This window comes from Mesorhizobium sp. M6A.T.Ce.TU.016.01.1.1 (genome assembly GCF_003997065.1).
GTDB classification, from domain to species: Bacteria; Pseudomonadota; Alphaproteobacteria; order Rhizobiales; family Rhizobiaceae; genus Mesorhizobium; species Mesorhizobium mediterraneum.
Map to the genome: position 1 here is coordinate 57672 of NZ_RZTJ01000008.1, position 57671 is coordinate 115342.

55 protein-coding genes and 1 pseudogene (2 of these 56 cut by a window edge) are annotated in these 57671 nt (G+C 62.0%); 24 read left to right on the forward strand and 32 right to left on the reverse strand.

All coding sequences use genetic code 11. The features are described 5' to 3' along the window. The 3 genes from EOC94_RS16805 to EOC94_RS16815 form a co-directional block, all read right to left on the reverse strand. Positions 1-538 carry the beginning of an extracellular solute-binding protein gene (locus EOC94_RS16805; RefSeq protein WP_126105461.1) on the reverse strand. 935 nt of this gene lie to the left of the window's left edge, so only the first 538 of its 1473 coding nucleotides appear in the window; its start codon is at positions 536-538; the stop codon falls past the left edge of the window. 229 nt (positions 539-767) lie between these two features. Further along, entirely contained in the window at positions 768-1316 is a 549-nt protein-coding gene (locus EOC94_RS16810) for an SIS domain-containing protein (RefSeq protein ID WP_127205248.1), read from the reverse strand. After that, positions 1259-1918 carry an orotidine 5'-phosphate decarboxylase / HUMPS family protein gene (locus EOC94_RS16815; protein ID WP_095489064.1) on the reverse strand — a complete coding sequence of 220 codons (660 nt, stop codon included), beginning with the start codon at positions 1916-1918 and terminating at the stop codon, positions 1259-1261. Before EOC94_RS16815 ends, EOC94_RS16810 begins: the two co-directional genes overlap by 58 nt. Before the next feature lie 220 nt (positions 1919-2138). Between EOC94_RS16815 and EOC94_RS16820 the strand changes: the two genes are divergently transcribed. The 3 genes from EOC94_RS16820 (at position 2139) to EOC94_RS16830 (ending at position 5389) form a co-directional block, all read left to right on the forward strand. Further along, the gene (locus EOC94_RS16820) at positions 2139-2780 is read left to right on the forward strand and encodes a glucose-6-phosphate isomerase (protein WP_095489063.1); all 642 of its coding nucleotides are present in this window, start codon (positions 2139-2141) and stop codon (positions 2778-2780) included. A 58-nt stretch (positions 2781-2838) separates the two neighbouring features. Further along, on the forward strand, positions 2839-3786 hold the full coding sequence (locus tag EOC94_RS16825; RefSeq protein WP_127291890.1) for a shikimate dehydrogenase: 948 nt from the start codon (positions 2839-2841) through the stop codon (positions 3784-3786). Between the two features lie 88 nt (positions 3787-3874). Beyond that, a complete protein-coding gene (locus EOC94_RS16830) occupies positions 3875-5389 on the forward strand; it encodes an FGGY family carbohydrate kinase (protein ID WP_127291893.1) in 1515 nt (504 codons plus the stop codon). 6 nt (positions 5390-5395) lie between these two features. On the opposite strand, the gene speB is transcribed toward EOC94_RS16830, so the two are convergent. The 7 genes from speB to EOC94_RS16865 all read right to left on the reverse strand — a co-directional run bounded on the left by speB (position 5396) and on the right by EOC94_RS16865 (position 11252). Next, positions 5396-6364, reverse strand: a complete 969-nt coding sequence (gene speB, locus EOC94_RS16835) for an agmatinase (protein WP_127291896.1) — start codon at positions 6362-6364, stop codon at positions 5396-5398. Positions 6365-6376: 12 nt separating this feature from the next. Beyond that, positions 6377-7147 (reverse strand): creatininase, encoded by a 771-nt coding sequence (locus EOC94_RS16840; protein ID WP_127291899.1) that lies wholly within the window; start codon positions 7145-7147, stop codon positions 6377-6379. A 12-nt stretch (positions 7148-7159) separates the two neighbouring features. After that, positions 7160-7867, reverse strand: a complete 708-nt coding sequence (locus EOC94_RS16845) for an SDR family oxidoreductase (protein WP_127291901.1) — start codon at positions 7865-7867, stop codon at positions 7160-7162. Next, positions 7861-8616, reverse strand: a complete 756-nt coding sequence (locus EOC94_RS16850) for an SDR family oxidoreductase (protein WP_127291904.1) — start codon at positions 8614-8616, stop codon at positions 7861-7863. Before EOC94_RS16850 ends, EOC94_RS16845 begins: the two co-directional genes overlap by 7 nt. Further along, entirely contained in the window at positions 8613-9386 is a 774-nt protein-coding gene (locus EOC94_RS16855; protein WP_127291907.1) for an ABC transporter ATP-binding protein, read from the reverse strand. The genes EOC94_RS16850 and EOC94_RS16855 overlap by 4 nt, the downstream gene beginning before the upstream one ends. 10 nt (positions 9387-9396) lie before the next feature. After that, positions 9397-10137 (reverse strand): ABC transporter permease, encoded by a 741-nt coding sequence (locus EOC94_RS16860; RefSeq protein ID WP_245457962.1) that lies wholly within the window; start codon positions 10135-10137, stop codon positions 9397-9399. 122 nt (positions 10138-10259) lie between these two features. Beyond that, positions 10260-11252, reverse strand: a complete 993-nt coding sequence (locus EOC94_RS16865) for an ABC transporter substrate-binding protein (RefSeq protein ID WP_127291910.1) — start codon at positions 11250-11252, stop codon at positions 10260-10262. Between the two features lie 113 nt (positions 11253-11365). Between EOC94_RS16865 and EOC94_RS16870 the strand changes: the two genes are divergently transcribed. After that, the gene (locus tag EOC94_RS16870; protein ID WP_095489055.1) at positions 11366-12292 is read left to right on the forward strand and encodes a LysR family transcriptional regulator; all 927 of its coding nucleotides are present in this window, start codon (positions 11366-11368) and stop codon (positions 12290-12292) included. A gap of 297 nt (positions 12293-12589) precedes the next feature. Here the strand turns inward: EOC94_RS16870 and EOC94_RS16875 are convergent, their stop codons facing one another. Both EOC94_RS16875 and EOC94_RS16880 read right to left on the reverse strand, forming a co-directional pair. Then, positions 12590-13183: a DJ-1/PfpI family protein gene (locus EOC94_RS16875; protein WP_065009308.1), complete on the reverse strand. Its 594-nt coding sequence runs from the start codon at positions 13181-13183 to the stop codon at positions 12590-12592. 180 nt (positions 13184-13363) lie between these two features. Continuing rightward, positions 13364-14065, reverse strand: a complete 702-nt coding sequence (locus tag EOC94_RS16880; RefSeq protein WP_127205259.1) for a GntR family transcriptional regulator — start codon at positions 14063-14065, stop codon at positions 13364-13366. Positions 14066-14211: 146 nt separating this feature from the next. Here EOC94_RS16880 and EOC94_RS16885 point away from each other — a divergent pair, with 146 nt between their 5' ends. The 3 genes from EOC94_RS16885 to EOC94_RS16895 are packed head-to-tail and all read left to right on the forward strand — an operon-like array spanning position 14212 to position 17780. Next, positions 14212-15438, forward strand: coding sequence for an iron-containing alcohol dehydrogenase (locus EOC94_RS16885; RefSeq protein ID WP_127291912.1), 1227 nt, complete (start codon positions 14212-14214; stop codon positions 15436-15438). A gap of 18 nt (positions 15439-15456) precedes the next feature. Continuing rightward, positions 15457-16944, forward strand: a complete 1488-nt coding sequence (locus EOC94_RS16890) for an NAD-dependent succinate-semialdehyde dehydrogenase (protein ID WP_126105447.1) — start codon at positions 15457-15459, stop codon at positions 16942-16944. A gap of 11 nt (positions 16945-16955) precedes the next feature. Next, positions 16956-17780 (forward strand): alpha/beta hydrolase, encoded by an 825-nt coding sequence (locus tag EOC94_RS16895; RefSeq protein ID WP_126105446.1) that lies wholly within the window; start codon positions 16956-16958, stop codon positions 17778-17780. Between the two features lie 103 nt (positions 17781-17883). Here EOC94_RS16895 and EOC94_RS16900 read toward each other — a convergent pair whose 3' ends face one another. The 13 genes from EOC94_RS16900 to EOC94_RS16960 all read right to left on the reverse strand — a co-directional run bounded on the left by EOC94_RS16900 (position 17884) and on the right by EOC94_RS16960 (position 32791). Beyond that, positions 17884-18825 carry a choline/ethanolamine kinase family protein gene (locus EOC94_RS16900; RefSeq protein ID WP_185928258.1) on the reverse strand — a complete coding sequence of 314 codons (942 nt, stop codon included), beginning with the start codon at positions 18823-18825 and terminating at the stop codon, positions 17884-17886. Between the two features lie 21 nt (positions 18826-18846). After that, a complete protein-coding gene (locus EOC94_RS16905; RefSeq protein WP_127291915.1) occupies positions 18847-19812 on the reverse strand; it encodes a phosphotransferase in 966 nt (321 codons plus the stop codon). 11 nt (positions 19813-19823) lie between these two features. Next, the gene (locus tag EOC94_RS16910) at positions 19824-21104 is read right to left on the reverse strand and encodes a Zn-dependent hydrolase (protein WP_127291919.1); all 1281 of its coding nucleotides are present in this window, start codon (positions 21102-21104) and stop codon (positions 19824-19826) included. Then, positions 21097-21858 (reverse strand): DeoR/GlpR family DNA-binding transcription regulator, encoded by a 762-nt coding sequence (locus EOC94_RS16915; RefSeq protein ID WP_127291921.1) that lies wholly within the window; start codon positions 21856-21858, stop codon positions 21097-21099. Before EOC94_RS16915 ends, EOC94_RS16910 begins: the two co-directional genes overlap by 8 nt. Before the next feature lie 48 nt (positions 21859-21906). Continuing rightward, complete coding sequence (locus EOC94_RS16920) at positions 21907-23730, reverse strand: ABC transporter ATP-binding protein (RefSeq protein ID WP_245465586.1); 1824 nt, start codon at positions 23728-23730, stop codon at positions 21907-21909. Beyond that, positions 23727-24653, reverse strand: a complete 927-nt coding sequence (locus EOC94_RS16925) for an ABC transporter permease (protein WP_127291926.1) — start codon at positions 24651-24653, stop codon at positions 23727-23729. The genes EOC94_RS16920 and EOC94_RS16925 overlap by 4 nt, the downstream gene beginning before the upstream one ends. Further along, positions 24653-25633, reverse strand: a complete 981-nt coding sequence (locus EOC94_RS16930) for an ABC transporter permease (protein WP_127291929.1) — start codon at positions 25631-25633, stop codon at positions 24653-24655. Before EOC94_RS16930 ends, EOC94_RS16925 begins: the two co-directional genes overlap by 1 nt. A 261-nt stretch (positions 25634-25894) precedes the next feature. Then, positions 25895-27478, reverse strand: a complete 1584-nt coding sequence (locus EOC94_RS16935; RefSeq protein ID WP_127291932.1) for an ABC transporter substrate-binding protein — start codon at positions 27476-27478, stop codon at positions 25895-25897. Positions 27479-27858: 380 nt separating this feature from the next. Then, complete coding sequence (locus EOC94_RS16940; protein ID WP_095489042.1) at positions 27859-28668, reverse strand: formylmethanofuran dehydrogenase subunit C; 810 nt, start codon at positions 28666-28668, stop codon at positions 27859-27861. Then, entirely contained in the window at positions 28665-29573 is a 909-nt protein-coding gene (gene fhcD, locus EOC94_RS16945; RefSeq protein WP_095489041.1) for a formylmethanofuran--tetrahydromethanopterin N-formyltransferase, read from the reverse strand. Before fhcD ends, EOC94_RS16940 begins: the two co-directional genes overlap by 4 nt. Further along, positions 29561-31192, reverse strand: a complete 1632-nt coding sequence (locus EOC94_RS16950) for a formylmethanofuran dehydrogenase subunit A (RefSeq protein ID WP_095489040.1) — start codon at positions 31190-31192, stop codon at positions 29561-29563. The genes fhcD and EOC94_RS16950 overlap by 13 nt, the downstream gene beginning before the upstream one ends. Next, positions 31186-32292 (reverse strand): tungsten formylmethanofuran dehydrogenase, encoded by a 1107-nt coding sequence (locus EOC94_RS16955; RefSeq protein ID WP_127291934.1) that lies wholly within the window; start codon positions 32290-32292, stop codon positions 31186-31188. The genes EOC94_RS16950 and EOC94_RS16955 overlap by 7 nt, the downstream gene beginning before the upstream one ends. Before the next feature lie 118 nt (positions 32293-32410). Further along, entirely contained in the window at positions 32411-32791 is a 381-nt protein-coding gene (locus EOC94_RS16960; protein ID WP_095489038.1) for a 4a-hydroxytetrahydrobiopterin dehydratase, read from the reverse strand. Positions 32792-32950: 159 nt separating this feature from the next. Between EOC94_RS16960 and EOC94_RS16965 the strand changes: the two genes are divergently transcribed. From EOC94_RS16965 to fae, 7 genes are all read left to right on the forward strand, one after another. Beyond that, a complete protein-coding gene (locus tag EOC94_RS16965) occupies positions 32951-33919 on the forward strand; it encodes a beta-ribofuranosylaminobenzene 5'-phosphate synthase family protein (protein WP_127291937.1) in 969 nt (322 codons plus the stop codon). A gap of 41 nt (positions 33920-33960) precedes the next feature. Beyond that, entirely contained in the window at positions 33961-34854 is an 894-nt protein-coding gene (locus EOC94_RS16970; protein WP_127291939.1) for an NAD(P)-dependent methylenetetrahydromethanopterin dehydrogenase, read from the forward strand. Next, the gene (locus tag EOC94_RS16975) at positions 34832-35980 is read left to right on the forward strand and encodes an ATP-grasp domain-containing protein (protein WP_245465587.1); all 1149 of its coding nucleotides are present in this window, start codon (positions 34832-34834) and stop codon (positions 35978-35980) included. The genes EOC94_RS16970 and EOC94_RS16975 overlap by 23 nt, the downstream gene beginning before the upstream one ends. Beyond that, positions 35977-36933, forward strand: a complete 957-nt coding sequence (mch, locus tag EOC94_RS16980; protein WP_127291942.1) for a methenyltetrahydromethanopterin cyclohydrolase — start codon at positions 35977-35979, stop codon at positions 36931-36933. The genes EOC94_RS16975 and mch overlap by 4 nt, the downstream gene beginning before the upstream one ends. A gap of 14 nt (positions 36934-36947) precedes the next feature. Next, positions 36948-37979, forward strand: a complete 1032-nt coding sequence (locus EOC94_RS16985) for a RimK family alpha-L-glutamate ligase (RefSeq protein WP_245465588.1) — start codon at positions 36948-36950, stop codon at positions 37977-37979. A gap of 63 nt (positions 37980-38042) precedes the next feature. Next, positions 38043-38849 (forward strand): triphosphoribosyl-dephospho-CoA synthase, encoded by an 807-nt coding sequence (locus EOC94_RS16990; protein WP_245465589.1) that lies wholly within the window; start codon positions 38043-38045, stop codon positions 38847-38849. Positions 38850-39017: 168 nt separating this feature from the next. Then, on the forward strand, positions 39018-39524 hold the full coding sequence (fae, locus tag EOC94_RS16995) for a formaldehyde-activating enzyme (RefSeq protein ID WP_095489033.1): 507 nt from the start codon (positions 39018-39020) through the stop codon (positions 39522-39524). Between the two features lie 246 nt (positions 39525-39770). Here fae and EOC94_RS17000 read toward each other — a convergent pair whose 3' ends face one another. Continuing rightward, complete coding sequence (locus tag EOC94_RS17000) at positions 39771-40469, reverse strand: HisA/HisF-related TIM barrel protein (RefSeq protein ID WP_245465590.1); 699 nt, start codon at positions 40467-40469, stop codon at positions 39771-39773. Positions 40470-40530: 61 nt separating this feature from the next. On the opposite strand from EOC94_RS17000, the gene EOC94_RS17005 reads away from it, so the two are divergent. The 4 genes and pseudogenes from EOC94_RS17005 (at position 40531) to EOC94_RS17015 (ending at position 46424) form a co-directional block, all read left to right on the forward strand. Beyond that, positions 40531-41565 (forward strand): hydantoinase/oxoprolinase family protein, encoded by a 1035-nt coding sequence (locus EOC94_RS17005; RefSeq protein WP_127291954.1) that lies wholly within the window; start codon positions 40531-40533, stop codon positions 41563-41565. 32 nt (positions 41566-41597) lie between these two features. Further along, a complete protein-coding gene (locus EOC94_RS35080) occupies positions 41598-41723 on the forward strand; it encodes a hypothetical protein (RefSeq protein ID WP_281032973.1) in 126 nt (41 codons plus the stop codon). Between the two features lie 239 nt (positions 41724-41962). Further along, positions 41963-42473, forward strand: a pseudogene (locus EOC94_RS35255) (tyrosine-type recombinase/integrase). Positions 42474-42905: 432 nt separating this feature from the next. Further along, complete coding sequence (locus EOC94_RS17015; RefSeq protein WP_127291956.1) at positions 42906-46424, forward strand: ATP-binding protein; 3519 nt, start codon at positions 42906-42908, stop codon at positions 46422-46424. A 267-nt stretch (positions 46425-46691) separates the two neighbouring features. Here the strand turns inward: EOC94_RS17015 and EOC94_RS17020 are convergent, their stop codons facing one another. From EOC94_RS17020 to EOC94_RS34585, 4 genes are read right to left on the reverse strand one after another with little or no spacing between them, the layout of a single operon-like run. Then, complete coding sequence (locus tag EOC94_RS17020; RefSeq protein ID WP_127291959.1) at positions 46692-47282, reverse strand: DUF447 domain-containing protein; 591 nt, start codon at positions 47280-47282, stop codon at positions 46692-46694. 3 nt (positions 47283-47285) lie between these two features. Continuing rightward, complete coding sequence (locus EOC94_RS17025; RefSeq protein WP_127291961.1) at positions 47286-48680, reverse strand: DUF6513 domain-containing protein; 1395 nt, start codon at positions 48678-48680, stop codon at positions 47286-47288. Next, positions 48673-49224, reverse strand: a complete 552-nt coding sequence (locus tag EOC94_RS17030) for a flavoprotein (RefSeq protein ID WP_126105428.1) — start codon at positions 49222-49224, stop codon at positions 48673-48675. Before EOC94_RS17030 ends, EOC94_RS17025 begins: the two co-directional genes overlap by 8 nt. A gap of 3 nt (positions 49225-49227) precedes the next feature. Further along, positions 49228-51054 carry a (5-formylfuran-3-yl)methyl phosphate synthase gene (locus EOC94_RS34585; protein ID WP_127291964.1) on the reverse strand — a complete coding sequence of 609 codons (1827 nt, stop codon included), beginning with the start codon at positions 51052-51054 and terminating at the stop codon, positions 49228-49230. A gap of 222 nt (positions 51055-51276) precedes the next feature. On the opposite strand from EOC94_RS34585, the gene EOC94_RS17040 reads away from it, so the two are divergent. The 6 genes from EOC94_RS17040 (at position 51277) to EOC94_RS17065 (ending at position 56475) form a co-directional block, all read left to right on the forward strand. Further along, on the forward strand, positions 51277-52527 hold the full coding sequence (locus tag EOC94_RS17040) for an ABC transporter substrate-binding protein (protein ID WP_127291968.1): 1251 nt from the start codon (positions 51277-51279) through the stop codon (positions 52525-52527). A gap of 67 nt (positions 52528-52594) precedes the next feature. After that, the gene (locus tag EOC94_RS17045; RefSeq protein WP_185928266.1) at positions 52595-53521 is read left to right on the forward strand and encodes a YVTN family beta-propeller repeat protein; all 927 of its coding nucleotides are present in this window, start codon (positions 52595-52597) and stop codon (positions 53519-53521) included. A 94-nt stretch (positions 53522-53615) separates the two neighbouring features. Continuing rightward, positions 53616-54077, forward strand: a complete 462-nt coding sequence (locus EOC94_RS17050) for a hypothetical protein (RefSeq protein WP_245461557.1) — start codon at positions 53616-53618, stop codon at positions 54075-54077. A 138-nt stretch (positions 54078-54215) separates the two neighbouring features. Continuing rightward, a complete protein-coding gene (locus EOC94_RS17055) occupies positions 54216-54968 on the forward strand; it encodes an ATP-binding cassette domain-containing protein (protein WP_245465591.1) in 753 nt (250 codons plus the stop codon). Positions 54969-55003: 35 nt separating this feature from the next. Continuing rightward, positions 55004-55840, forward strand: coding sequence for an ABC transporter permease (locus EOC94_RS17060; protein ID WP_185928267.1), 837 nt, complete (start codon positions 55004-55006; stop codon positions 55838-55840). Beyond that, positions 55840-56475: a hypothetical protein gene (locus EOC94_RS17065; RefSeq protein ID WP_127291976.1), complete on the forward strand. Its 636-nt coding sequence runs from the start codon at positions 55840-55842 to the stop codon at positions 56473-56475. The genes EOC94_RS17060 and EOC94_RS17065 overlap by 1 nt, the downstream gene beginning before the upstream one ends. Positions 56476-56502: 27 nt before the next feature. On the opposite strand, the gene EOC94_RS17070 is transcribed toward EOC94_RS17065, so the two are convergent. Both EOC94_RS17070 and EOC94_RS17075 read right to left on the reverse strand, forming a co-directional pair. Beyond that, a complete protein-coding gene (locus tag EOC94_RS17070; RefSeq protein ID WP_095489019.1) occupies positions 56503-56703 on the reverse strand; it encodes a hypothetical protein in 201 nt (66 codons plus the stop codon). A 257-nt stretch (positions 56704-56960) separates the two neighbouring features. After that, positions 56961-57671, reverse strand: the 3' portion of a protein-coding gene (locus EOC94_RS17075; protein ID WP_095489018.1) for a LysR family transcriptional regulator. The gene runs 231 nt beyond the window's last position; the window shows 711 of its 942 coding nt (coding positions 232-942); its start codon lies off the right edge, out of view — the gene reads right to left on this strand; its stop codon occupies positions 56961-56963.

The following is a 57671-nucleotide window of genomic DNA, read 5'->3' on the forward strand; positions in this document are numbered from 1 at the left end:
CGTGCGTGGCCTTGGCGACCTCGAGATACTCGTCCCAGGTCTTCGGCACCGCCAGGCCGGCCGCTTCCAGCACGTCCTTGCGGTAGTACATCATGTGGAAGTCGCCATCGAGCGTGATCATGTAGGTCTTGCCGCTGTACTTCTCGGAGAAGTCTCGGAAGAACGCGCCCACATCGTCCTGCTGGATGTCCTTGTCGGCCTCGACCCGCGGCGTCAGGTCCTCGAGGTAGCCGCCGGCAATGTAGTCGACCATCCATTGCGGGGCGAACACCCCGGCATCGACCGAGTTGGTGCCGCTCGCCCAGTCGGTGAGTATCTTTTGATAGAGATCCGAGAAAGGCACCGCGATGACATTGATCTTGGCGCCGGTGAGCGCTTCGAACTCGGGCGCGCGCCTCTGTAGCGGCTCCTGAATCGCCCCGGTCTGCGTAATGACGTTCACGGTAACGCCCGCAAACGGTTTGTCCTGCGCAAAGGCAGGTGCGCCAACCAGCGCGGCAAAAGCCGAAACGCCGGCCAGAAAGACCCCAATTCTCATCAGACTTCCTCCCATATTGACCGGGACCTGTTCCTGCGGACCAAGCCGTCGGCATCCTCCCCGTCGGTTGCCGTCGCCAGAGCACGGCACCAACGCTCCTCAAGTACAATATCGGCATCGCACAGCGAGTCCAGTGCCTTGCCGCAACGGAAGATGAGGTGCCCAGCCGGGCTTCCAGCTGATGCATGTCGCTCAAAAGCATGCCCTCGGGCGTGCCCGGGGTGCCCAGTCATTGCAAATTAGTGTGGCGGAACAACATCAGCTTGTGCGCGTCGGGTATCTGCTGCGCCAGGCCGAGCACAACGCTGTCGAGCAGGACGAGGCAGGATTGCTCGAACAGGCTGCCGCCAAACTGTTTCGATTCCCCGACAGGGACATGCAGCGTGACGTCGGCAATGCCGGCCAGGGTCCCCGCCGGCTCATGCGTCAGCGTAACGACCTTGGCACCCTCCGCCTTGGCGATGCGGGCAAAGCCTGTGCTGACCGGCGTCTCCCCAGAGCCGGAGACGATCAGCAGCGCATCGCCCCTGCGTATCGAGGGCGCCGATACCTCACCGACAAAATGCACCGTTCGGCCAAGATGCATGAACCGCATCGCGCCCATCTGCGCGACAAGGCCGGAGCGTCCCTGCCCGGAAAAGAACCATCGCTGATCGGGGTCATCGAACGCCTGCACCAGCCTTGCAAAGGCGTCGACGTCGATCCGGCCAAGAAGGTCGGTTATCTCCTGTCCCACGGCCAGCCACGGCCTGGATTGGGCAATCTGTCGCGAATCCATCGTGCTATCTCTTTCGGGCTTGCGGATTCTGTGATGGCGCTGCCGACCACGAGGATTTCCGGCTCGACTGCGATCACCGCTTCCAGCGTGTCGGGGCCGATCCCGCCGGCGAGCGAAACCAGAAAGCCGCGATCGTGCATCTTTTTCACGGCGTCGATATGTGAGGTGGAGGTGTTGCCCGCCAGCCGCGCGTCGGTTGGCGAGTGGACCGCGACATAGCCGAAGCTTTCGGGGAAGACAGCATTCAAAGGAAGCAATTCTGCCTTGCCCGTCTCGGTGATGGTGTCGACGATGACCGTCGCGCCGAAGGCGGCGGCACGTCTTCCCACCGCGTCATGCGTGGCGGACGAAGCACACGACAGCACCGTCATGAACGCGGCACCGGCGCCGAATACCATGTCGGCCTCGAACTGGCCGCCGTCGACGGTTTTGGTATCAGCCAACACCTTGACGCCAGGGCAGAGCTCGCGCGCCGTGGTGATGGCGGAGAGGCCAAGGCGTTTCAGCAACGGCGTGCCGATCTCGATAATGTCGGCGAACGCCTTCATCTGCGGGAGCAGGGCCAGGTGTTCAGGCTTGTCGAAGGCGACTTGGAGGAGCAAGGCGGTTCTCTCGGATTAAGGCAGCGGGTGCGACGTGAAGACAACGCCCAACCTACTGTCGTGTGCCTCGTAGTCGAAATCTGCCATAATCCAGCAACCTCCGAGCTGGTCCGCATAGGGAGAGCAAATCATACCCTGCAAAGCAAGTGTGGTTCTTGTCGAAAGCAGGAGCGGGCCAGATCAGCGCCGACACCACAGCAAAGCAATATGAGGTAGTCTCTTGACCAGATTGTTTGAGCCGACCGGATGCAAGGTCGATCTGTCGACCGGCGCGATGGGAAATGCAACCGGCAGCTACCAGAAACGCTTCCGCGATCTGGACGGGCTCTACGCGGACGCCGCGGCCTTCGAAGCCATGTGCGCGACATGGGGCGAACGCATCGTCTACGAGGTCTCCGAGTTCCGGCCGACCGAGCAGTCGGGAGACTTGATTTTCGGCGTCACGCGCATGGCGCCCGGCAAGGTCGGCGACGAGTATTTCATGACACGCGGTCACATCCACAAGCAGGCCGACCGGCCCGAGATCTACTATGGCCAGAAGGGCCATGGCCTCATGCTGATGGAATCGCCGGAAGGCGAGGTCCGGATCCTGCCCGTCGAAGCCCAGACCGTCTGTTACGTCCCCCCTTTCTGGATCCACCGCTCGATCAATGTTGGGGAAGACGATCTGGTGATGCTGTTCTGCTACCCCGCCGATTCAGGGCAGGACTACGAGATCATCGCAAGATCGGGCGGCATGCGCTCGCGCGTGGTCGCCGGCGATGGAGGCTGGAAGGAAGTCGACAACCCGGATTGGCGACCGCGTGATGCGAAGCTGATCTCCGCCCTCTATGGGCAACAATCCCGCACGGTGCCGGCATGAAGGCTTCCTTCGAGATCACTGCTTCATTTCGCGCTGCTGAAATCCGGGAGGTCGGCAAATGAGCCGCTACCGGCCGGCTACCCAGCCGACGTTCTATTTTATCGGCGTCACGACGACGAGCAGTTCGATCATGCGGGTTTTCCCTGCATGGGCGCGCCACCTCCGGCTGAAGGATGCGCTTCTCAAGGGCATCGACTTTCCACTTCATGCCGATCCGGAGGCCTACCGTGAGGTCGTCTCCTTCATAAAATCCGACCCGCTGTCGCTCGGCGCGCTCGTCACCACGCATAAGATCGATCTCTTCAACGCGGCGCGCGGCCTGTTCGACGTGATCGATCCGCATGCTCGCCTGATGCACGAGACCAGCTGCCTGTCGAAGCGGGGCGGCAAACTCATCTGCCATGCCAAGGATCCGATCTCTTCGGGCCTTGCGATAGATGGTTTCATCCCGGCGGGATACTTCGCGGACACCGGTGCGGAAGTCCTGTCCATGGGCGCCGGCGGATCGACGATTGCGATCACCTGGCACCTGATGCGCAAGCGCGCCGACGTGCCATCGCGCATCATTGTCACCGACCGTTCGCAGCCGCGTCTCGACGAAATCGAGCGCATCCACAAAGATATGATGCCGACGATCGAGATCGAGTATGTCCTCGCCGACCGGCCCGAGATCAACGACAAGACGTTGGCGGCGCTGAAACCGGGCTCGCTGGTGATCAACGCGACGGGACTTGGCAAGGACGCTCCAGGCTCGCCGATCACCGATGACGGCGTGTTCCCCAAGCGCGGCATAGCCTGGGACCTCAATTATCGCGGCGACCTGATCTTCCTCGGCCAGGCAAGACGGCAGCAGGCCGGACAGCAGTTGCAGATCGAGGACGGCTGGACGTATTTCCTGCATGGCTGGACGCAAGTGATCGCCGAGGTCTTCGATATCCCGATCCCGGTGTCGGGGCCGGATTTCGACGAGATTTCGCACATCGCCATCGAAGCGGCGAAAGGGTAATGCCGTGGAATGCATTCTCGCCACGCCGCGCTCGCTCTGACCGATAGACAGAGGATCACATGCTTGCCCATCTCAGGACCGTGTCGAAATGAACGGCGAGCTTTTCCTCGCAATCGATGTCGGCACGGGCAGCGTCCGCGCCGCACTGGTCGATGTCACCGGCAAGATCCTTGAACTTGCGTCGCGAGAGCACGATCAGATCGTGCCGGAGTTCGGCTGGGCCGAACAGCGGCCGGTTGACTGGTGGGAGGGGGCGCGAACGAGCGTCAAGACGGTGCTGGACCGCGTCGATGGTGCCCGCGAACATATCTCCGCCATCTGCGTCTGCGGGCAGATGCACGGGCTGGTCCTGCTCGACGCGCACGGAGCGCTGACGCGCGACACGGCACCGCTCTGGAACGACAAGCGCTCCGTTGATCTCGTACGTCGCTTCGAAGAAGAAAATGAGCCGGACAGCTACCTGCCTGAAAGCGGCAACACGCCGACCCCCGCATGGCCGGGCTTCAAACTGCAATGGGTCCGAGACAACGATCCCGCCGCATACGCCCGCAGCGCAGTCGCCATCATGCCGAAGGATTACATCAACTACCGGCTGACCGGCGAGATTGCCATGGATACTGGCGACGCCTCCTGTAGCTTCCTCATGAACCCAGAGCGGCTCGACTGGTCGCCGGTGATGATCGAGCGCATGGGTCTGGACGCCGCCAAGCTGCCGCCGATCCGCAACCCGCTGGATGTCGTCGGCCACGTCACCAAACAGGCGGCGCGCGACACCGGCCTGAAGTCTGGAACCCCCGTGCTGGTCGGCGGTGCCGACTATCCGGTGGCACTGCTCGGTTCAGGCGCTTGTCGGCCGGGAATGGGTTCCGACAGCACCGGCACGGGCGCCATCGTCACGGCGATCGCGGAGAAGCCGCTGCTTGACCCGGAAATCTCGAACGTTGCGACGATCGAAGGCAACTGGGCGCAGTTCGTGCTGCTGGAGACGGGCGGCGACGGCATGCGCTGGGCACGCCGCGCCTTCCACGGCAACGCGCTGTCCTATGACGAGATCGTCGCCCGCGCTGCCGAGGCACCTGCCGGTTGCGACGCATTGCTCTTCATGCCCTTTCTCACCGGTGAGCGTCTGGGGCGCCATCGCAACGCCCGCGCACAGTTCTTCGGATTGGGCGCCGCGCATGGCATGGAGCATCTGCACCGCTCGATCCTGGAAGGCATCGCCTTTGCCATGACGCGTCACATCCGCATCATGGAACACGCATCAAACAAGCCGCTGGAGCGCGTTATCGCCGCCGGCGGCGGGGCGCGCACCAAACTCTGGCTGAAGATCAAGGCGAGTGCCTTCAACATTCCGATCCTGGTTCCGCGGGAGCCCGAATGCGGCATCGTCGGCTGTGCCGCGATGGCCGCGACGGCGACAGGCCGCTTCTCGCGCGTCGAACAGGCGGCCGAGCGTTTCGTGAGCTACGGCGCCGAAATCCTGCCGGACCCCAGATGGGCCGAGACCTACAGGCGCACCCAACCGGTTTTCGACCGGCTCTACCACCACAGCCAGGCGCTCTACGACGACCTCGACGCGCTGGCGGCCGCCACGCAGCCGTGACCCATCTCAGGCCAGCCGAACCCTGCCTGCAGCGACGGACTTGGCAATCACGCACAGCAGTTCGAACATCATCGTTGCCCCCGCCAGCGCCGTCATCCCGCCAAGATCGAACGGCGGTGCCACTTCCACGACATCAGCGCCGACTATGGCCACCGTGTCGAGAAGGCGGACCATTTCCTGCGCTTCGCGGGTGGTGAAGCCGCCAAGCTCGGGGGTGCCGGTGCCGGGCGCCATCGAGGGGTCGATGCAATCGATGTCGAAGGTCACATAGGTAGGACCGCTGCCGACAATGCCGCGTGCCTCTTCCATAACGCTGGCCGCGCCGCGCCGGACAAACTCCTCCATGTAGATGATGCGGATGCCCTGAGCGACCGCCCAATCATGCTCGTTGGGCTCGTAGATGGAACCGCGGATGCCGATCTGGACGACACGTTTGGGATCGAGCAGGCCCTCTTCGATGGCCCGCCGGAAGGGTGTGCCATGCGTGTAGGGATTGTCGCCGAAATAGCGGTCATTGGTATCGGAATGCGCGTCGAAATGGATCATGCCGATCGGCGCATCGCGCGCGACCGCACGCAGCACCGGCAGCGTCGTCAGATGATCGCCGCCGGCAGCAAGCGGAATGGCGCCCGCTGCGACAATCGCTGCGATGCCGTCCTCGATGCGCTTCAGGCCGTCCAGGAGATTGATCGGATTGACCGACAGATCGCCGACATCGGCAACGTTGGCGATGCTGAACGGCTCGGTTCCCGAGACGTGATGGGCCCGCCGCATCAGGCTCGACTGGTTCCGGATCTCGCGCGGACCGTGGCGCGCGCCGGCGCGGTTGGTCGTACCGCCATCCCACGGTATACCGACGAGTGCGATATCCAGCCCCTCGGCACTTGCCACGGCGGGCAGTCTCATGAAGGTCGAAAGCCCGGCGAAGCGGGGAACTGCGGCGGCGTCGACCGGCTGGAAGAAATTGCTGTTCATGTTCTCGTCACCTCAGAAGAATTCACGTTTGACGATGTTGGCGAGCCGCGTCTCGCAGTCGTCGAGCAGCCATCGGCCCTTTTCCGCCGACGAGCCCTCGGTCAACGACAGGACGCCGGACGGCGGCACGTCCTCGGACGGTCTGGGATAGCGGTCATAAGGCTTGAATTGCGCGGGACCGTCATGCAGCGCCTTGCCGAGATCGACGAAATCCGGGCGCAGCGCCAGCATCATCGACGTCTCGATCACGCTCGCATGCTCCAGCTCGATGCCGGGGTAGCCGTCGGGGAACACTTTCGCCAACGTTTCGCCGCGCACCATCTCCCAGTGGTCGACGCGCAGGATCGTCAGGTCCGTCGCACGTTCGCGGCCGATGGCGTCGAGCGCCAGTTCGATGCCTTCGATCGACGGACCAATGTTCTCGTAGTGGCCGTTGAGCACAACGATGCGTCGGACCTTCTGGCGATACAGATCGCAGATCACATCCTTGACCAGAAGCGAGAAAGTCTGTGCCGTGATGTTTATCGTACCGGGAAAGGCTGGGCCGCCGCCTGACCGGGGCTGCGAGCGGTTGCCGTAGGCGATCGTCGGCGCCACTAGCCCTCCGACCTGCGCCGCCACCTTTTCGGCGATAGCGGTCGGGATCACCACATCGACATTCATCGCCATGTGGTGGCCGTGCTGTTCGGTCGCGCCGAGCGGCAGGAAGACGGGAGCGCCGGCGGCGATCCGCTCCTTAGCCTCGGGCCACGACAGCTCAGCCAGGAAAACGCGGTCTTTCATGATCATCTCTTCTCAAAGCATCGCCGCGCCACCATTGGCGCCCAGGCATTGTCCGGTGAAAAAGGTTGCGCCGGGGCCGGCCAGGAACACCACCGCGGCGGCGATTTCATCCGGCCGTCCGATCCGCCCCAGCGGGTGTGTTGTTTCCAGCGCGCGCTGGCTCTCGGTCAGCGCGTCGAAGCCAAGAAGCGGCGTGTCGGTCGGCCCGGGCGCCACGGCGTTGACCAGGATGCGGGGCGCAAGTTCGCGCGCCCAGGAGCGGGTAAGGCCGAGCAGCGCCGCCTTCGTCGCGCAGTAGACCGAAGCGCCCGACCGGCCGAGATAGGCGAGTTCGGAGGCGATGTTGATGATGCGTCCGCCCTCGGGAAGATGCGGCAGGATTTCCCGCGCCACGATGATCGCGCCCCGCACATTGACCGCGAACATGCGGTCGACATGATCGAGCGAAATCCCGCCAAGCGGTGCTTCCTGCAGGATGCCGGCATTGTTGACGAGGATGTCATAGCCGCCAATCCGGTCCCTGCCCTGCCCGACCGCGGCAATGATGTCGGTTTCGCTGGCGAGGTCGCAGGCAAGAATGGGGAAATCGCCCGCCGACGCCTCGAGATCGAGTCCGAGAACCGTGGCCCCGGCTTCGCGCAAGGCGTGCGCGGTCGCGCGGCCGATACCGCTGGCTGCGCCAGTGACCAGCGCGCGTTTTCCGTGAAGCGGGCTTACCAAGGCACTTCTCCCCTGTCGACACCAAGCGACTGCCCGGTGATGTTGGCCGCGAGTTCCGACGCCAGGAAGAGATAGGTGCCCGCGATGTCGGCGGGCTCCATCAGGCCCGGCAGCGCCTGCGCACCGACGATGCTTTCGAGCAGTGCTGCCTCGCTGACGGCGTCTCTCTCGGCCATGCGGCCGAGCGAGCGCATCGACGCATCCGTGCGAACCCATCCGGGACAGACCGCATTGACGCGGATGCCCCTGGCCCCGAGTTCCTTGGCCCAGGTCTTCGTCAGGCCGAGAATGGCGTGCTTGGAGGCAACGTATGCACCGAACTGCGCCTCGGCAACGCGGCCCCAGATCGATGACGTGTTGACGATCGAACCGCCGGCCTGCATGCGCGGCAGAGCACGCGCCATGACGAGCGCCGTGCCGATGATATTGATCTCGATGATGCGCCGGAAGGCGGCTTCGACATCGTCGCCGCTGTCGGTGATCGGCGTCATCAGTTCGAGGCCGGCATTGTTGATGAGCACGTCTATGCGAGCGACAGGTTCGAAAGCTGCCGCGACGGCCGAACGATCGGCAATATCGGCTTCCGTGCTGGTGGCGCCCAATTCACGCGCCCGTTGGTGCACAGCCGCTTCGTTAGCGATGAGATGCAGGCTGGCGCCGGCTTGCGCAAAACCCTTAGCGATGCCGAGCCCGATGCCACGACTGGCCCCGGTGATCACGACCGACTTTCCGGAGAAGGACAGGCTCATGCGACAACTCCGGTCTCGTTGCGGATCAGATGCAGGATCTTGTTACGCAGCTCGAAGAATTTCTGCGTTTCCCGGATTTCCAGTGGCCGTTGCGGGCCGAGCTGGGCCGCCACGTCGATGTCGGCTACGACCGAGGCCGGCCGGCGCGAAAACAGGATGATCCGGTCGGCGAGGAACACCGCTTCTTCCACGTCGTGGGTGACGAAGATGACGGTCTTTTCCTCGCGAATCTGGATCTGCCGCAGCTCGACCTGAAGGCGCTCGCGCGTCAGCGCGTCGAGCGCACCGAAAGGCTCGTCCATCAACAGCACATCCGAACCGGCGGCGAGCGTGCGCGCTATGGCCACGCGCTGGCGCATGCCGCCCGAAATCCGGTTCGGATAGGAGCCGGCGAAGTCGGCAAGCCCGAACAATTCGAGATAATGGCGCATCCGCTCGGCCTTCTCGGCCGCGCCAATATCTTTCCTGTAGCGCATGCCGAAGGCAATGTTCTTCTCGACAGTCAGCCAGGGAAACGACGAATAGGACTGGAACACCATGCCGCGCCGGCGATCCGGTCCGACAACTTTTTCGCCGCCGAGCACGATCGAGCCCGAGCTAGGTTCGTCGAGGCCGCCGACCATCCGCATCAAGGTTGTCTTGCCGCAACCCGATGGGCCTAGGAAGACCACCAGCGAATTGCGGTCGAGACCAAGATCGGTTTTTCGCACGACATCGACCGGGCCGAAGGACTTGGCCGTATCGACGAACTGAATGTAGCCGCTCGCCATGACCTATCCCTCACAGATACCGGAAGAGCCGGCGGTGAAGCAGGCGAAGCAGCTGGTCGGTGATGAGGCCGATCAGCCCGATGACGACGACGCCTGCCATTACTTCGGGCGTTTTGACGAAGCGGCGCGCCGTCCAGATCACGTAGCCGATGCCGGAATCGGCCGCGACGATCTCGGCGATGATCAGATATGTCCAGCACCAGCCGAGCGTGATCCTGAGATTGTCGATCAGGGTCGGCCCCATCCAGCGCAAGGCGACATCGGTCATCACTTGCCTCGAGCTGGCGCCGACGGTGCGGGCGACCTCGACGAACTCCTGCGGCACCCGCCGCATGTCGTCGGCCACGAGAAGCACGAGCTGGAAGAAAGTGCCCAGCCAGAGCAGGAAGATTTTGGTCTCCTCGCCGACGCCGAACCAGATGATGGATAGTGGCACGAGTGCGGGAACCGGAAGATAGCGGATGAAATCGATCATCGGCTCGAGTGCGGCTCCGACAATCCGGTAGCTGCTCATCATGATGCCGATCGGGATGGCCATGGCCGCGGCGAGCAGGAAGGCGATCCACACACGTGTGGTCGAGACCACGACATGCCAGACGAGGTTCTGCTCGGTCAGCATCGTCCACAAGGCGATGACGACGCGGCTTGGTGAGGGGAGGAACTGCGGCGCAATAATGCCCGCGCGTGCCGCCAGCTCCCAACCCGCGACGACCAGGGCGGCCGCCGCAACGCTGACGGCGGATTCCGCCATCGGCGAAGCTCGGCCGCGAAAAACAAACAGACTGCTGAACAAGATCACTATCCCCGGATGCCGGCATGGCATGGCCGCCGGCGGCCGCCGGAAGGCGGGCCGCCGGACCTGGTCCATTGCCGTTACTTAGCCGACACCTTGTTGATCACCGAATTGTCGATCTGGTCCGTCGCCACGAGCTTGTTGTCGGCAGCGCCGTTCTCCAGGTTGAGGTCCATCACCGTATCGAAGATGCCGTGGAGCGCGCCTTTTTCTCCCGGTTTGCCCATGTAGGCGAGAGATTCGGCGAGCGTCGTGTAGGATAGGCTGGAGTCGACGATCTCGGTCACCTCAGCCGGCGTCAGGCCGAAATGCTTGGAGGCCATATCGGCGAATTTTCCCGGCTCGGCCTTCAGGAAATCGACGGCCTCGTAGATGCAGCCGAGAAACTTCGCGTATTTGTCCGGGTTCGCCTTGAAGTCATCGTTGCGGACGATGATCGCATCGATGATGATGCCGCGATGATCCTTGGACGAGACCAGCATGCGAGCACCCGGACGGGTCGAGGCCTTCAGCGCCTGCGACATGAACGGTTCATAGGTCGCGATCGCGGCAATCGAGTCATCGACGAAAACCGCGCCCGTGTCGGCCGTTGCGATGTCCTTAATCTGGAGGTCCTTCAGTGACAGTCCCGCCTGCTTCAGCTCCATCTGGAGCAACAGGCGTGAGGGAATGTTCGGTTCGGCAGCGACGACCTTGCCCTTGAGATCCGCCACCGTCTTGATCTGGTCGTCGGTGATGATGCCGTCGCCGCCGACGGATTCATCGATCGTGCCGATGATGATGCCCGGTGTGGAGGCGTCGCGCGGGCGCCCCTGATATTCGCCGACGGAGCGCATCTGCATCTCGATGTCGCCGCGCGCCATCGCTGCCATGACGTTGGTGAGGTCATCCTCGAACTTGATGCTGACGTCTAGGTCTTTGCCGGCGAAGCATCCCAGATCGCTTGCGATGTGGACAGGTGCAAAACCCAGCCACGTCGGAGCAAGGATGCGTATCTGGTCGGCGCTGAAGGCGAACTGCGAACTGGCGAGCACCAGTGCTGCGGACAGCGCTATGCGGAGTAACGATTTCATGATTGTTCCCCATTTTTGTTCCGCGCAGGCTCGCGATTTCAAGTATTGATGTAAATGAGTTTATTTAGAATTTTACATCGAATAATGTCGATGTATCGCTCGAGGGACAAGCCATGCGTCGTTTGGACAACATCGACATCCGCCTGCTGCGCGTCTTCGTGGCGCTGGCCGATTCAGGCGGCTTCGCCGACGCGCAGATCACCCTCAACCTGTCGCAGCCGACGCTCAGCACGCATCTTGCGGAGTTGGAGAAACGCATCGGCGCCCAGCTCTGCCATCGCGGACGCAAAAAGTTCCGCCTGACCGAGGTCGGACAGGCGACCTACGACGCGGCGCAGAAACTGTTTCGCGATCTCGACGATTTCGGGCACCGCATCAGCGCAGCCAGCGGCAGCCTGTCCGGCCGGTTGCGGATCGGCACGTCCGATGGCGTGTTCACAAGCAGTGAATTGGGCATCCAGCATGCCCTCAGACGCTTCATGGGTCCTGATTCCGATGTTTTCATCGACCTATCGCTTGGCACGCCATCCGAGCTTGAGCAGCAAGTCGCTGATGGCGGCCGCGACATCGTCATCGGGCCGCTGTCGCAGAAAGCGCCCGGTGTCGTTTACCGGGATTATTGCGGCGAGCCGCATTTTCTCTATTGCGGCCGACGGCACCCGCTTTTTGCAATGCCAGATTCAAGGATCGACCAAAGCGCCATCCACGCTGCGCGGTTTTCTGTACGCAGCTATCGGTATTTCGACGACCTCTATCTCGTCGGGCATCCCAAGGCCAGCGCGTCAGTGATCCACATGGAAGCACAATTGATGCTGATCCTGTCGGAGAATTTCATCGGCTTCCTGCCGGCTCATTTCGCATCGTCATGGGTCCACGCCGGCGAGTTGCGGGCGATCAAGCCCGGGTCCTATACCTTCAGTTCGCGGCATCTGATCGCGTACCGCAGGGCAGACGAAACAAGAAATCTGGTCCAGGCGTTCCTTCGAGAACTGACCAGAGGATCGGGGACGGTTCCGTTGAAAGAGGGTGGAGCAAAATAGGAAGAATTTCGGTCTGCCCGAGCAATCCAGCAGTCTGTTCGGCCAGATCAATCAACCCGGCGTCGAACCCCGCCCGCTGGGGCAGGCTGCGATCTACTGGAAGGGCCGCTCGACATCGCCGAGATGCGCGTGGGCGGCAAAACAACCCCGTCTGGATCATTTCGGCGGGCGTCGTTGCCAATGTCGGCAGCGATGCGTTCGTCGCCTTGCCCATGAGCACGGAGGCGTTGCCATGAGCCGTGGACGATCTGAGGAGGAACCGATGCATCCCGTCTGGGATGCATCGGAAGGATTGACTCAGTTGTGGCGGATTTCCGTTCCCAGCACCTTCAGGCACTCGCGGATGAACGCGGCAAGTGCGGTCCAGCCCTTTGCCGAGACCATCGTTCCGTCGACATAGGCCTCAGTCGGGGACAGGTCGATATAGGTTCCACCGGCGAGGGTCACTTCCGGCTCGCAGGCAGCCAGCGCACCTACTTTCTTGCCACGCACGACGCCGTCGACCGCGATCAGGATCTGTACGCCATGGCAGATCGTGAAGATCGGCTTCTTGTTTTCGTGGAAATGGCGGACGATCGCCTGCACGCGCTTATCCGTGCGGATGTACTCGGGGCCACGACCACCCGCGCAATACACGGCGTGATACTGGTCGAGCTGTTTCTCCGCCTCCGAAAAGGTCTTGTTCATCAAAGCATAGTGGCCGGGCTTCTCGGTGTAGGTTTGGTCACCTTCGAAATCGTGAAGCGACGTCTTGATCAGGTCTCCAGCGTTCTTGTCAGGACAGACAACGTGGACGATGTGGCCGACGGCCTCCATCGCCTGCTGATAGACGAAGATCTCGTATTCTTCGGTAAACTCACCGGTCAACATTAGTATTTTCTTGCCTGGCATAGTCGGTTTCCTCGTTTTGTGGATGGAAGTCAGGCGGGCATTGCACTCGCCCGGCGGCGCGGGTCTCAGAAAGGGGGACCCGGGACGTGGCATTCCCGGGCGTTTGCTTGCGGGGTCAACGGTGCCTCCAGCTTGACGGCGCCGCTCCCGATGTGGACGGTGACTGACATCGTGACAGTCTCAATCGAACGCCAGCAACAAACGATCACGAGAATGCTCGATATGGCGGCGCATCGCCTGTTCCGCCGCAACAGGATCGGAGGCAGCGAAGGCGGCCAGGATAGCCTCATGCTCGTCGAGCGCTTCCTCGGTAACGCGCGAATGGAACATCAGGCGAAAGATGTGGAAGTGCGTATGCTGGAAAGCGAGAGTCTGGCGCACGAGATCATTGTTTGCAAATTCCATGATCCTGTCGTGGAAAATGGCGTCCTGCCGCGCAAAGTTGGAGTAACGCAGGCGTTCATCCTTGCCTTCGCGGCGCGCCATGCCCCCTGCGGACTCCTGAAGCACCGCAAGTTTCGTCTCATCCATCAATGCGGCTGCTTTGGCCGCCCCATGCGGCTCGAGCAGCAGGCGAAGCTCATAGAGTTCGTCAAATCGGCGCTTGGTTATCTGCGGCGCGGCGCGGTAGCCGATCAAATGTGTCTTCAGCACAAGGCCTTCGCCTTCGAGGCGGCCAAGCGCTTCACGGATTGGCGTGTGGGATACTTCGAGTTCCTTGACCAGACTGTCGACGGTGATCCGCGAGCCAGGCGCGATCTTCAGCGACATGAGTTGCGCGAAGATCGCTTCATACACGTCCTCCACCAGACTGTTGGATCGCTGGATGCGTCCGCTAGCCGGGTCGACTTCTCGGGCATTGCTTAAGTTCGTGACCTGCATCTTTGCCTCTTGACAGGATCACTGGCTAACACGATGCTTCGCTCAATGCAATCCTATATCATATACGATTTAATAGATGATACCTTTTGGATCGAATTCGACCAGCTTTCGCTTTCCACTCCCAACATCATCGAGGGACGCAGAACATGAGCCTTTTCGCTGCCGTAAGGCTGCCGCGTGAAATCCTCTTCGGGAAGGGACAGCGCCACGTCATTGCGACCGTCGCGGCCAGGCTCGGGCGTCGTGCGCTCGTCTGTACCGACGAACGTTTTGCCGCAACCCGTCCTTTCGCGGAGATCGTCGCGGCGCTGCGAGCCGCTTCGATCGACGTGTTTGTCCATGACCGCGTGCTGCCCGACGTTCCCCGAGACACAGTTGCCGTTTGCGTCGAGGAGGCACGGGATTTTGCGCCCGACATGGTGATCGGCATCGGAGGCGGCAGTTGTCTCGACATGGCCAAATGCGCCGCATTGCTCATCAGTCACGGCGGCCTGCTCCAGGACTACTATGGCGAGTTCAAGGTGCCTGGCCCGACGCTGCCGGTGATCGCGGTGCCAACGACAGCCGGCACCGGCTCGGAAGTGACCCCTGTCGCGGTGATCTCGGATCCGGATCGCGCCTTGAAGGTCGGCATCTCCAGCCCGCATCTCATCGCGGCAGCCGCCATCTGCGACCCGGAACTGACGATGACATGTCCCCCGGGACTGACGGCGATCGCGGGTGCAGACGCGCTGACACATGCAATCGAGGCTTTTACCGCCGTCAGGCGCGGCACTGACCCCAGCCTCCCGCAACAGCATGTCTTCATCGGAAAGAGCGCGCTGACCGATCATTTTGCGCTGCTCGCGATCAAGCTGCTTGGCCGCAGTCTCGAGAAGGCATACAGCGACCCCGCCGACGAGGACGCTCGGGCCGATGTGATGATGGGCGCGCTTGCTGCCGGCTGTGCGTTCGGTACGGCCGGAACGGCGGCGGCGCACGCGGTGCAATATCCGGTCGGCGCCCTCACCCACACCGCTCACGGGCTGGGTGTCGCCACCATGTTGCCGTATGTCATGAAGTACAACAGGGCCGCCGCGGCCGCCGAGATGGCCGAGATCGGCCTCGCCCTTGGTCTCGACGGGAGGGACCGGAGTGCCGGTGAGATGGCCGACGCGACGATCGACGAGATCGGCCGGCTGTTTGGAGCGATCGGGATCACGCCTTCGCTGGCCAAGCTCGGGCTTCCCGCCGACAAGCTCGATTGGACGGCCGAACAGGCGCTCGGCATTGACCGTCTCATCAAGAACAATCCGCGGCCATTCGATCTGGCAGCCATGCGGGGCCTGATCCAGGCAGCCTATGATGGCGACCTCGCCACGTACGTCATGTGAGCAATCGAGGAGCAGGCCATGAACATATCTCATCAGGTGCTGGAGGACGATCAGGACACTGCCGACTTCCATAGATTCTCCCACGGCTTGTATATCGGCGGCCAATGGAGGCAATCCGCCGACGGCAGGGAAATCCAGGTCGTGGACCCTTCCACGGAAGCGGTGATCGCCGCCGTTCCCGATGCGACGATCGAAGATGCCGCGGCCGCCGTGGAGGCTGCGGCCAAGGCCGCCGATGGCTGGCGCACAACGGCACCCCGCAAGCGTTCCGAAATCCTCAGACGTTGCTTCGAGCTGATGACGCAACGTTCTGAGACGCTGGCAACCCTGATCTCGCTGGAAAACGGCAAGGCACTCCGGGACGCACGTGGCGAGATCGCCTATGCTGCGGAATTCTTTCGCTGGAATGCCGAGGAAGCCGTTCGCATCACAGGTGAATTCGGGATGGCGCCTTCCGGCACGAACCGGATCGTGGTCGATTACGAGCCCATCGGCATCTGCGTCCTTGTCACGCCCTGGAACTTCCCTGCCGCCATGGCGACGCGCAAGATCGCGCCCGCCTTGGCTGCCGGGTGCACGGTAATTTTGAAGCCAGCCAGCGAGACCCCGCTCACGGCCTACGCGCTTGCCGCGCTCTACCAGGAAGCAGGCGTTCCGCCAGGTGTGGTGAACGTTCTGACAACCTCCAGTCCCGGCCCTGTGACGGCCGCGATGCTGGCCGATCCGCGGGTGCGGAAACTCTCCTTTACCGGCTCGACGGGTGTCGGGCGCGTTCTGCTGGCCGAGGCGGCAAAGCACGTGGTTTCGTGTTCGATGGAACTTGGCGGCAACGCGCCATTCCTTGTGTTCGATGACGCGGATCTCGACGCGGCGGTCGACGGGGCGATGGTGGCGAAGATGCGCAACGCCGGCGAGGCCTGCACGGCTGCAAACCGCATCTATGTCCAGTCCGGCGTTTATGACGCCTTTGGCGAAAGCCTCGCCAGGCGGATGTCGGCACTCAAGGTCGGCGCCGGCACGGACGCGGCCACGGAGTGCGGGCCGATGATCACCAGGAAGGCCGTCGACAAGATCGGCCGGCTGGTCAACGATGCTGTCGCCCGTGGCGCGCGGGTGCTGTGCGGGAGCAAGGCAGGCTCGGGAACGGGATACTTTTATCCGCCGACCGTGCTCTGCGACGTCCCGGCCGAGGCGGAGATGGCGCATGAGGAAATTTTTGGGCCGGTGGCGCCGATCTCGAGATTCGAGACGGAAGCCGATGTCATCGCGCGCGCCAACGACACCGAATACGGTCTTGCCGCCTACATCTACACGCGCGATCTTGCGCGTGGAATGCGGGTGGCATCCAAGATCGAAGCCGGGATGATCGCTCTCAACCGCGGCTTGATGTCCGATCCGGCAGCACCCTTCGGCGGGGTGAAGCAGAGCGGCCTCGGCCGCGAGGGCGGCCAGCATCACGGCATTGCCGAGTTCATGGAGGCGAAATACCTCGCCATCAGCATCTGAGCGGAGGAAGAGTGCAAAGCGATCCGTTTCGCATCCGCGACTACGTCGCGGATTTTGACAAAATCGTGCAGGACATCGTTCACCGCAGCGAGGCCGTTCGCGCAACCATTCCAATGGCTGCGGACGTTGCCTATGGGCCGGATCAGACCGAAACCATCGACCTGTTCTTTCCCACGGGCAAAAGAAGCGGCCTGCCGGTGCACATGTTTATCCATGGCGGCTACTGGAGAATGTTCTCCAAGCGCGACTACTCATACGTCGCGACGACGATTACCCAGGCGGGTGCGATTGCCGTCATCGTCGACTATGCTCTGATGCCCAACGTCAGAATGGCTACGATCGTCGACCAGGTGCGCCGCGCCAAGCAGTGGGTTCTCGCCCATATCGCCGACCATGGCGGAAACCCGGCAGAACTGACTGTCAGCGGTCATTCGGCCGGAGCACATCTTTCAACGTTTCTGTTCAACAGCGAGAATACCCCCTCGAATGTGCGGGCAGCTCTTCTGCTCGGCGGGCTCTACGATTTGAAACCGCTCCAGAACTCCTTTCTCGCCAACGAGATTGGAATCACCGATGAGGAAGTCGCCATGTTTACACCTCTTGCCTATCGGCATGATCCTCAAACCAAGGCGACGGTTCTGGTCGGAGCCAATGAGACGCCGCCTTTCCATCAGCAAGCAGATCGATTCAAACAGAACCTGCTGCAGCGGGGTTCGCCGGTAACGTCGCTTGTTCTCACGAACCGCAACCACATGGACAGTGTCAGAGATCTCGGCGTGCCAGGGAGCCAGGCGGGTGGTTGCCTGACGAAACTGATTGCCAACGACAGCCGCTAGACAGCCGCTAGCCCTCCCTGCAGACATGCCGGCCATCACCCATGGCGGCTTAACTGCAATGCCGTCTGCGTCCAACCGGGAATTGCTCCGCCCGTGACACTCGTCAGACCGCCTTGAGATACTCGACCCATTGCGGGGTCTGCATCACCGAGCGCGCGCGCATATATTTCCACGCCCCGTATTTGTAGAAATCGAAGTCGAGCGCCGATACGACGTTCTGCACCATCGCCCAGGTTCCCCACTTCACATCGGCGAGCACCTTGTGCACGACCAGCCGGGCCTTCAACCGAAGGTCAAACCTGCCGAAATATTCCTCGATGACTTCGGCCTCGACCGCATCGGAGAAGAACATTTCCCCGCACCAGATGCCGAGTTCGTAACAGCGGTCGTTGTTTGCGGCATACTCATAGTCGATCAGCATCATCGACCGGTCGGGCGCGATCATGAAGTTTCCGGGCATCGGATCGTTGAAGCATGGAACCAGGTCGATCCCCGAAGCCTCGAGCGCCGCCCGCGCCAGAAGATACTGGCGATGCAGCCACGCAAAATCCACGGGCAGCGCGCCTGCGAGCTCGCCGACCTGATCGACATGCTCGTCGATCATGTCGAAGACGGTCTTGGTCAGCGACAGCAGGCCCGAATCGTTGAAGCGCCGGTAGAGACCCAGCACCGAGCGGCGTACATCCGGGTCGAGGAAATCACGATTGGTACAGGAGCGCCGCCCCTCCATGAAATCGGCAATCTCGACGCCGCGTTCGTCCAGATAGCCGTAGACCGCGGGTCCGATACCGAGCGAGTGGGCGCGCCGGCTCGCCTCCGCCGCCGCTTTTCGGTCGATGAACATCTCGGTGCCCCGGCCCGGAACCTTCACGAAATAGCTCTCTGACTGTCCCGCGATGCGAACGCGCCAGTTGGAATTGCTGATGCCGCCATGCACCGGCCGGTAGCGGAGATCGCGGCCGGTCCATGGTTCGACGGCACAGATGACGGCCTCGATCTCCCGCTCGGCTTCGCTCACCGCCTCGCCCGGCCGCTTCTCAATCATGTAGGGCCTCCTTGCAGCCGCTCAAAGCCGTCTCAACTTCAGTTCGAAGTCCGGATGGCGAAGAGCCATCCGGCAGCGCAGCAACCGCCACTGCGCGTATTTCAGAAACTCGATGTCGCCGCGCGGCGATGTCGAGTTCAACAATAGACCCCAGAGTCCCCACATCAGATCGTCCGCCACCGCATACGCACGGCAGCGGTTGAGGGAAGCCTGACGGAAGGACCCCTCGAACATCTCAAGCGCCGGCCGCATCTCTTCTTCGAACGGAAAGGCCTCGTTGAGTAGAATGCCGATCTCGTAGAAGGGGTCGACATTGCGGGCTTCGTCGAAATCGACGAGCTGAACCGCCCCGTCCTGGCTTATCATGATATTGGAGGCGAGGCCGTCGGCGTGGCTCGGCCGGACATCGTAACCCGCAGCGGTGATTGCGCGCTCGATCTCGCCGACGCCGTCGAGCATCCACCAAAGATCGTCCGGGCGGTCGACGCCGGCGGCTTTCCGGGCGTCGTCCAGCACCCGGATCCTATCGAATACCGTCCACGACAAAGCGAATGGCCGCGATCCGTGGATCGCCTTTTTGAGCCCGATGACCTGCTCCATCACGTCCGCCCGTCGCAGATCGTCCATGCGCGCTGTTTTCCAACCGCGCGGCAAGAGATCGAAGACGATCGCGTCGGCGTCTCGCGCAAGATGCCGCGGACTTGGCGTGCAGCCCAGTCCGGCGGCGATGGAGGCGGCTTCAAACACGGTCTCCAGATCGACGAACGCCTTCTGGTCGGAGTTCACGATCTTCAGGAAATAGGCCGGAGACGACTGGTCGACCGCCACCAGCCATGCTTCGCTGTCGACGCCGCGATGCGAGGGCGATGCGATACCCGGAGAGGCGGGCGCAAAACCGATCTGTTTTCCCGTCCAGTCCGCAATAGCGGTGAGCGCCGCCTCGGCACGAACTTCCGCGGGGGTGGAGGCTTCGCCGATCGTCTTCATCGCCTAGTCCTTCAGTTCTTCAGGATGTTGCCGTCGACGCAGAACCGCCACAGCATCCCCGCGAGCAGTTCCGTCCCCAGGAGCCGATCCTCGGGCGTGGTAAACTCCGTCGGATGGTGGATGACACCGCCGACGCTCGGCACCCCGATAACGATCGCTGGTGTCACCGCCGACATGCTGACGGCGTCGTGCCCACCGATCGTGTCGAGCCGCAGCACGGTCTGCCCGAGCGATTTGGCGGTCTGTTCGGCCAGATCGATCAGCCCGGCGTCGAATTCTCCTGCTCGCCTCCGGTCTATGAATCGGACTTCGAATGACGTGTGGGCGCGCGCGGCGCAGCTCTCGATCTTCTCCTTGAGTTCCGCTTCGGCCGACGCCAGAAGCTCGGCGCTTCCCGACCGCAGTTCGATGAACATCACCGTTTCTCCCGGCACCACATTCGGTGAATTGGGATAGACTTCCAGCCGCGCCGCCGAGGTGTGCAGATCAGGACCGGCCTTGTCGGCCATGTCCCTGAGTTCGGCGATCAGATAGGCGGCAGCAAGCAGCGCGTCCTGCCGCTCGGCCATCGGTGTGGGGCCGGTGTGGGCCTGCCGGCCGACATAGGCGAGGCGATATTTGACGGCACCCCAGAAACGGGTGAATGCCCCGATCCGCAGGCCGGCCTTCTCGAGATGGGCCGAGCCCTCGATGTGGATCTCGATCAAGGCGGCCGGCACCACGCGAGCGGCCTCGCCCGCATAGCCGATCTCCGACAGCGCCTCGGCCACCGAAACGCCGGAACCGTCCCGGCGCGCCAGCGCGAAATCGAGGTCGATCTCGCCGGAATTGACGCTGCTGCCAAGCAGGCTGGGCTGGAACCGCGCTCCTTCCTCGTTGGTCCAGTTGACGATGACGAAGTTGCATTTCGGCGTGATGCCGGCTTCGGCCACCCGGCGCCTTATCGCCTCTATCGCGCTGCAGGCAGCGATCACCCCATAGGCGCCGTCAAAGCGGCCACCATTCGGCTGACTGTCGAGATGCGAGCCGCACATGATGCAGGGCGCATCCTTGCCGGCCCAGTCGAGAAATCCGTACATGTTGCCGATCGCGTCGATCTCAAGACGCAGGCCTTCCTGCGCGAACCATGCAGCCAGCCAGTCGCGTGCCAGTCCATCCTCGCGGGACAGGGTCAGTCGCGTCATCGAGCCGTCAGGACCACCGCCGAAGGCGGAAACCTCATCCATCATCCGATGGAGGGCTTCGGCGTCGATGCCGGGAAAAGCCGACGGGTCCTTGCGAATTTCAAGCATAGAGCACCTTTACCTGCGTCTGATCCATTTGCGCGGCGAAGTCCGCCTTGAGGGGAGCGTCGGTGATCAGGATGTCGACGTCCCGGAATTCGTATGTGCAGATGGAGCCCTGCCGGCCGAATTTGCTGCTGTCCGCCAGCATGACGCACTGTTTGGAGTGCTTTCGCAGCGCGCGGCGAATGTTCGCCTCGTCCTGTCCGAGGTCCATGAAGCCGAACCTGCTGTCGACGGTTGCAATGCTAACGAAGGCGATGTCGAACAGATGCCGCGTGACGAGATCGACCGGATCCGGCCCCATGAAGGCCCGGTAGCTCGCCCTGACGTCGCCGCCGACCGCCACGAGATTGGGATGTCCAGCATCGGCAAGCAGCGCGATGATGTCGAGCGAGTTGGTATAGACGGTGATATCAGGCCAGTTCCTCAGATGCTTGGCGAACGCCAGCGTCGTCGTGCCGGCGTCGACGAATATCTTGATGTGGTCTCTGAGCAGGGTCGCCGCACGTTCGGCGATGCGCGCCTTCTCGCGCGCGTTCAGCCGCATCCGGTCGGCGATGGGCTCGTCGGCGTCCGGCCGCGGCTTGACGCCACCACCATAGATGCATCGCAGGTGCCCTTCGAGTTCCAGTTGCTTCAGGTCGCGACGCACCGTTTCCCGGCTGACATGGAAATGCTCGGCGAGTGCCTGCACCGATACGCGCCCGTGCTTCTCGAGTTCGGCAAGCGCGTATTGCATGCGATCTTCAGGATCGCTCATGCGGATTTCGCTTCCATCGGTATGTTCCTCCCCGTCTTTTCTTGTCGATCATGCGGCGGCGCGGGTTCCCGTTGTTTCAACCAGGAAGCAGGCCGCCAACTCGCCGTGATTTCGCGCCGTCAGCGTCGGGCTCTCGGCACGGCACCGCTCGAAGGCATGCGGACACCGGCTGGCGAAACTGCAACCCGGCGGCAGGTCGATCGGGCTCGGCGGCTCTCCCTCGAGCAGGCATTCCTCAGGCTTGTAGCGGCGCTCCTCCAGTGTCGGAACCGCGCTCAACAGCGCCTTCGTGTAAGGATGCCCGGGATCGAAGAAAAGACGCTCATTGTGGGCGATCTCCACCACCTCGCCGAGATACATCACGGCGATCCGGTTGCAAACGCGGCGGACCATTGCAAGGTCATGCGAGATGAAGACGTAGGTCAGGCCGTGCTCGGCCTGCAGCTTTTCGAACAGCGCCAGCAACCGGAACTGCTCGGTCTGGTCAAGCGACGACAGCGTCTCGTCCATGATGAGCACTTTTGGCTCGAGCACCATGGCGCGGGCGACATTGACGCGTTGGCGTTGGCCGGCGCTGAGCCCAAGCGGCAATTCATCGTAGAGGTTTGCCGGAAGCTCGACCTCGGCCATGACCGCCAGGACGCGTTCGCGTATCTCCTTCGCATTGCGCATGCCGTGCACGCGCAGCGGATCCTCCAGGATCGCGCCGATGGACGTGCGCGGCGGCAGCGAGTTGAACGGATCCTGCAGCACCAGCTGAAAATCGCGCCGGAACTTCAGCAGCGTCTTTCCCCTCAGTTTCGAAAGATCCTCGCCATTGCAGATGACGCTGCCGCTGTCTGGAAACTCCAGGCGGCTGAGAAGCCGCATCAGGGTGGACTTGCCGCAGCCGGACTCGCCCACCACGCCGAAATTCTCGCCCGGCATGACGTCGAAGGTGACATTGCGCACGGCGCGAACCTCGCTGTGGGCCGCGAACGTTCCCCGTTTGCGGACACGGTAGGTGCGGGTAGCGTCGCGTATGCTGATCGTTGGCCTGGCCGCGTTCGGTGTACGCGGAACGGCGACCGCTTCGCTTGTCCAGATTTTCGGTATCTGGCTGATCAACTGCAACGTATAGGGATGCTGCGGCGCGTCGATGAGCCGCTGCGGGGTGTTGCGCTCGACGATCCTGCCTTCGGACAGCACCAGGACCTGATCGGCCGCCTCCTTGACCATCGGCAGCGACGACGAAACGAACACCACCGCAGTGTCGAAACGCTCCGTCAACTCGCGCATCAGACGCAGGACCTGCGCTGCGACTGTCACGTCGAGCGGCTGGGTGACGTTGTCGGCAACGAGAAAGGCTGGATTGCTGATCAAAGCGTCGACGATCAGCGCGCGCTGCATCATGCCGCCGCTGAATTGCGAGGGGTACTCGTCGAAGCGCAACCGTGGCGAGGGAATGCGAACCGCTCCAAGAAGGTCGATGACCCGCTTGCGGGCCTCCGATGGATCGATGCCGGGCACTACGGCGCTGAGTTTCTCGACGATCTGGCGGCCGACCGGCAAAGTCGGATCCAGCGCTCCCATGGGATTGGCACCGACATAGGCGATCTCTCTGCGCAGCAGTCGCATCCGTCCGCCGGCGAGGTCGAGGATGTTCTGCGACTTGTACTCGACCGAGCCGGATGAGATGCGCAGCGGCGGGTCGATCCAGTTGACCAGGGCTCGCACCAGAACGGTCTTGCCCGAACCGCTGGCCCCGATGATGCCGACGATTTCGCGCGGGGTGAGATCGAAGCTCACGTCGGAGACGACCGGCCGGGCGCCCGCGCCCGTGCCCACTTCCACGCCGAGATTTTTGACCGAGAGGACCGGGCTGCTGTTCACGACACGCCTCCGTATATCCGGTTGCGGGCCCGCTCGAGCGAAGCGCCCATGAGGTTGATGCTGGTCAGGGTAAGGCACAGGAACACCCCCGGCATGGTGGCGATCCACCATGCGTTGAGCAGGTATTTCCTGCCGTCGGCGATGATGTTGCCGAAGGTCGGCGTCGGAGGCTGCACGCCGAGGCCGATGAAGCCGAGGATCGACTCGAAGATCATCATGCGCGCCACGTCGAGCACCGACACGAAGATGATCGGCGGCAACACCAGCGGCGCGAGCAGCCAGACCATGATGCGAAGATCCGAAGCGCCGCTGACCTGGCCGGCACGCACATATTCGCTCTTGCGTTCGGTCATCACGACGCTGCGCGTGACGCGGGCATAGACCGGCCAGCTCGAAAGGCCGAGCACAAGGATGATCGCCGGGATCGTCGGCCGCGATACCCCCAGAACGGTAATCGCGAGGATGATCATTGGGATGGAGAGTTGCGCGTCGGTGATCCGCATGATCACCATGTCGATCCTGCCCCCATAGTAGCCGGCGAGCGTGCCGAGCGAGCAGCCGATGATCAGCATCACCACCACGGTGGACAGGCCGATCAGCAGGGAATAGCGCAAGCCCACCAGACTGCGCACGAGCATGTCGCGACCGATCTGATCGGTGCCGAGCGGTGCCGCCCAATTCCATTTGTTGCCGAGGAAGGGTGGCGACTGCAAACGGCCGGCGACGTTCATCTTGGTGGGGTCGATGCCGCTCAAGGCCGGGTAGAGCAGCGCCGCGAGACCCAGCAGGGCGAAGATCACGAGGCCGACCCGGAATTCGTTCGACGCCAGCGCCGCCTTCCATATCCGCCGAGACAGCGAAGCGCCGCGCTGCGCTTCCGGCGCGGTTACCTTCAGGCTCAGCTGGGTTTGCACGATGCTCATCAGTATTCCAGTCTCGGATCGATCAGCGTTGCGACCAGATCGACCGCGATGTTGATCAGGACGAAGATGGCGCTGGTGACGATCGCGATGCCCTGGATCAGGGGAAAGTCGCGCTGCAGCACGGCGTTGATGGTCAGAAGCCCCAGTCCGGGATAATCGAAGATGAATTCGATCACGAGCACGCCGCCGAGCAGGCCGCTGATCTGGATGCCGAGAAGGTTGAGCAGCGGAACCGAGGCATTGCGCAGCGCGTGCGCGAAGATGATCCGACGCTGGCTGAGCCCGCGCACGCGGCCGACGGCAATGAACGGCATCGTCATTGCCGAGGAAATCGAGCCGGTTAGCGTCCGGATCAGAACCGGCGAAAGTTCGACAGCCAAGACGATCGCCGGCAGGATGGTGTAGGCAAAGCCCTTGTAGCCGATCGCCGGCAGCCAGCCGAGCTTCACGGACAGCAGCAGCGCAAGCACTATGCCGAGCCAGAAACCCGGCAGGGATATGAAGATCGACGACACGTAAAAGGCGACCCTGTCCGGCCATCGTCCAGGAGACAATCCGGCCGGGATGCCGATCAGGAACGAAAAGAGCATCGCGAACACGATCGCCAGAAAGGCGAGCTGCAGCGTCATCGGCAGGGTCTCGCCGATAAGGGTGAGCACGTCGGCGCGCTCGCCGCGCGTGGCATCCCCGAAACTAGATCCGCCGGTCGAGGCGCCGCTGGCCGGCCGAACGAACGACTGGCCGAGGTCGCCCCTGACGACGCCGCTCATATAGCGCCCGAACTGAACCAGCACCGGGTCGCGAAGCCCCATCTCCTTGGCGATCTGCTCGATCAACGCCTCGGGCGCCATTCCGCCCGCCATCAACCGGACGGGATCGCCCGGAACGACACGAAGCAAGGTGAATATCAGCAGCGTTACAAGAAAAATGATCAGCGCACCCTGGGCCAGGCGGCGGACAAGAAAGCTAATGATGAACATTCCATCTCCTGCGGCGGACGAAGCCCGAGGACTGGTTGCCGGCTCTCCTTCTCCCCTTGTGGGAGAAGGTGGCCGAGCGAAGCTCGGTCGGATGAGGGTGTTCCAGCTTGGTACCAACAGCGCTCCGGCCAGCACCCCTCAACCGTCTTGGCGCTGCGCGCCAATCCACCTTCTCCCACAAGGGGAGAAGGCAAGACAGGGCTGCGCTTCGACGGCTGTCACGGCCCGGGTTTGTTTCTCCCGGGCCGCGGCTGACGCCAATCAGGCGAACGCCCCCTTCGACGCATCCATCGAACCGTCCGGATAGATGAAGAGCCCCGTGAGAGACTTGTCCATCGCGTGGATCATGACGGAAGTGAACAGGGAGAACGACGGCACTTTCGCGGCAATCATCGGCATCGTCTCGGTCTGGAGGATCTGTTTGCGCTCCTCGAGCGACGCCGCGCTGCGCTCCTTGTCGAGTGAGGCGTCCAGTTCGGGATCGACGATGCCGGTGATGCGCTTGGACGAGGAATGGAAATGCGTGCGCAGCACGAGGTCCGGCTCTGGCGATCCGGTCGACCAGCCGCAGTCGACCATATGGCCCGGACCGCCGCCGGGACGGTCGTAGAGACGCTCATTCCATGCCGCGATCTCCAGCACCGACAGCGTGACGGGGAACCCCTGCTCCTGCAGCATGGCAGTGATCACCTCGCCATACTCCTTGGTCTTGGGATAGAACCCGACCGAGGTGATGTATTCGAGTTCGGGCAGGCCCTGCCCCTTCGGGAAGCCTGCTTCGGCGAGCAGAGCCTGGCATTTCTCCGGGCTGTATTCGGGATAATTGGGCAAGTCGACATAGCCGAACTTCACCGGCGAGACATAATTCGCCGAGGCATGGCCGGCTTCGCCGAGGATTTCGAGCAGCATGGACCGGTCGATCGCGTGACAGGCTGCCATGCGCACGCGGGGATCGTCGAAGGGCGGCTTGGAACAGCGGAACCACAGATATTTGTTCTCGACCGAGACCACGCTGCTGATCGCCACATTCTCGTTACCTTTGAGGGTTGCCACCTGCTCCGGTTCGAGCCGCTCCACGATGGACGCCTGGCCGTTCATCAGCGACAGCATGCGGGTGGTCGAGTCGCCGACGAAATTGAAGCTGATGCCGGGGATGGCCGGCGCCCCGAGGAAGTAGCCCGGGTAGGCTTCCAACACCGTGTCGTTGCCTCGCTGCTCGACGAACTTGTAAGGCCCGGTGCCGTTCAGGCGCTGCGAAAGCGGCCCGCTCGGCCCGGCGGCGATGTCGGTTGCCGACAGCATCGGCAGGTAGGAGGCGAGGAAGATGAACAGATGCGCCGGATAGCCGCCCTTCGATGTGTCGACGATCACCGTATAGTCGTCCGGCGTCGTGATCGTCAGCGTCTCAGTCGGGCCTGGATACCATTGCGCCGGCCGGTCGGGCTGCGAGCCGTATTCGAAGGTCGCCTTGACGTCTTCCGCCTTGAACGGCTTTCCGTCGTGGAACTTCACCCCTTCACGCAGCTTGATCTCAAGCTTGGTCGGCTCAAGCAAGGTGATCTTTGTGGCGAGCTCGTAGATGACCTCGTCGGGATTTTCGACGCGCATCGGCGTGCGCGTCAGGAACCCCATGACGAAACCCTCGATGTTCTTCTGCGACAGCGTCGTGTGGGCCGTCGGATCCCAGTTGCCGGTGATGTTCTCGGCCGACAGGAAGACCAGTTGCTTGCCCGCCTGCGCAGCCGCGCCAGAGACCAGGAATTCCGGGTTGATCACCATAAGACCGGCGCCCGCTCCGAACGCCGCCATGCCCTTCACGAAATCACGCCTGCTTGACTCGGTCATATGTCGTTCCCCTTTTTTCATTATGTGGTTTTGTGGTTTTTCTTACGTTAGCCAAAACTCTCCACTTGGCAACACGGATTCTGCTGTGCGCTGCTGATACTGCGCCAAAAAAGCGCAATTGCCTTACAATGTTGATATTTTGGGCATATTGACGCGAAAACGTTCTGCTGGAGAAACGCCGAGATAGCCTCATTGCCCAATAAGGCGGCATTGGATCAGGTTGTGGAGTGGTGTGGTTTCTTCCAAAACGTCGCAAAGCCAAACGCTGCGCGAAAATATCTCGCGGGAAGAAAATCAGCTATTCAACCGGAACATGCAGCCGCAATTTGCGGATGTCGGCTGGAGCATGGCGCTGAAGGCATTTGCGTAATCAACACGCCTCAGCGAGGGAAAAGAACCTCACCCATTCCAAGCACCGCGTTGTCGCCGCCATATTTTTGCGGCGCATTGCCCAGAAGCGGCCGTTTCAAAATACCCTCGGCGATCAGATGGCGATCGACGATGGCGGCAAAAACGCTCTCCGGCGCGCCGCATTCGACGAAGCTCGGCGACAGACTTTTCGGCGCGCGATCGAGCAGGATCGAACCGCGGCGCATCAGGTAGCCGGGCATTTCGCCGGTGCCGCCGGCCACCACCAGCGTGCCGGCGATCATGCGGCTGCCGGCATTGTCGCCTGAACCCTTCAGCACCGCGATCAGGCCGCGCCGCATGCGGTCGGCGGCAAAAGCGCCCGCTTTGCCCCTGACGATCAGCACGCCGCCATTCATGCCGGCCAGCTCCCCGGCGAGCGGCGCACCGAGGTGATCGCCGGCGTTGCCTGTTATTTCAAGCCTGCCGCCGCGCATTCCGGAGCCGGCATGCGGACCCGCATTGCCTTCGATCGTCAGCTTGCCGCCGCGCATGGCGCGCCCGGCCTGGGCGCCGGCATTGCCGACGACACGAACCGAACCGCCCCGCATGCCTTCCGCCACGCGATCGAGGCGCGCGCTTCCACCTTCGAACACGATGTCCAGCGGATCGTTGCCGGCGACGCGAAAAATATCGCCGACCTTCGATCCATGCTTCGACATGCCGATCTGGATTCTTTCGATATCGCGCCTTTCGATCCCGGCAAGCCGCTCTGGCGTCAGCGGCGACAGGTCAAGGCGCTCGGGCGGCTCGGCGACAAGGGTGAAGGTCAGCGCCTTCATGGCAGCATATCCTTCAGCGAATAGATGAATTTGCCGAGCTTGCCGCCGTAATTGCCGGCGCTTATGCGAACCGCGCCTCGCTTCGGCCCGAGCTCGATGACGGCGTTGATGCCGGCCTTCATCGCGGCGGCAACGGCATCGTTGGTCTCGCCATCGATGACGATTTCCAGGACGGCGTTGATGTCGGGACCGAGCTCACTCCTGACGACACCGCGCAGTGTCGGCGCGTAGGCTTCGTTGGCCGAGGCGATCATGCCCTTGTATTTACCGCCGATCTTGGAACCCGAACGGGCAATGCCGCCCGGAAACGGCACGATCGCGCCGGGCACCAGGCCTATCGCGGCGACCGCGGCCTCTGCGGCAACCAAGGCCTTGGCGCTGCTTTCAGCCATGACGAAGAAATTGCCGCCGCCGACGGCATCCTTCGTCAGCCCGGTCGTTGCTTCGCACAGGAATTCGCCATCCATGACGGGAACGCGCCAAAAATGCCGGCCGCCGATTTTCTTGGAGATCTGCCAGCCGTCGCCAAAATAACGCAGCGCCGAACCGAGCTTCAACTCGGCGCTGCCCTCCAGTCCGGCGAAGCAGGCCGAACCCGGCGAGGTCAAGACACACTGGCCGACGCGATTGAGCAGTTGTTTCTGCAGTTCGTCTGTTCCCATCGCAAAGATCATCACGCGGCAGCCGGGCCGGCCATCCGGTGTGGCCGATGGCGGCAGTTCGACGTCGATTGCCGCTTCGCAGCCGCAGCCGATCACCGAGGTGGCAAAGCCGGTCATGGTGATCGCCGCCTGGCGAGCCCATTTCCGGTTCGGCGCGGTGATGATGATGGCGGTCGCGCGCATGCCGAAGGCCTCGGCAAAGGTATCGTCGATCACTATGCCATTTACGCTCACGTTCGGCATGCAACCTCGCCGAATGGCTGTTCGCGCGCGATCGCGGAATCTGGGAAATTGAACCAGTCCAGCGACAGGCCGTAGCGCTGCTGGTGATAGTCCTCCAGACGCCGCACCATTGCCTTGTCCGGCGACGGATTGAGCCTGAGCGCCTTGCCCCACCGGTAATGGGTGATCTCTCCATCCTGCACGACGAGATCGCCATCCTTGAAGACATATGCCGCCTGCCCCAGCATTTTCGCGATGTTCCCGTCCCTGCGGTAGACAGCGATGTCGGCTATGGCGCCGGCGCCGAGGTGGCCCCGGTCTGTTAGCCCGAGCAGCTTGGCTGGGGCCGCGCGCGTCATGATGGCAATTTCCTCGAACGTGTATTCGCGGTCGATTGCGGCCAGGGTGGAGAGCGCCATGGCGGATTTTGGAAGTCCGGCAATCATTTCGGTGCGCGCTTCCCGGCTCATCAGCAGCTCGAACAGAGCCGGGTAGACGGTAAAGGGCGCGCCATTGGGATGATCGGTGGTGAAGAAGACACGCCAGGGATCGTTGATCAGGAGAAAAAGCTCGAGCCCGATCGCCCACTGCATCGCGCCATAGAAATCCTTGCCATAGCTGTAGGGCACGATGCCGCCGCCATTGCCGTCGCCGTCATGAATGACGGATTTCTTCGGGCTCGCGCTGCCACGCGCCGAAAACTGCCGCATGACGTCGGAGGAGACGGTGACCGTCTGGCCGAACATCACCTGGCCGATATCGATGGTGACTTCCGGCGTCGCGTTGACCAGTTCGGCGAGACGCGCCGCGGCCGAGGAAAACCTGCGCTTGCCTTCCGTGCCGTAGCCATAGAACTGGAGGTGGGCGAGGTGCATCGGCAACCCCTCCGCTGCCGCGATCGTCGCGGCCGCCGTGTCCGCCGATCCGGGACTGCCCAGATTGTTGCAATGGACATGCAGAGGGTGCGGGACGCCAAGGCTGTCGACGGCGGCCTGCAGCGTCTTGACGATCTTGCGCGAGCTGACGCCATAGGAAGGCACCACATCGTCCAGCGAGAAGGTGCGGACGTTTTCCTTGAAGGCGGCCGCCGCGCCGGCGTTGATCACCTTGACCCCAAGCGCCCGTGTCGAGGCGACTGTCCAGGCGACATAGTCCTCGATCATTTGAGACGAAGCGTCGTCGCGGATCATTGACAGCAGGAAATCGTCGTTGCCGAGAATGGCGAGCGTCGCCTTGTCGATGATCGGGATGTCGGCCAATTCGAGATGGGTGTGAAGTGCCGCTCCCGGCGACATAGCCGGCTCGACGACCGTGGTGAAACCCATCTTGGCGTAGAGGCAGCCGGTCTGGAAGGTCGACCAGCCGGCATTGGAGAGCGGCGTCGTCGCCGGCCGCGCCTGATGCGCGGCATGCTGCTCGGGCAGGAGCAGCCGTGCCGTGTTCACATTGCCGCCACCGATGTGGGAATGGATGTCGATGGCGCCCGCCATCACGACGCAGCCGGCAGCGTCGATGGTCCGGTCGGCAGCGCCCCCCGCCGGCGCCGCAACGATCTTATCGTCCCTGATCCAGAGGTCGCCCTTGCCGAGACGACCGTTGACCGGATCGATGATGTCGCCGCCCGCAATTTTCGTCAGCATGGCAACGCGGCCTCGGCGGAGACATGACTGGCGACCAGGCGGATGACAGTCGCAGCGGAGGGCAGTTCGGACGCCGCTCGCGCATGGATCGACCTTAGCGAACCGGTGCGGCTGGAATAGACCACCGCCTCGTGATCGACGCCCGCTTCGCCGATGGCGATGGTGACCGCAGCGCCCGCGACCGGCTTCTGCGTTTTCGCCAACGCGATCAGCGCCATGCGGTTCCTTTTCTTCTGCGGCTGGACAATTGAGGAGGAGATCCGCAGGTGCAGGTCGGCTTCGCCGGCAGCGATCATGCGCGCGACATCGTAACGCCAGGGATCGAATTCCGGGAAGCCGCGCGCAAAGCCCGTGCGCAGCGGAAAACCCGCCATCCAGGTCGAGGCGAGCGCGCTTCCCCATCCGTTTTCGCGCGCCGGCAGATGAAGGCCGGATGCGCGTGATTTGCGGTTGAGATCGGCGATCAGTCCTTGCAGCATCTCCAGCGCCAGCCCTTCGGTTGCGTCGCCTGAAAACAGGAAGACTGGAAAATGCGCAGCCTCCAGGGCTTTGGCGAAATCGTCGAAGTTCGACACCGGCTGCGAAGTCTGACGCCCCCTGCACTGCGTCCTCAGCGCCGCCAGCGTCGCGCCGAGGCTTGCCTCGCCGCAGGAGAGGAGCGTCGCCGTCCGCCCGTTGCTCAACGGCGGCGCAGACGCCCCGTTCGACCCGACCAGAAAGATTTCACGTTGATTCTTGCCTGTGAGATCGGGGGCCGAGAGATCGGGAACCGTGGCCGAGAGTTCGCCGACAATTTCATGATGGATTTGCGGGAGTTCGCCCACGATCACCACGACATCGGCGCGCCGGCGCGTCTCGCCGGGCGCGACGGTCATCGCGCCTTTGTCGGTAAAAAGCGCGGTCTCCCGGGAAACTGCCGCGCCATCGGCATGATCGTATGCCGCGCCAACCCGCTCAGCCAGCGCGATCGCCGCTCTGGTGCCGTGTATATCCGTATCCAAGCTGAAAACCGGGCACCGGCTCGACCCCAACAGCGCGGCGGCATGTGCAGCCGCGCGCTCGACCAGCGTTTCCCGGTTGCCGATCCAAGCAACCGCCATTCACTACGCTACTTTCTGGTGCCGGCCCGATCCTAGACGAAACTGGATCGGCCGTGAACCCCGCCTGCCAGCAGATTAGCGAATGTTTTCATACGCCATCAACAAATTCCGACCGCGCTTAATCATATTTGATGTAAGCGAAGCGCTGATCGGTCGGCGGAGTGCCTTCCAGCGCGCCGCCTTCCTTGGCCGGCTGCCACTGGACGACATCCTCGATCTTTTTGGCCAGCTCGAAGTCTTTGTCGGTGATGCCCTTCGCTGCATGGTTCATCAGGCGCACCTCGACCCAGGCATAGGACGCCGTGATGTCGGGATGGTGCCACGCCGCCTCGGCGAGATGGCCGACCGTGTTGATCACCATCAGTGTCGATTTCCAGCTGTGGGTCTTGTATTTGCGCCGGATCCAGCCGTTCTCGTAGCGCCATTTCGGCAGCTCCTTCTCGAGCCGGTCGGCGATCTCGGCTTCCGAATAGACCTTTTCCTTAGCTGTCTCGCTCATCTCGACCTCCGCGAATGGCCCGGTCCGTTTTCGCGCCGGGGCCAAAGAAGATAAAACGAATGCACTCTCTCCGGCTTGCCCCTTCTACGAAAACAGCTATCATGGCGACGGGCACCTAAACTTCCATGATGCGTCTATGATGCACCCATCGGGGGGTAGATGTCGAATTCTGTCACCATACGAGTGCCCTCCCGCCTGCACCTTGGCTTCCTCGATCTCAATGGTGATACCGGACGTCGCTTTGGCAGCGTCGGGCTACCTCTGAGCGAACCCGAAACCGTCGTCACCCTGTCTCGATCCAGCGAGACCATCGTCGAAGGCCCCGAGAGCCGTCGCGCCGGCGAACATTTGTCGACGCTCTGCAGCCATCTCGGCGTTCGCGGTCAGCACCGGCTGGTGGTCGAGCAGTCGATCCCGAGCCATGCCGGCCTCGGCTCCGGCACGCAGATCGCCCTTGCCGTCGCCTCGGCGCTGCGCACGCTCCACCAACTGCCTCTCGATATCGGCGGCGACGCGACCCTGCTCGATCGGGGCGGCCGATCCGGCATCGGCATCGCCAGTTTCGAAAGCGGTGGTGTCATTGTCGACGCCGGCAAGGACGACAGCGGCAGGCCGCCGCCGGTCGTGGCGCGATTGCCGTTTCCGGAAGAGTGGCGCGTCATCCTGATCCTCGACCATGGCGGGCATGGACTGCATGGCGATGCCGAGATCGCGGCGTTTCGCTCGCTGCCACCCTTCCCGGCATCCGGCAGCGGCGAGATCTGCCGGCGGGTGCTGATGGGCATCATGCCGGCTCTGGTCGAGCACGACCTTCCAGCCTTCGGCGCCGCCGTCGCCGCGATCCAGATGCTGATCGGCACCCATTTCGCCCCGGCGCAAGGCGGCGTTTTCACCTCCAAGCGGGTCGAGAGGGTGGCCCATGCTCTCAATGAAGCAGGCGCCGTCGGCATCGGGCAGAGCTCATGGGGGCCAACAGGGTTTGCCTTCGCCCCATCGCAAGACGCCGCGGTCAGGTTCGTCAGCGCGGTTCAGCAGACAGTTGAGCACGGCATCGAGATCAGGATCGTCAAGGGCAGGAATTCCGGCGCGAAGATCAGTTCGACCAAACTTGATCTCGTCGGCAGCTGACGGCTCGGCAACACGATCAGGTTCAAGGAGAAAGGCGAGAAATGGCCCGCAAACATATCCTGCACATGCTGACGCCGTTGAAGCACATGAGCCCTTTCGACGTGAACATGGCGCTCGATGCAGGCTTCGACGCCGTCGTCCCCTATGTCGACGTAAGCCTCGGCGAGGTGACAGGCCTCGTGCAGGACGCGATCTTTTCGCGCCCGCCCGATGCAGGGGTCGACACCGGCATCTTCATCGCCGGCAAGGATGCCTCGCTGGCGCTCGACATGTTCGACGCAGCGCGAAAGGCGATGGTGCCGCCTTTCCAGGTTTCGGTATTCGCCGATCCGGCCGGCTCGTTCACCACGGCCGCGGCGATGGTGGCCAAGGTCGAAAAAGCGCTGGAGAAGAAATTCGAGCGTGGGTTGAGAGACACGAGGATCGCTGTTTTCGGCGCCACCGGCGTCGTCGGCTTCTGCACAGCCGTCATCGCGGCCAGGGAAGGCGCCCGGGTCACGCTTGTCGGTCATGACGGCATCGAAAGGGTCGGGCAGATCGCGGCTGAGATCAAAAGCCGATTCAAGATCGACGTCGATGCGGCTGACGGGTCGAGCGAGGCCCGGAAGACGAAGCTGGTCGAGGCGAGCGAGGTGATCCTGGCTTGCGCCAAGGCCGGCGTTCAGGTGGTCTCGAAAGCCCAGTTGAAAGGCGACGGCCTGCTCATTGCCGCCGACGTCAATGCGGTTCCGCCGGCCGGCATCGAAGGCGTGGCCGTCAACGCCAATAGCGATCCGCTCGAAGCGGCAAAAGCTGTCGGCATTGGTCCGCTTGCCATCGGCAACGTGAAATACAAGGTCGAATTCGGCCTCTTCAAAAGAATGATCGAATCCGAAAAAACCATCACGCTCGATTTCCAGGAAGCATTTTCCCTTGCACGCGAGATTGCCAAGTAACGCCGGATCCCTCCTGATCGCGGCGATTTCAGGCCGGGCGCTGGCTGCCGCTGCGCGCCGCGCCGGCTATCGTCCGCTGGTCGCCGATTTCTTTTGCGACACCGACACGGTCGCGCTCGCCGAACGCGCGACGATGCTGCCGGGCGACCTGCAGGGCAGCATCAACGGGGAGCGCATCGTCGAGACGCTTCGGCAACTGGCTGGAGACGACCGGCCGGTCGCCATCGTCGTGGGCTCGGGCTTCGAGCGGATGACGGAGACAGTAGACGAGGTCGCGCGCCATTTTCCGCTCGCCGGCAATAGTGGCGCCGCGATCCGCAGGATCAAAGACCCGCAACTGCTGGCCGCCGATTGCGCCGAAATCGGCATCCCGCATCCGGAATTCCGATGGAGCCGGCCGCCCGATCCGGAGAACTGGGTGGTCAAGACCGCGGGCGGCGCCGGCGGCGCGCATATCAGACGGGCCGCCGGAGAAACCCCGATATTACAGTGTCAGGTCCCTGGCGGCCGCTATTTCCAGCGTTTCGTTGCCGGCCGCAGCATCTCGGCTCTGTTCGTCGGCGACGGCCAAAGCGCCGATATCGTCGGCTTCAGCCAACAATGGGCGTCCCCCGCCCCGGCAGCGCCCTACCGCTATGGCGGCGCCGTGCGGTTGAGACGCTTCGATCGCAAGCAGGCGGCGATGATCCGCGGCTGGCTTTCAGGCCTGACGCGCCGCGCCGGCCTGGTTGGATTGTGCAGCGCCGATCTCATTCGCGGACCGGATGGCTACAAGCTCATCGAGATCAACCCGAGGCCAGGCGCCACGCTCGACATTTTCGACGATGCCGACGCGCCGCTGATCGAAGCGCATCTGCGCGCTGCGGCAGGCAGGGCCTACCACCTGCCGCGCTTCGTCGATTCGATGGCATCGATGGTGACCTACGCCGCGGCGCCGATCGCCCAGTTTCCATCGATTGCCTGGCCTGAATGGACTGCGGACCATCAGTCGCCCGGCACCCGTCTGATTGCTGGCGATCCTGTCTGCACCATCTTCGCGCGCGGTCCGAGCGCCAATTTGACCAGGCGGCTCATCAAGGGACAAGCCAGCAGATTGCAACACCAATGGGAAGGAGACCGGACATGAAAGACGGTTCGGCATTCCTGAACGACAATGCGCAGCGCATCATCGACGGCATGATCGGCAACGCCGAACGCCTGCGTATCGCCGTTTCCAGGGGGCCATTGGGCGAGTGCCTGATCGATGCCGGCGCCAAGGCCACCGGCGGCGTCGAGGCCGGGCTGCGCATGGCGGAAGCCGCGATGGGCGGGCTCGGCAGCATTTCGGTCTGCATGGACCGCGCGTCGGAGAAATGGCCGTTGACCATCGAAGTGCGGTCCTCGCAGCCGGTGCTTGCCTGCCTGGGCAGCCAGTATGCGGGCTGGAACCTGTCGAGCCAGGGCTATTTCGCCATGGGATCGGGACCGGCGCGGGCGCTCGCCCGCGTCGAGCCGCTGTTCGAAGCGCTTTCCTATCGCGACACCGCGTCTTCCGCCGTGCTTATCCTGGAGACGGCCGAACCGCCGCCCCAAGCGATCGTCGAGAAGGTCGGCAGGGCAACCGGATTGCCAACCGAAAAGCTTACCTTTCTCTATGCGCCAACACAAAGCCTTGCGGGCAGCGTGCAGATCGTTGCGCGCGCGCTCGAAGTCGCCTTGCACAAGAGCAACGATCTCAAGTTTCCGTTGGAAAATATCGTCGACGGCATCGGCACGGCGCCTATCCCCGCCCCCCATCCGGATTTCCTGACCGCAATGGGCAGAACCAACGACGCCATCATCTATGGCGGCAGCGTCCAGCTTTTCGTAAAAGGCTCGGCGAAAGACGCCAGTGAGCTCGCGGAGCGACTGCCGAGCCGCGCCTCGCGCGACCACGGCCACCCGTTCGCCGAGGTTTTCAAGCGGTTCAAGGGTGATTTCTATGCCATCGATCCGCTGCTGTTCAGCCCGGCCGAAGTGATCGTCACGGCGATCGAGACTGGCGACACGTTTCGCGCCGGCGAGCGTGATCTGCGGATGCTCGAACGGAGCCTCGGTTAGACCATGGCGGTGCAATGGATTCGTCTGTCATCCGCCTGCCGGGCCGCTCGCTCGCGCTTTCGGTATACCGGTATCCGAGGCCTAATATGATCCCCCGCATCCTGATTGTCAGCGATAATTCGGACGCTCGCGCCAAAGGCCTGGCGGCAAGGCTGGACCGGCGGGGCGCCGTTGTCGCAACCGTGCCGCTGGCGGCGATCGCGTTCGACACCGGCAGCCCGAGCGGACTGTCGATCCCCGGCCTCGACGGCGCGCTGCCCGACGCCGTGCTGGTCCGTTCGATCGCCGCCGGATCGTTCGAAGCGGTCACCCGGCGCCTCGGCGTGCTGCACGCATTCGCCATGCTTTCCATACCGGTGTGGAATTCCGCACAGGCGATAGAACGCTGCGTCGACAAGTCGATGACGACCTTCCTCCTGAAGAGTGCCGGCCTGCCGACGCCGCCGACATTCGCGGTCGAGGGACGTGCCATGGCCGAAGCGATCGCCGAACGCGAACTGCCGTTCACGCCGCTGGTGCTGAAGCCGCTTTTCGGCGCGCAGGGCCGCGGCATCAGGCTGATCGAAACACTATCCGATCTCCCCGCCGAGGACGAGGTGAACGGCGTCTACTATCTCCAGCATTACGTGCCGCGTCCCGGCCCTCCTTTCCGCGATTTTCGCGTTTTCGTCTGCGCCGGCGAAGTCCTGGCGATGATGAGCCGCCGTGGCGACGACTGGATCACCAACGTCAATCGCGGGGCGGTGCCCGAGCAAGTCTCGGGGCACGGCGAAACCGAACTGGCGGCGCTGGCAAGAGCCGCCGCCGCCGCTATGTCAGCGGATTTCGCCGGCGTCGATATCGTGCCGTCGGCCGACGGCAAGCTGTTCGTGCTGGAGGTCAACAGCATGCCCGCCTGGTCCGGGCTTCAATCGGTCGTCGCGGTGAACATCGCCGATGCGATTGCCGATGCCCTGCTGAAATTCCTGGCCGATCGCCCAGCTGATCGCCCAGAGGAGGCGGCGGCGACGCGTCCGTACCGTTTCACCGCGCCGGCGAATTCGTGACGAGCCGGTAGCATGGCGCTTTCGCGAGAACGGCTCCGGGTTGCCTACGAGGACGCCTGCCGGATGGAGATCGAGGCGCTGAAACCCGGCAACGTCCATCTGTTCGCTGACGGGCACGGCATGTCGGCCGCCCAGTTCATGATGAGCGCAGAGGTCTCGTCGGGGCCGCTGACCGATCCTCGCCTGCCGGTCGGACAGCGCATCCTAGAAGCGGTCCGCGCGACACGTCTGGCGGTCACGACCAATACCAACCTCGGTATCATCCTTCTGGCAGGGCCTCTGCTATGCGCCGCCGAAATGACGGGCGCCCCACTGCACGACAATCGACTGCACGACAATATCGACGCGGTGCTGCGCGCGATGAGCATGGACGATACCAGGGCGGTGTTCGAGGCGATCGTCGCGGCCGCGCCGGGCGGCCTTGGAGAGGCCGCGAACGATGTGCGGCAGGAGCCGAAGGTTCATCTGCTCGAAGCCATGCGTGAGGCGGCCGACCGCGACATGATCGCCCGCCAGTATGTTACCGGTTTCGGCGACGTGTTCGGCGTCGGGCTTGCGGCTCTGGAAGCGGCGTTGGCACGCGGGGAAGGAGGCATGTGGCCGACGGTATTCGCCTATATGGCGTTTCTCGCCGGCTTCCCCGACAGTCATGTGGTGCGCAACCATGGCGCTGAAGCCGCAAATCAGGCGCGGCAAGAAGCCGTTGCCATCCAGGCGGCGCTCCATGCCAACGACGACGAAGCGTCACGCATTCGTCTGCTCATCGGGCTCGACCGCCGGCTGAAGGCGGACAAGGTCAACCCCGGCACCTCGGCCGACCTGACCGTGGCTACTCTTTTAGTCCACCTCCTCGGCGTTCAGCTTGCATAATCGCAACGTTGGTGGTTGACTTTCAGGAGCGGAAGCTGGGCTTCCGCGGCTATCCAGCCAACCGGTCCGGATGTCCGGGCGCTGCCAACAAGGATAGCTGTCCATCGAGCGCTCGCTCGGTTTGCGGCGTCTTTGGACACCATAACTGTGTCTTGGAGGAAAATTGGCATGGCAAAGATCTCGAAAGTAATGGTCGGTGAATCGCTGGTAGGAGACGGCAACGAAGTGGCGCATGTCGACCTGCTCATCGGCCCGCGGGGGAGCGCGGTCGAAACGGCATTTTGCAACGCGCTTACCAACAACAAGGACGGCTTTACCTCCCTTTTGGCGGTGATCGCGCCCAATCTTCAGTGCAAGCCCAACACCGTGATGTTCAACAAGGTCACGATCAAGGGCGCCAAGCAGGCCGTGCAGATGTTCGGCCCGGCCCAGCATGCGGTCGCAAAGGCGGTGCAGGACAGCGTCGCCGAGGGGATCATTCCTGCCAGCGAGGCGGACGATCTGTTCATCTGCGTCGGCGTTTTCATCCACTGGGACGCGGCGGACGACGCCAAGATCCAGAAGTACAATTACGAAGCGACAAAGGAAGCCATCCAACGCGCCGTCGCAGGAACGCCGACGGCCGCCGAAGCCACGGATAAGCGGGACCAGGTGAAGCACCCGTTCGCGGCTTAGACAAGAGACAGCCCCGCACAGATAAAACCCTCCGCGGAGCCGGATGGTCTGTTGCGCCGCCTGAAAAAACTTCTGGGCTTTTAGAGCATCGGACCGAAAACTGCCCTCGGGTCTGACCCGAGGGTGGACTGGGTTGGGAATCCGATGCTCCAGCAAGAGATAGAGCGGCGAGACGATCGACTTGAGAGTTCGCCGCTCTAGATCTGAGGCACAGTTTCCGAGGCCGAAATTCGAGGCTACGCGATGTCAGGTGCCAAGCGTTGCGAGGTGACCCGGCGTGAGCGTGCCGTCATGCAGCGAGGTCGCAACCAGCGCCGCGGCGATACCGAGTGACGAAAGGGCGCGAATGTCAGCCTCGTTGCGCACCCCGCCGGCCGCGATTACGGAGCGACTTCCAGCCTTCGCCTTGATTGCCTTGAGCCGCGTGAAATCGGGACCGGAGGCGGTGCCGACCTTGGCCAGTGTCATGACGATCACCTTTTGCGGCCAAAGCTCCGGCTCGTCGAGAAATGATGCCGGACCGCGAAACCCGTCGTCGAAGAAATCCAACGACAGGATAAGGTCTGGATGATCGCAAAAACGCCGGAACAGCGCGTCGTCTTGCTGCGATTCGGAGCCCAGGACCGGGTAAAGCCAGGGCTCGGCAAGTGCTGCCGCAAGGTTTTTCTCGTCGGCGATGCCTGCATCGACCCAAAGCTCCGGCGGCTCCGCCATCGCCTTCAGCCGGTAAAGCGCGCCACTGTTTGGCGTTCCGCCTTCGATGGCATCCAGATCGGCGATATAGAAGGTCGGAAAAGGATAAAGCCCGCGCAGGCCCTCAGTGACTGCGACGACATCGGAACTTTGGCTGAGCGGCGTAACGATCGGCCTGTAGCGATCGCGTTTTCCTTGCTGGGCGCGGACCACTTCGCCGCCTTTCAGGTCGAGAACCGGAATGATACGCAACGCTCTTTTTCTCGCTGACCGACTGCCCTGTCCAACTGTCCCTGTGATGAAAGCTTGAAGTGTGGAAAAAAGAAAGAGCATCGTTGCCGGCTTCGATATTGGCGGCGCGCATCTGAAGGTGACGCGCGCGGAAGACGGCCGCATCGTCGAGGCAGTAACGATCGCCACGCCGCTTTGGCTAGGGCTTCATACCCTGACCTTGGCATTCGAGGAAACGGCTTCGATTTATGCGGGCGCCGATCTCAACGCATTCACCATGACCGGCGAACTGGCGGACATCTTTCCGTCCCGCGATGCCGGCGTCGCGGCTCTGCTCGATGAGATTTCAACCCGTTTCCCAGGCGAAAAACTGATCTACGCCGGGCCGTCCGGCTTTGTCGGGGTCGAGCAGGCAGCGCGGCTGAGCACCGATGTCGCCTCCGCCAACTGGCACGCGACAGCGTCGTTGGTGGCGAAACTCGCTGGCGATGCCCTGTTCGTCGATATGGGCTCCACCACCACCGACATTATCGCCATCAAGAAAGGCGCCGTCGCCAATGACGGCTACACCGATGCCGGACGGCTGCTGACCGGCGAACTGGTTTATACCGGCTTCACCAGGACGTTCCTGTTCGGTGTGGCTTCGTCGGCCCCCGTCCGTGGCAGGCTGACACCACTGATGAACGAGTATTTCGCCTCGATCGCCGACGCGCACCGGATCCTGGAAGTGCTCGACGAGAAGGACGACAGGCACTCTACCGCTGACGGCAAGGAAAAGACGATCGACGGTTCGATCGCGCGGCTGGCGCGCATGATCGGTCGCGACGCCGCCGACCTGACACCGCCGGAATGGCGTGAAATCGCGCGCTGGTTCAGCGAGCAGCAATTACGCAAGATCCACGATGCGGCATCCCTGGTTGCCGGGCCCCTGGCTCGGGATGTGCCTATCGTCGGCGCCGGAACCGGCCGCTGGCAGATCAGGCGGCTGGCCGAACGCATGGAACGCCGCTTCGTCGATTTCGCCGAGATCATCCCCGCAGATGACGCCGTTCGCGGCGAAGCAAGCAGCGTGGCGCCCGCGTCAGCGGTGGCGCTGTTGGCGGGATTTCAATTGTAGGCGCTGTATCATGGCCACCCGATGAGGCCGGCTTGAAAGATCTCAACCCGTACCAGCGCATCCAAGATCGGACCGCGCGCAAGATCGCAACGGGTGGAAACCCGACGTTCGGCACCCGCTCGGCGCATGTCCGGTTCGCGCCGCAGATCGGTCGTTGAGCAGCAGGCCGCGATACCTAAACTAATAGCGGCCGCTGACAGCGTATGCAGGGCAAAGGCTGAAGCTCTAGACTAGGTTTCGTCGCGAACCAGCGCTTCACAGCCATTGTGGCTGAGATACGGATCCTGCTCCAAGTTGACACCATAAGCCTCGATCAGGTCGTGTCCGTGCTGAGCAGGGAGGTGGCAGTCGTCACCTAACTCGCTGACGCTGTCGCAGCAGTCGCTGCCTTCTTGCGATGTGCGAACGCCTTGCGCCGGCGCTTTTTTGCGTTGCCGATCCGCCACGTCTTCGACTGCACGATGTCGCAGTAGGTATCGAAAGCCTCGACAGCAGTTGGCTCCCGCGCCGATCGGCGACTCCGCACGCGCCCGATCAATGGTGGTCCAGCAGAAGACCGGTCGGCCCGTCCAGTTCGAGATCACCGCGGACACGAGGGCAAGTCTGCTCGCGTGGCTCGAACGCCGTGGTGGTAGTATCGACGACTACGCGTTCCCAAGCAGAGTTGACCGAGAGGGACATCTAAGTACGCGTCAGTACGCTCGGTTGGTCGATGAATGGGTTACGGCGATTGGACTGCGTCCCGAGGAATACGGAATGCATTCACTCCGCCGTACCAAGGCCGGCCTGATTTATAAAGCCGAGCTATTCAGATCATGCTTGGGCACACCAAGATCGAGAACACCGTTCGATACCTTGGTGTCGATATCGATGATGCGCTTACGCTTGCCGAGACAACGGAAATCTGATCCGCGCGGCCCTGCTGAACATGGCGGGGGCGCGTTCAGCAACGCGCCCTCTTTTCGGTCCTTCACATCACCCCCTTGCTCTATTGAAAGCGGTCGGTCTCTTGCGCCAAATACAGACCTTATTGATTGCGTCGCCGACCTATCTCTGTCGCGTATCCAGCCTGCGATTGAGGCCGCAGAAATAGGTCTATGATTTATACTGCGCAACGCTCTGTAGACGACCGCGATCGTAGGGCCTCAAAATATCGCGGGAAATTTGAAATCTTTATTTATTAAGGCGTTGCCACCTCACCGACTTCCTATACACCTCTTCAAAGGCTGCCACGTTCGCGGCTAGAGATGGGATGTAAACCGAGCCACGGATTTTTTTCAGTGTATTCTTTACTACGCATGTGGAAACGCAACTTCTGGAAGTCTCCTCAGAACATTTCCGTGAGCAGATTTGTTGATCTGGCGCCGACAAGCAACGCCGATCAGACGGGGATCTACCACGAGGCTTTAGAGTTCGCCACGAACAACGACGAGGTGCTGAACATTGCATTGACCGGTCCCTACGGCTCGGGAAAAAGCAGCGTCATCAAGTCCTTCCTGTTGAAATACCCACGACCTAAGCTGGAACTGTCGTTGGCGTCCTTCTTGCCGGATGGCGAGGTTCCTGGGGTGCGGGTCAGCAAACAGGAAATCGAACGAAGCATCCTGCAGCAGATCCTATACGGCGCGGGCGCAAACAAGCTGCCGCTATCGCGCTTCAAGAGGATTCAGATTCCAGAGAAATGGTCCGCAGCCAGTTCTTTGGCAGTATGCCTAGGGGTGTTCTGCCTTTGGTATATCGTCACCAATCAAACCGATGTGATTTCCGGGAATTTCTTCGAGCCGTTCGAACTGTCCAACTGGTTCAACATCGTATCATTTGGTATTGCAGCGCTGTTCGTTTGGCGGCTGGTTCACACCGCATATTTGAAAAGCCTGGGGCTTTCCCTGAAAAGCATTTCCCTCAAGGACATTCAGATCGCCCCGAAGGCTGCGGACGAGGAATCGATCCTCAATCGGCACCTCGACGAGATTATCTACTTCTTCCAGTCCACCAAATACGACCTGGTCGTCATCGAAGACTTGGATCGGTTCGACAATCCCGACATCTTCGTGACGTTACGCGAAATCAATGCGCTGGTGAATGAGAACGCCGACATACATCGGCGCATTCGATTCCTTTACGCTCTCCGCGACGACATATTCATCAACACGGACAGGACCAAGTTCTTCGAATTCATTGTTCCCGTCATTCCGGTGATCAACCATTCCAACTCGATAGATAAGGTCCTCGAACATACTCAGCGTATCGATCTTGATCGGCGGCTTGATCGGCGTTTCGTTCGCGAGGTTTCCCGATATCTGAGTGATCTGAGGCTAATTGCGAATATCTTCAACGAGTACGTGATCTACGCGTCCAATCTCCGAGCAGACGGAGATGGCGCACTGGATCCAAACAAGCTGCTCGCCGTCTTGATATACAAGAACGTCATTCCGAAGGACTTCGCCGCGCTGCATCGTCGGGAAGGTGCGCTATCCAAAGTGCTGAACCGGTACGATGAATTCGTTGAGAAGTCGCGAGACAAGATCCGCTCTGAACTAGAGCAGATCCAAGCAGACCTAGTCCGCAGCGATGAGCAGTACGCTAGGGATCTCGCTGAACTCCACCGTATCTATGCCATGGCGATCATAGAACGCGTGCCAGAATACTACACGCATTTGCACCCAAGTTTCGGCCAGATAGCGCTCGCTGCGCTACCTCAGCATCCCCAGTTCGATGATCTCTTCTCACAGCCGCCAATGAGGGTAACGAATAGTGCTGGCCAACAAACGCGTGTGGATCTTCGGGAGATCGAAGCGGCGGTAGATCCAAATTGGTCCTTCGCCGAACGCAAGACGCAAATCGAGCACAAGTCTCCTGAGCACAGAGAGAAGATGGAAAACAAGGCTCAGGAACTTAAGGCTGAGCTGTCTTTGCTTCGGACAAGAAAATTCCATGAGGTCGTGAGGGAAAGCTCCGCGCTTATAGAAGAGGTTTTTGCAGAGGTCGGCGAGAACCGGGATCTCCTGAAATTCCTCATTCTGGAAGGTTACCTGGACGATACCTACTATCAATATACCTCACTGTTCCACAGCGGGCGCCTGTCGCGCAATGACAATAGATTCCTGATTCAGATCCGCAGTTTCAACAATCCTGAACCCGATTTCCAGTTGGACAGCATCTCGGAAGTCATTGCCTCGATGCGCGAGGATGATTTCGGACGAACCTACGTCCTCAACCGATTCATCATCGATGGCTTGCTGGAAAATCCCCAGGAGTACGCAGCTCAAAGCACTAGCGCACTCGAATTCATCGCCAGCCACGTCGACGAATGCAAGGACTTTTTCCAAAGCTACTATGCCCGAGGTGCGCATGTAGATCGATTGGTTTCCGCGCTGATCCGGAGATGGCCAGCTTTCACAGTGGTCGCCTTGAGAAGTGATTTGGCAGTCTCACACGCGGCAAGAATCCTTGCGCACGCTCCAAATGGTGCGATCAAGCAAGGAACTCCCGCTGGCTTCATATCGGCACGTTTTGCGTCTCAAGAACTGAGCAGGATTCTCGCCGAACGCGTTGAATTCGATCTGGGCATCTTGAAGTCCCTTCAGGTCGAAATAGCCGATATTCGAGCCATCGCTGATAATCACGATGTGGTCTCGTATGTCGCAGCGGAAGGGCTATACAGGATTTCCCTTGGCAACATTCAACTTATCATGGAACAGGTCGTCAAGTTCCCAACGCCTAGCGATCTGGATACCAAGCATTTCTCCTCACTGCGTGAAGCCAACTACGGTCCGCTGCTAAAGCATGTCGGCTCCAGTTTCGAGGCCTACGTCCGAGACGTCTTACTGAAACTTGAAAACAACACTGCCGAAGATCCGTCCGCGATCATCGAGGTGCTGGGCCACGATGAGGTAGGTCTCGAGCTTCGTTCGGAGTTCCTCAGTATGCAGACGGCGACTTTCCCGTCGTTCGAAGGGGTTCCGGCCGCGTTTCACTCCTCTCTGGTTAAGGAACAGAAGATCGACAGCACTTGGGAGAATTGCTTGGCGTTTCTCATCAGCGAGGCTTTCAGCCCCGAAGTTCTCACGGCCTATCTTCAGAGTGAAGCAAGCGAGGCTCTCTCTCGGAAGACAATCCCGAACGGCAAAAATGCGTTGGCGCTGCGGAAATTCGTGATTGAGAATGACGCGCTGCCGGATGAAATCTATAGGTTACATGTCCGCCAATTGCCGTTTCCCTTCACGGTTCTGCCGGAGGTTGGGCCGATGAAGATCAGGATATTGATCGAGGAGCGCAGAGCTGTTTTCTCAGTCGACAATTTCGTAAAGCTCGGGGACGATGAGCTTAAGGCTCTATTCATCGAATTGAATTTCGAGGACTACAGGCCCAAGCGAAACGAGTTCTCGATCGACGCCAAAGTCATCGAAAGGTTACTGAATTCCAATCTCGCCGACAGTCAGAAAATGGCAATCATCGGCGATATTGACCCAGACCTTGTTTCAAAAAATCCGCCGCTTGCCACTGCCATCGGTCCTGTCCTCGATCGGTCAAAGATCGTGGCAAAAGATTACGGATCGGATTTCGTTCGCGCAGTCATTCTGAACTCTTACCCGGAATGGCTGCAACTATCGTTGTTCAATAAGATGCACGATGTACTGACCATGGGCGAAGTGCGCGATGTGCTTCGAGGTTTGCCCGTGCCGTACCGCGACATAGCCACCTATGGAAAGTCTCCAAGAATCGACAGAGATCCGATCAATGAGCAATTCGCTTTATGGTTGAATGAGCGGAGGATTATCTCGTCATTCGCGCCAACATTGTTTGGTGACGGTATCCGGATCAGCACTTTCAGAAGGGAGCCCGCGACCGATGAGTAGGCAAACCCGTAAGTGCTCGTCGAGATAGCTAGAAGACGAGCTGAACCGAGCCGCGGGCGATGTTGAACGCCAGTGGATGTTTGGAAGGCCTCGCAAGATTTCAAGGTCCACTTTTCGAGCAGTTAGCTTGTCAGCTGCCAGTCCGCTCCCGGCCCCGCTCCGGTCATCGTGCATACCGGGCTCAATGACCGCAAAGGGTCGAACACCGCCGTTTGAGATCAGCGCCACCGCCACCGTGAACGCTTCCTCTGCTTCAGCATATCTCGTTCACCCCCGCGCATCCTCGCCGCTGGCATCCTCGCCCGACAGGTGATCGCCGACGCGCTGCATCAGCCAGCCCCAGGCTTCCTTTTCGCCCTCGCCCGCGGTTTTTTCGATGGCGATCGAAAGATAGGCGATTTCCGCCTCGATCTTTTCGCGCGGCAGCATGCCGAGCCGGCTGACCAATATGGCCAGTTCCAGCACCGCCGCCTTGGCGCGGTTGAAGCCGGTGAACGGCGCATGCGTTTCCTCCCGCACCACCCGGCAGAAATGGCGAGGTCGCATAGCGTCGTCATCGACACTCTCGACTTCGAGGACCGAATGCGCGAGCGCCGCCTCAAGCCGCGGCACCGCAAACCCGTCAACCGCAACGGTTGGCCAATGTTTGCGGCCGGTCAGGCAACCGGCAAAGATGCGCACGTCGTCGGTGTAATTGGCGATGGCGAACGGCACTTCGGCGAGATTGTCGAGCGTCACCGACGGCCGGAACGGCGCGATGACCCAGCCGTCCTTCTCGGCGATGATGCCGATCGGCGCGATGTGGACGTCGCCGGTCTTGTTGACGGTGGTGATGATCGATTCTCTGATATAGGGCATGGTTTAGCGCTCTTTCTTCGCGCGAAGCGTGTGGCCCGCTTCCGCAAGGCGGGTGCGGTCGGTTTCGGGAGCCGGCGCGGCAACGCCCCATGCGAGCGGCTCGTCCTGCACATAGCGCTTGCCGAGGCGCCACGCGATCTCGGCCTTCATCAGTTCGGCGCCGAGATAGAATGCGTGCGCGCCATCGGCCTCAACGCCAAGCCCGGCAAAGAGTTCGAACGCATCCGTGGCAACCGCATGCCCCTTGCCGTTGAAGACATGGATGCCGTCCTCGGCGGTCATGATGCGGAAATTGGTGTCGCGCACCTCTGCCGCCAATGCATCGATATCCCCGGTCGAGGCCGTGAACGGCTTGCGGTCGTGAACCTGCAGCAGCCCCGGATGGTAACTCCGCGGCAGCGCACCGTCGTTCTTCGCGGCAAACAGGATGCGGCGGGCAATATCGTGCTCCTCGATCGTTCGCAGCGTGTGCGGGCTGACATGCACGGCAAGCACGTTTCGGATCTGAAGTTCCGAGCAGAGCCCGGCCAGAACGGCGGTAACGCCGGAACTGTCGGCATCGGTCAATTCGGTGAGATTGCCGGTGCCCATCAGCAGCTCGACCTCGGACCAGCGGCGGCGCGCCTCGATGAAGCGCCCGAGTGAGGCGGCAAAGCCGAAATGGATCGGGTCGAGCACGGGATCGGCGATGAAGGCGATACCGGCCTTTTGCGCCGCTTCGATGGCCCGTCCGAGCGAATCCAGGTCGCCGGGCGTGGACGGGATCAACACCGGCACGGCCTTGTGGTCGAAGGCCAACGGCAGCGTGTTCTCATCTAGGCTGAGAAGGTAGTCGGCACCGGCGCGTGCGCCGATCGAAAGCTCGTCCGTGCTGGCCGAATCGACACTGACCAGAAACCCCTGTGCCTTCAGTTCAAGCACGGCCTTTTCCAGCAATGGAAACGGCGTTTCCGGCAGGCAGCCGATATCGATGACATCGGCGCCGGCCGCAGCCAGCATCCGTGCCCTCGCCACCAGCGCCTCGACCGACAGCATCGGCGCATCGACGATTTCGGCGAAGATGCGCATGTCGTGACGCGAAAGGTCGGGCGGGACGCCCGCCCGGCCGAGAAAGGCCGGCAGATCGGCGATCTCGTCGGGGCCGCGTACAAAGGGAACGCCGAAATGGCTCGACAGATGCTCGATGTCCCCGCGATAGCGGCCGGGCAGGATGACGCGGTCGGTGCCGCCGGTCAGGGTGAGCCGCCGCTTGATGATGTCTTCGCTCATCAGCGCCGCGACCTTGACGCCGATATCGATGATCTCCCACGCAAATTCGGTTTCGCCCAACCCGGCCAGCAGCCTTTCCAGCCGGACCTTGGCCAAATGACCGGTAAGAAAGGCCAGCCGCTCAGCCATGGCTTGCGAGTTCGGCGTGGCGCCGTCTGACCGAGGCTTCGAGTTCGGCGAGCGACTCGACCACCTCGGTCCGCTCGAAACTCTTCAGCTGGTTGGTATTCTCCAGGTCGATGCTGCGCGGATAGACCTTGACCAGACCGTGCGGCGCCATGGTCTCGAGTTCCGGCGCGGTGTCGCAGGCAAAGACGATGGCTGGCACCCGGCATTTTCCGGCCTGGGCAAAGACGTTGGTGGCGAGCGTGTCGGAAATGCCGTGCACGCATTTGGCGACCGTGTTGGAACTGGCCGGCGCCACCACGACCGTGTGATAGACACCGTGATAGAATTCGCCGACCGGGATCGCGCTCGCCGTCTTGTCGTGCAGCACGCGCGTCGTCTCCGGGAAATCGAGCTTGAGCTTGTACATGCGCAGCACTTCGTTGGCGGCTTTCGACACGAAGACATCGCAATGCTCGAGTTGGTGAATAAGTGCGAAGCTCTCCGTAAAAAAATGACCGGAACCGGTCAGAACCCATGCCCAGCGCGGCGTATGCAGCTTCGCCATCGCCTACCCTGCTTTTCTTGCCGGCCGGATCGGAGCCGCGATCGCGATGCCGGGCAGATCGCCCGACGCGAGCAGCGCCCCGGCCTCGGCGGCATCTTTCGGGCCGGCGAGATGGAAATCGACACCGTTGGGCAGCATGGCGGCGAAGCCGGCGTCGACGATGCCTCTGGCCGTCAGGCCGTCGATAGTGTCGCTGCCGAAGAAAGCGCCGGTTTGCTTGATCAGGAGCAGCGCCTTCGCGCCGAGCTTGCCGGCAAGCCAGGCGGCAAGGGAATCGGAAGTCATGTCCCAGGAAGCCGGAATGTCCGGCGCCGGCAGAGCCAAGGACGACGGTAGCCACACCGGGACCTTCCCTTCATCCAACGCTCGCACCATTTCGTCCAGCGACCGTGCCGGCACCAGCCTTTCATGCCGGTCGAGGATGACCTGGCCGAACTGCTCCATGGCGAGGATCGCCATGGCGTGGGCAGCGGTGTCGGAAAAATCCATGTAAATCTGGCTCTCTCGCACCTGGTCGGCAAACTGCCCGCCGCCAGGCACGATCACGATGGGCAGCCTGGAGCCTGCCAGCGCCGCGATCCAGTTCTCCATTTCCGCCGCACGGGCCGTGCTGCCGCCGAGCTTGACAATGGTTGGCCTGATGACCTCAGGCCTTTGCTGTCGCGGCTGGGAAACAGCGCTTTGGTCTTTTCGGCCGGCAGGGCCGGAGGCAACGCCGCGGCCTGCCGCTTGGCGCTTGCGCTCGATCTCGACGCCGACGCCGCCTGGGCCGAGTTCGAGTTTTTCCACCCTTACCGTGACGCGCACCACACGCGGGTTCTCCAGAATATACGTCGCCACCTGCTCGGCCAGCGCCTCGCTAAGCTGGATATGGCCTCGCGCGACGATGGTGCGAATGCCGTCCATGATGATGTCGTAGGAGAATACATGGCGCATGTCTTCGGGATGATCGGTGACCTGCAGCACGTCGGCGGTCACGTCGAAACGCACCTTTTGTGTATGGCCGTGCTCGAAGCTGTAGGCGCCGATCTGGACCGGCAGGACAAAGTCCCGCACGAAGATCTTGTCCGTGCCCAGTGTCGGGTCGGTGCCGGGCGAATAGCCCCTCGCCGCCAGCAGGCGGTAGTCGACGCTCGACGGGCCGCCGGCCCGGGATTCTTGCGGTACCAATTCGCGGATCTGCGAAACCGCCTCGGCGCTGATCGAACCCGCGCGGCCGGCGTCGCCGCACAGCGCCCCGCGAAAACCGAGAAAATCGGGCGCGAAAGGCAACAGGCGCGGAATGTCGGGGGCTTCCAGCGATCCGCTCAGGCCAACCATCAGACCAAGCGATTTCGCTCGATCGATGAACCCCGGGATACGCTCGGGCGGCAGATGGTCGAGCAGCCGGCCGTCTGCCTTGTTCGCGGTATCGACCAGCGCGCCATGGAAGCGATGTTTGGCAAATATCGGCAAAAGCTCGAAATCCGGCGCCAGATCGGCGAACAGCACGGCGATCAGCTTCGTTCGCGCGGCGAGCGGCGCGAGCGCCTCCGCACAAGCGGCGGCATTTGCCGACGGAAAGAAGCCTATCTTGACGTAATCGACGCCGGTCGCAGCGATCTCTTCGGCCTTGGCGCGGATCGTTTCGGGTTCCATCGGCAGATCGCCGCAGACCGCGCTGACCGGCGCCCGGCCGGCGATGAACGAGGTGGCCTGGCCAATGATTTCGGTGGGTACCGCCCCAAGGGCACCGGCTTTCGGATCCTTGAGGTCTATAATGTCGACGCGGCCTGAGAGCGCGATCTCCGCCTCGTCGACGCCGGTGACGCTGGCCAGCATTCTGGTCATTGGACTTTCTCCGGCATGAGGGACAGGACACTCTCGGGCCCGAATACCGAAATCCGCCCAGTTGCCGTTCCGGCGACAAGGCATGACACTAAAGCAGACGCGATAAGTCCACTTTCGGGGTTTGATAAATTTTGCCGGTCAGCTAAGCTCATCATGGGCACCTTGACTTCGCGCCGGTCCGACAACAATCGGACTTTAGCGCAAGAACGGGTAATTTTATCGATGACGAGCGCGGTGCCGGGCACTCTCGCGGCCTTTTTGTGCTTTTTTTCCCTGAGCGTCAACGTTCCGGGCGCGCTGGCCCAGGAAGCGACGGGCGAGCAACCGACCGCAACGGCCAAGCCGGAAAAAAAGCTAACCGAAATCAAGATAGGCTATTTGCGTGCGTATGCGCCGCAGCTGGCCTTGTCGGTGCTCGACGTCCCGCCGCGCGATGAAGGTGTTGCCGGCGGCAATGTGGCGATTGCCGACAACAACACGACCGGCAGCTTCCTCGGCCAGAAATTCAGCCTCGACGTGACCGAGGTAAAGCCGGACGCGGACGTCGTTCCGGCCTTCCAGGACATGATCGCCAAAGGCGACCGCTACGTGGTCGCGGACCTCTCGGCCAGGCAATTGCTGTCGATCGCCGATCTTGCCCGCGACAACGGCGTGTTGATTTTCAATGCCGGCGCCACCGACGACAGTCTTCGCGAGGAGGAATGCCGCGCCAACATCTTCCACACCATCCCGACGCGCAGCATGCTGGCCGACGGGCTGGCGCAATATCTCATCTGGAAGCAATGGCGGAGCTGGGTGCTGATCTACGGCTCGCACGAGCGCGACCAGCTTTTTGCCGAGGCGCTACGTCGGGCGGCGACGCGCTTCGGCGGCGAGATCGTCGGCGAAAAGGAATTCAAGGACACCGGCACGGCACGGCGGACCGATTCCGGCGTCGTCCAGATCCAGCGGCAGATGCCTGTCTTCACCCAGGACCTGCCGGAGCACGATGTGTTGCTGGTCGCCGACGAAAGCGAGGTGTTCGGCACCTACGTGCCGTTCCGCACCTGGATTCCGCGGCCGGTCGCCGGCACCGCCGGCCTCACCCCGTCGGCTTGGCATCCGGCCAGCGAGCAATGGGGCGGCACCCAGATCCAGAACCGCTTCGCCAAGGCAAACGGCCGCCGCATGGTGTCGAAGGATATGGCGGCATGGACCGCGGTGCGCATCCTCGGCGAGGCGGCGACCCGCACCCAGGGCGCCGACCCGCGGAAGATGGCCGACTTCATCCGCTCCGAGGATTTTTCGATCGCCGCCTTCAAGGGGCAGAAACTGACCTTTCGTAAATGGAACCAGCAGTTGCGGCAGCCGATCTTCCTCGGCGACGGCCGATCGGTCGTCTCGACATCGCCGCAGGAAGGTTTTTTGCACCAGGTGTCGGAGCTCGACACGCTCGGGGTCGATGAGCCGGAAACAAAATGCGTGCTTAAGTAGAGCCAATTGGGAGGGAATTTCAGTGCACAGAGGAGCTTATGCGCTCGCCATTCTGGCGACCGGCTTCATGACCGATCCGGCGTCGGCCTATATGGCCTATGTTTCCAACGAGAAAGACAACACGATGAGCGTCGTCGACACCGCGACGATGCAGGTGGTGAAGACCGTCAATGTCGGGCAGCGTCCGCGCGGCATCACCATCTCGCATGACGGCAAGCACGTCTATCTCTGCGCCAGCGACGATGATTCCATCGAGGTGATCGACACGGCAACCCTGGAGATCGTCGATACCTTGCCTTCCGGGCCCGACCCGGAGCTCTTCGTGCTCTCGCCTGACGGCAAGACGCTCTACGTCGCCAATGAGGACGACAATCTCGTCACCGTTATCGACATAGAGGGCAAGAAGGTGCTGGCCGAGATCCCGGTCGGCGTCGAACCGGAGGGCATGGGCATCAGCCCGGACGGAAAGACCATGGTCAACACGTCGGAAACGACGAACATGGCGCATTTCATCGATACGTCGTCCCACGAGATCACCGACAACGTGCTGGTGGATGCGCGTCCGCGCTTCGTCGAGTTCACGCCCGACGGCAAGCAGGCCTGGGTGAGTGCCGAGATCGGTGGCACGGTTTCGGTGATCGACAATCAAACGCGCGAAGTCGTCCAGAAGATCACTTTCGAGATTGCCGGCCTGAGGGCAGAATCCATCCAGCCGGTAGGTGTGCGCATCACCGCCGACGGCAAGAAAGCCTATGTGGCGCTCGGACCGGCCAACCGCGTCGCGGTGGTCAATACCGAGACATACGAGGTCGAGAAATACGTGCTGGTCGGCCAACGCGTCTGGCAGCTCGCCTTCACCCCGGACCAGAAGACCATCATCTCGACCAACGGTGTGTCGAACGACATCACCTTCATCGACGTGGCGACCGACGAGCCGGTGCAGTCGGTGACCGTCGGCGCGCTGCCGTGGGGCGTCGTCGTCTCGCCTAATTGAATCACCCCCATTGAATCAAACAGGCAGAAAAACAGCAGAAGGGCAGGAAATCATGCGGAAATTTCGGGTAGTCGCTTTCGCGGCGTTGGTGGGCATGGCACTCACGCAGGGCCATGCCTGGGCGCAGGACAACGACGGCGATGACGATGACGCGGCCGCCAGTGCGGCCACCAAGACGGATGCCAGTCCCGGAGCCGAGAAGGCAACCCGGGCCAGCAAGGACGTGCCGGAACTTATCCTCGGCAGCAAGGAAGACCAGTTCACCGCCAACCAGAAGGACTTCCAGCTGATCGCCGGCCAGGGCTATCGTTGGAAGATCACCGCGGCGGGCGGGCTGGAGTACAAATTCCATACCGACCTGTTCCGCAATGTGTGGAACAACCAGATCGTCATCAACGACCTCGAGGTGCACATGAACGGCGCACCCGCATGGCTCGAATTCGACGCTGACGGCACCATCCAGGTCCAGTTTACCACCGTGCGGCCCGGCATCTATACATGGTCGGTGCCCGATCTCGCCGACAAAGGCATGAAGGGCACGATCACCATCAAGTAGGGTCACCGGAAAGCAGGACTGCGCGGGTCCGGTGCGCCAGACTCCCGGTGTGCCAGACTCCCGGTGTGCTAGACTATTGTCGACGACAGGGAGCGAGCCGGCGTGCAGCATGTGAGGACAAGCGGACCAGGAGAGGAGGTGGCGGCGCTCGATGTCGCCGGCGTCAGCCATTCCTATGGTTCGAAGCGGGCGCTCAACGACGTGTCATTCTCAATCGCGCCGGCGACGTTCACCGTTCTTCTCGGCCTCAACGGCGCCGGCAAGACAACTCTGTTCTCGCTGATCAGCCATCTTTACGACACGCGCCGCGGATCGATCCGCATCTTCGGCCACGACGTCAGCCGTGCTTCGGGCGAAGCGCTCCGGCGTGTCGGCATCGTGTTCCAGGCCCGCACGCTCGACCTCGATCTCAGCGTCCACCAGAACCTCTCCTACCATGCCTCGCTGCATGGCATCGGAGGACGCGAGGCCCGGCAGCGCATTGCCGCGCTGCTCGATATTGTCGACATGCCGGGCCGGCAGCATGACAAGGCTCGCAGTCTTTCCGGCGGCCAGATGCGGCGCATCGAGATCGCCAGGGCGCTGCTCCATCGCCCTGCCCTGCTGCTGCTCGACGAGGCGACCGTCGGTCTCGACATCCAATCGCGTGCCGGCATTCTCGCCACCATTCGCAAGCTCGTCGAAACCGAGGGCATTGGCGTGCTGTGGGCGACGCACCTGATCGATGAGGTTGAAGACGGCGACCATGTCGTCGTCTTGCGGCAGGGCGACCTGGTCGCCAAGGGCAAGGTGGCCGATGTCGTCAGGACAAGCGGCGCCGGTTCGATCCGCGACGCCTTTTCGAGGCTCAGCCGCATCGAGGCAGCCGGCGCTGCGGAGATATCGCCATGAGCGCTCCCGCAATGCCCGAAAAAGTCGCAGGCGTCATGCCGGTGAGGTTCGAGAAATTCGGCCTCGGCCACTATCTCATTTGCCTCAAAGGCGTCGTCCTGCGGGAGTGCCTGCGCTTCCTGCACCAGCGCGAGCGCTTCATATCCTCGCTGGTTCGGCCGCTCATCTGGCTGTTCATTTTTGCCGCCGGATTCCGGCAGGTGCTCGGCGTATCGATCATCCCGCCCTACAAGACCTACGTGCTGTACGAGGTCTACATCACGCCGGGCTTGTGCGGCATGATCCTGCTGTTCTCGGGCATGCAGTCTTCGCTGTCGATGGTCTATGACCGCGAGATGGGCAACATGCGCACCCTGCTGGTCAGCCCCTTCCCGCGCTGGTTCCTGCTGGTCTCGAAGATGCTCGCCGGTGTCGCCGTATCGATCGCGCAGGTCTACGCATTCCTGATCGTTGCCTGGTTCTGGGGCGTCAAAGGCCCGCCGCTCGGCTATCTCATGGTGCTGCCGGCGCTGTTCCTGTCGGGCATGATGCTTTGCGCGCTCGGCATGCTTTTGTCCTCGATGATCAAGCAGCTCGAAAACTTCGCCGGCATCATGAACTTCGTCATCTTTCCCGGCTATTTCGCGTCGCCGGCGCTCTATCCCTTGTGGCGCATCCAGGAGGCGAGCCCCCTGCTTTACAAAATCTGCCTCGCCAATCCGTTCACCTATGCGGTCGAACTGATCCGCTTCGCCTTCTACGGCCAGATTGACTGGCTGTCTCTGGGCGTCGTTGCCGGCTGCACACTGCTGTTCCTTGCCGCCGCCATCATCGCCTACGACCCTTCGCGCGGCCTGATAAGCCGGAAACAGGACACGGGAGGAAATACCTGATGGCACGAATGAGCCTTGTTCGCAGCCTGGCTGTGGCTGCCATGCTCGCGCCGAGCATGAACGCCAGGGCGGCGGCGAACAACGATCCGGACTGGCCTTGCATACAGCGCAAGGTGCCGCAGCTCTCGCTCGGCCAGATCTGGAACGGGCCGGAGCTTCCTCCCGCTGCGAAGGACCTGTCGAAGGACCCTGCCGTCTCCGCCCTGGTCGAGGAGGTGGCAGCCCGGCGAATGCCGATTGCCGAAGCCCAAAAGAAGATCAGGGATTTCGCCGCATCGTTGCCGGCCGAGCAGCTTGCGCCGAAAATGGCGATGCTGGTGCAAGGCATGTTCGATCATATGGACACTGAGCGTTCGCACGTGATCTCAGGCATTTCCCGCTACGCCCACAAGCAGCTCGAAATGGCCGCCGCGTTGCGCAAGGAAGCGTCCGACGTCGATGCGCTGCGGGAAAAACCCGATGCAGATCCCGACGAGGTCGAACGGCGAACCGAACAGCTGAAATTCGCAACGCGAATTTTCAACGAACGCGTCCAATCGCTGACTTACGTCTGTGAGGTGCCGACGATCATCGAGCAGCGGCTATATCAACTGTCCAAGGCCGTCTCGGAAACGCTCGCCGCGAAGAAGAATTAGAACCTCATTCGATCTTCGCGGCGGATCTCACGATTCCCGGCCGGGCAGCACGCGCCAGCGCCGCACGAAATAACCGGGATGCGTCTCGATCCACTGGGCCACCAGCGGCTGCGCCTGCATGAAGGCGGTCCCGGGATTCATCGCCAGGCCGTCCACCATCTGTTCGCGTTGTTCACAGGTCTGCGGCATATCCGTCAGGCAGACCATCATAACGAGCGTGTAAAGCATTACCCCTTGTCCCCATCGAATTCCCGAACCCCATGCCCGGGAGGTTTCCGAAATACCGACCAGTCTGCAGGGGTCGCACATACAGATCGCTTACGGGTGGAAAGGACGTGGCCCCTGTTCTTTCGCACTGCAACATAACATATCGCTTATCTAACGCCAACGATCGCCGGGCGTTCTCCACTCCCTTCTCGGGGCTATCTCGCGATCTCTGGCGTTTGGTATGTCGGTCGTTCAGGTCGAGTTCCGCCCGTCCAACGTCATCCCGCTCTGGTCTGCGGATAGAGCTTGCCGAACAGGGGCAGGTACATCGCGCCCTTGCGCATCAGGAAATCGTGGAACGTCGCCATGGCCGGCGAGATCGCGTGATCGCTGCGCATCACCGAAAACCATTGCCGGCGGATCGGCATGCCGACAACGTCGAGGATGACCAGCCGGCCGGCTTCGGTTTCCGCGGCGATGGTGTGGGCAGAGATGAAGGCGATGCCGAGCCCGGCCATCACCGCCTGCTTGATGGTCTCGTTCGAGCCCATCTCGACGCCGAGATCGTCGATGCGGCCGGGCACGTCGCTCAGGAATATTTCCAGCGAGATGCGCGTGCCGGAGCCGGGCTCGCGAATGAGGAAATGCTCTTCGGCGATCCGCTCCTTGGATATCTCGCGTGCCGACGCCAGCGGGTGGTCGGGCGGCGCAATGATGACCAGCGGGTGATCGCCAAACACCGAGGCACGCACCGGGACCTCCTTCGCCGGGCGTCCCATCAGCGCAATGTCGATGTCGTGGTTCTTCAGCCTGTCGATCGTTTCGGCGCGGTTGCCGATGGCAAGCCGCATGTCGATGTCGGGATGCTCCTTCATGAAGCCGGCCATAAGCCGCGGCGCGAAATATTTGGCGGTGGAAACGACGCCGAGCCTCAAGCTGCCGATGCGCACGCCCTTGATCGCATCCATCTTGTCTTCGAGCAGGCGAAG

Bases quoted from the DNA above. Each gene is read 5' to 3' on its own strand.
- EOC94_RS16810 (WP_127205248.1), bottom strand. From the start codon at position 1,316: ATGGATTCGCGACAGATTGCCCAATCCAGGCCGTGGCTGGCCGTGGGA.
- EOC94_RS16825 (WP_127291890.1), top strand. From the start codon at position 2,839: ATGAGCCGCTACCGGCCGGCTACCCAGCCGACGTTCTATTTTATCGGC.
- EOC94_RS16830 (WP_127291893.1), top strand. From the start codon at position 3,875: ATGAACGGCGAGCTTTTCCTCGCAATCGATGTCGGCACGGGCAGCGTC.
- speB (WP_127291896.1), bottom strand. From the start codon at position 6,364: ATGAACAGCAATTTCTTCCAGCCGGTCGACGCCGCCGCAGTTCCCCGC.
- EOC94_RS16840 (WP_127291899.1), bottom strand. From the start codon at position 7,147: ATGAAAGACCGCGTTTTCCTGGCTGAGCTGTCGTGGCCCGAGGCTAAG.
- EOC94_RS16850 (WP_127291904.1), bottom strand. From the start codon at position 8,616: ATGAGCCTGTCCTTCTCCGGAAAGTCGGTCGTGATCACCGGGGCCAGT.
- EOC94_RS16855 (WP_127291907.1), bottom strand. From the start codon at position 9,386: ATGGCGAGCGGCTACATTCAGTTCGTCGATACGGCCAAGTCCTTCGGC.
- EOC94_RS16860 (WP_245457962.1), bottom strand. From the start codon at position 10,137: ATGGCGGAATCCGCCGTCAGCGTTGCGGCGGCCGCCCTGGTCGTCGCG.
- EOC94_RS16865 (WP_127291910.1), bottom strand. From the start codon at position 11,252: ATGAAATCGTTACTCCGCATAGCGCTGTCCGCAGCACTGGTGCTCGCC.
- EOC94_RS16870 (WP_095489055.1), top strand. From the start codon at position 11,366: ATGCGTCGTTTGGACAACATCGACATCCGCCTGCTGCGCGTCTTCGTG.
- EOC94_RS16875 (WP_065009308.1), bottom strand. From the start codon at position 13,183: ATGCCAGGCAAGAAAATACTAATGTTGACCGGTGAGTTTACCGAAGAA.
- EOC94_RS16880 (WP_127205259.1), bottom strand. From the start codon at position 14,065: ATGCAGGTCACGAACTTAAGCAATGCCCGAGAAGTCGACCCGGCTAGC.
- EOC94_RS16885 (WP_127291912.1), top strand. From the start codon at position 14,212: ATGAGCCTTTTCGCTGCCGTAAGGCTGCCGCGTGAAATCCTCTTCGGG.
- EOC94_RS16890 (WP_126105447.1), top strand. From the start codon at position 15,457: ATGAACATATCTCATCAGGTGCTGGAGGACGATCAGGACACTGCCGAC.
- EOC94_RS16900 (WP_185928258.1), bottom strand. From the start codon at position 18,825: ATGATTGAGAAGCGGCCGGGCGAGGCGGTGAGCGAAGCCGAGCGGGAG.
- EOC94_RS16905 (WP_127291915.1), bottom strand. From the start codon at position 19,812: ATGAAGACGATCGGCGAAGCCTCCACCCCCGCGGAAGTTCGTGCCGAG.
- EOC94_RS16910 (WP_127291919.1), bottom strand. From the start codon at position 21,104: ATGCTTGAAATTCGCAAGGACCCGTCGGCTTTTCCCGGCATCGACGCC.
- EOC94_RS16915 (WP_127291921.1), bottom strand. From the start codon at position 21,858: ATGAGCGATCCTGAAGATCGCATGCAATACGCGCTTGCCGAACTCGAG.
- EOC94_RS16925 (WP_127291926.1), bottom strand. From the start codon at position 24,653: ATGAGCATCGTGCAAACCCAGCTGAGCCTGAAGGTAACCGCGCCGGAA.
- EOC94_RS16930 (WP_127291929.1), bottom strand. From the start codon at position 25,633: ATGTTCATCATTAGCTTTCTTGTCCGCCGCCTGGCCCAGGGTGCGCTG.
- EOC94_RS16935 (WP_127291932.1), bottom strand. From the start codon at position 27,478: ATGACCGAGTCAAGCAGGCGTGATTTCGTGAAGGGCATGGCGGCGTTC.
- EOC94_RS16940 (WP_095489042.1), bottom strand. From the start codon at position 28,668: ATGAAGGCGCTGACCTTCACCCTTGTCGCCGAGCCGCCCGAGCGCCTT.
- fhcD (WP_095489041.1), bottom strand. From the start codon at position 29,573: ATGCCGAACGTGAGCGTAAATGGCATAGTGATCGACGATACCTTTGCC.
- EOC94_RS16950 (WP_095489040.1), bottom strand. From the start codon at position 31,192: ATGCTGACGAAAATTGCGGGCGGCGACATCATCGATCCGGTCAACGGT.
- EOC94_RS16955 (WP_127291934.1), bottom strand. From the start codon at position 32,292: ATGGCGGTTGCTTGGATCGGCAACCGGGAAACGCTGGTCGAGCGCGCG.
- EOC94_RS16960 (WP_095489038.1), bottom strand. From the start codon at position 32,791: ATGAGCGAGACAGCTAAGGAAAAGGTCTATTCGGAAGCCGAGATCGCC.
- EOC94_RS16965 (WP_127291937.1), top strand. From the start codon at position 32,951: ATGTCGAATTCTGTCACCATACGAGTGCCCTCCCGCCTGCACCTTGGC.
- EOC94_RS16970 (WP_127291939.1), top strand. From the start codon at position 33,961: ATGGCCCGCAAACATATCCTGCACATGCTGACGCCGTTGAAGCACATG.
- mch (WP_127291942.1), top strand. From the start codon at position 35,977: ATGAAAGACGGTTCGGCATTCCTGAACGACAATGCGCAGCGCATCATC.
- EOC94_RS16985 (WP_245465588.1), top strand. From the start codon at position 36,948: ATGGATTCGTCTGTCATCCGCCTGCCGGGCCGCTCGCTCGCGCTTTCG.
- EOC94_RS16990 (WP_245465589.1), top strand. From the start codon at position 38,043: ATGGAGATCGAGGCGCTGAAACCCGGCAACGTCCATCTGTTCGCTGAC.
- fae (WP_095489033.1), top strand. From the start codon at position 39,018: ATGGCAAAGATCTCGAAAGTAATGGTCGGTGAATCGCTGGTAGGAGAC.
- EOC94_RS17020 (WP_127291959.1), bottom strand. From the start codon at position 47,282: ATGCCCTATATCAGAGAATCGATCATCACCACCGTCAACAAGACCGGC.
- EOC94_RS17025 (WP_127291961.1), bottom strand. From the start codon at position 48,680: ATGGCTGAGCGGCTGGCCTTTCTTACCGGTCATTTGGCCAAGGTCCGG.
- EOC94_RS17030 (WP_126105428.1), bottom strand. From the start codon at position 49,224: ATGGCGAAGCTGCATACGCCGCGCTGGGCATGGGTTCTGACCGGTTCC.
- EOC94_RS34585 (WP_127291964.1), bottom strand. From the start codon at position 51,054: ATGACCAGAATGCTGGCCAGCGTCACCGGCGTCGACGAGGCGGAGATC.
- EOC94_RS17040 (WP_127291968.1), top strand. From the start codon at position 51,277: ATGACGAGCGCGGTGCCGGGCACTCTCGCGGCCTTTTTGTGCTTTTTT.
- EOC94_RS17045 (WP_185928266.1), top strand. From the start codon at position 52,595: ATGACCGATCCGGCGTCGGCCTATATGGCCTATGTTTCCAACGAGAAA.
- EOC94_RS17050 (WP_245461557.1), top strand. From the start codon at position 53,616: ATGGCACTCACGCAGGGCCATGCCTGGGCGCAGGACAACGACGGCGAT.
- EOC94_RS17060 (WP_185928267.1), top strand. From the start codon at position 55,004: ATGCCGGTGAGGTTCGAGAAATTCGGCCTCGGCCACTATCTCATTTGC.
- EOC94_RS17065 (WP_127291976.1), top strand. From the start codon at position 55,840: ATGGCACGAATGAGCCTTGTTCGCAGCCTGGCTGTGGCTGCCATGCTC.
- EOC94_RS17070 (WP_095489019.1), bottom strand. From the start codon at position 56,703: ATGCTTTACACGCTCGTTATGATGGTCTGCCTGACGGATATGCCGCAG.